This window comes from Glaesserella parasuis (genome assembly GCF_002015085.1).
GTDB classification, from domain to species: Bacteria; Pseudomonadota; Gammaproteobacteria; order Enterobacterales; family Pasteurellaceae; genus Glaesserella; species Glaesserella parasuis.
Map to the genome: position 1 here is coordinate 1 of NZ_MUXW01000040.1, position 56,066 is coordinate 56,066.

48 protein-coding genes, 1 tRNA gene and 1 pseudogene are annotated in these 56,066 nt (G+C 40.2%); 22 read left to right on the forward strand and 28 right to left on the reverse strand.

Going from position 1 to position 56,066, the window contains the following annotated elements:
• Positions 1 to 223 precede the first annotated feature (223 nt).
• Both B0183_RS09230 and B0183_RS09235 read left to right on the forward strand, forming a co-directional pair.
• Positions 224 to 2,266: an N-6 DNA methylase gene (locus B0183_RS09230; RefSeq protein ID WP_078208701.1), complete on the forward strand. Its 2,043-nt coding sequence runs from the start codon at positions 224 to 226 to the stop codon at positions 2,264 to 2,266.
• A gap of 50 nt (positions 2,267 to 2,316) precedes the next feature.
• On the forward strand, positions 2,317 to 3,447 hold the full coding sequence (locus B0183_RS09235; RefSeq protein WP_198525543.1) for a restriction endonuclease subunit S: 1,131 nt from the start codon (positions 2,317 to 2,319) through the stop codon (positions 3,445 to 3,447).
• Positions 3,448 to 3,568: 121 nt separating this feature from the next.
• Here B0183_RS09235 and B0183_RS09240 read toward each other — a convergent pair whose 3' ends face one another.
• The 10 genes from B0183_RS09240 to B0183_RS09270 all read right to left on the reverse strand — a co-directional run bounded on the left by B0183_RS09240 (position 3,569) and on the right by B0183_RS09270 (position 11,185).
• On the reverse strand, positions 3,569 to 4,681 hold the full coding sequence (locus B0183_RS09240; protein WP_035496822.1) for an HNH endonuclease family protein: 1,113 nt from the start codon (positions 4,679 to 4,681) through the stop codon (positions 3,569 to 3,571).
• A 31-nt stretch (positions 4,682 to 4,712) separates the two neighbouring features.
• Positions 4,713 to 5,684, reverse strand: a complete 972-nt coding sequence (locus tag B0183_RS09245) for an adenine-specific methyltransferase EcoRI family protein (protein WP_078208702.1) — start codon at positions 5,682 to 5,684, stop codon at positions 4,713 to 4,715.
• A gap of 266 nt (positions 5,685 to 5,950) precedes the next feature.
• Positions 5,951 to 6,664 carry a M48 family metallopeptidase gene (locus B0183_RS09250; protein ID WP_078208703.1) on the reverse strand — a complete coding sequence of 238 codons (714 nt, stop codon included), beginning with the start codon at positions 6,662 to 6,664 and terminating at the stop codon, positions 5,951 to 5,953.
• Complete coding sequence (locus B0183_RS12795; protein ID WP_234802052.1) at positions 6,657 to 6,989, reverse strand: hypothetical protein; 333 nt, start codon at positions 6,987 to 6,989, stop codon at positions 6,657 to 6,659. Before B0183_RS12795 ends, B0183_RS09250 begins: the two co-directional genes overlap by 8 nt.
• 30 nt (positions 6,990 to 7,019) lie before the next feature.
• Complete coding sequence (locus tag B0183_RS09255; protein WP_234802053.1) at positions 7,020 to 8,534, reverse strand: type I restriction enzyme subunit R domain-containing protein; 1,515 nt, start codon at positions 8,532 to 8,534, stop codon at positions 7,020 to 7,022.
• Positions 8,471 to 8,710, reverse strand: a complete 240-nt coding sequence (locus B0183_RS12360; protein WP_157930092.1) for a hypothetical protein — start codon at positions 8,708 to 8,710, stop codon at positions 8,471 to 8,473. The genes B0183_RS09255 and B0183_RS12360 overlap by 64 nt, the downstream gene beginning before the upstream one ends.
• Before the next feature lie 66 nt (positions 8,711 to 8,776).
• Positions 8,777 to 9,208, reverse strand: a complete 432-nt coding sequence (locus B0183_RS09260) for a type II toxin-antitoxin system VapC family toxin (protein WP_021117410.1) — start codon at positions 9,206 to 9,208, stop codon at positions 8,777 to 8,779.
• Complete coding sequence (locus B0183_RS09265; RefSeq protein WP_021118300.1) at positions 9,208 to 10,377, reverse strand: AAA family ATPase; 1,170 nt, start codon at positions 10,375 to 10,377, stop codon at positions 9,208 to 9,210. Before B0183_RS09265 ends, B0183_RS09260 begins: the two co-directional genes overlap by 1 nt.
• Before the next feature lie 142 nt (positions 10,378 to 10,519).
• Positions 10,520 to 10,678, reverse strand: a complete 159-nt coding sequence (locus B0183_RS12365) for a hypothetical protein (RefSeq protein WP_160148343.1) — start codon at positions 10,676 to 10,678, stop codon at positions 10,520 to 10,522.
• A gap of 9 nt (positions 10,679 to 10,687) precedes the next feature.
• On the reverse strand, positions 10,688 to 11,185 hold the full coding sequence (locus tag B0183_RS09270) for a transposase (protein WP_078208704.1): 498 nt from the start codon (positions 11,183 to 11,185) through the stop codon (positions 10,688 to 10,690).
• Between the two features lie 121 nt (positions 11,186 to 11,306).
• On the opposite strand from B0183_RS09270, the gene ygfZ reads away from it, so the two are divergent.
• The 8 genes from ygfZ (at position 11,307) to B0183_RS09310 (ending at position 18,253) form a co-directional block, all read left to right on the forward strand.
• The gene (ygfZ, locus tag B0183_RS09275; protein WP_021111806.1) at positions 11,307 to 12,197 is read left to right on the forward strand and encodes a CAF17-like 4Fe-4S cluster assembly/insertion protein YgfZ; all 891 of its coding nucleotides are present in this window, start codon (positions 11,307 to 11,309) and stop codon (positions 12,195 to 12,197) included.
• Positions 12,197 to 12,784, forward strand: a complete 588-nt coding sequence (rnhB, locus tag B0183_RS09280; protein ID WP_021111805.1) for a ribonuclease HII — start codon at positions 12,197 to 12,199, stop codon at positions 12,782 to 12,784. The genes ygfZ and rnhB overlap by 1 nt, the downstream gene beginning before the upstream one ends.
• Positions 12,781 to 14,031: a paraquat-inducible protein A gene (locus B0183_RS09285; protein ID WP_021113343.1), complete on the forward strand. Its 1,251-nt coding sequence runs from the start codon at positions 12,781 to 12,783 to the stop codon at positions 14,029 to 14,031. The genes rnhB and B0183_RS09285 overlap by 4 nt, the downstream gene beginning before the upstream one ends.
• A 63-nt stretch (positions 14,032 to 14,094) precedes the next feature.
• Positions 14,095 to 14,595, forward strand: a complete 501-nt coding sequence (gene rraA / locus B0183_RS09290; protein ID WP_078208705.1) for a ribonuclease E activity regulator RraA — start codon at positions 14,095 to 14,097, stop codon at positions 14,593 to 14,595.
• A gap of 395 nt (positions 14,596 to 14,990) precedes the next feature.
• A complete protein-coding gene (locus B0183_RS09295) occupies positions 14,991 to 15,650 on the forward strand; it encodes an amino acid ABC transporter permease (RefSeq protein ID WP_021113397.1) in 660 nt (219 codons plus the stop codon).
• Positions 15,640 to 16,359, forward strand: a complete 720-nt coding sequence (locus tag B0183_RS09300; RefSeq protein WP_078208706.1) for an amino acid ABC transporter permease — start codon at positions 15,640 to 15,642, stop codon at positions 16,357 to 16,359. Before B0183_RS09295 ends, B0183_RS09300 begins: the two co-directional genes overlap by 11 nt.
• A 271-nt stretch (positions 16,360 to 16,630) precedes the next feature.
• On the forward strand, positions 16,631 to 17,362 hold the full coding sequence (locus tag B0183_RS09305; RefSeq protein ID WP_078208707.1) for an amino acid ABC transporter ATP-binding protein: 732 nt from the start codon (positions 16,631 to 16,633) through the stop codon (positions 17,360 to 17,362).
• A gap of 75 nt (positions 17,363 to 17,437) precedes the next feature.
• Positions 17,438 to 18,253, forward strand: coding sequence for a cysteine ABC transporter substrate-binding protein (locus tag B0183_RS09310; RefSeq protein WP_078208708.1), 816 nt, complete (start codon positions 17,438 to 17,440; stop codon positions 18,251 to 18,253).
• Between the two features lie 257 nt (positions 18,254 to 18,510).
• Here the strand turns inward: B0183_RS09310 and erpA are convergent, their stop codons facing one another.
• The 9 genes from erpA to dapF form a co-directional block, all read right to left on the reverse strand.
• Entirely contained in the window at positions 18,511 to 18,852 is a 342-nt protein-coding gene (gene erpA / locus B0183_RS09315; protein WP_005711417.1) for an iron-sulfur cluster insertion protein ErpA, read from the reverse strand.
• A 110-nt stretch (positions 18,853 to 18,962) separates the two neighbouring features.
• Positions 18,963 to 20,138 (reverse strand): Obg family GTPase CgtA, encoded by a 1,176-nt coding sequence (gene cgtA, locus B0183_RS09320; RefSeq protein ID WP_021117416.1) that lies wholly within the window; start codon positions 20,136 to 20,138, stop codon positions 18,963 to 18,965.
• 36 nt (positions 20,139 to 20,174) lie between these two features.
• Positions 20,175 to 21,095, reverse strand: a complete 921-nt coding sequence (locus B0183_RS09325) for a DMT family transporter (protein ID WP_010787206.1) — start codon at positions 21,093 to 21,095, stop codon at positions 20,175 to 20,177.
• 1 nt (position 21,096) lies between these two features.
• On the reverse strand, positions 21,097 to 22,026 hold the full coding sequence (locus B0183_RS09330; RefSeq protein ID WP_021113311.1) for a DMT family transporter: 930 nt from the start codon (positions 22,024 to 22,026) through the stop codon (positions 21,097 to 21,099).
• A gap of 76 nt (positions 22,027 to 22,102) precedes the next feature.
• The gene (rpmA, locus tag B0183_RS09335) at positions 22,103 to 22,360 is read right to left on the reverse strand and encodes a 50S ribosomal protein L27 (protein WP_005711421.1); all 258 of its coding nucleotides are present in this window, start codon (positions 22,358 to 22,360) and stop codon (positions 22,103 to 22,105) included.
• Between the two features lie 20 nt (positions 22,361 to 22,380).
• Positions 22,381 to 22,692: a 50S ribosomal protein L21 gene (rplU, locus tag B0183_RS09340; RefSeq protein ID WP_005711422.1), complete on the reverse strand. Its 312-nt coding sequence runs from the start codon at positions 22,690 to 22,692 to the stop codon at positions 22,381 to 22,383.
• A gap of 197 nt (positions 22,693 to 22,889) precedes the next feature.
• Positions 22,890 to 24,041 carry an N-acetylglucosamine-6-phosphate deacetylase gene (gene nagA, locus B0183_RS09345; protein ID WP_078208709.1) on the reverse strand — a complete coding sequence of 384 codons (1,152 nt, stop codon included), beginning with the start codon at positions 24,039 to 24,041 and terminating at the stop codon, positions 22,890 to 22,892.
• Positions 24,042 to 24,050: 9 nt separating this feature from the next.
• Positions 24,051 to 24,845, reverse strand: a complete 795-nt coding sequence (gene nagB, locus B0183_RS09350) for a glucosamine-6-phosphate deaminase (RefSeq protein ID WP_026916947.1) — start codon at positions 24,843 to 24,845, stop codon at positions 24,051 to 24,053.
• A gap of 398 nt (positions 24,846 to 25,243) precedes the next feature.
• Positions 25,244 to 26,068: a diaminopimelate epimerase gene (gene dapF / locus B0183_RS09355; protein WP_021111481.1), complete on the reverse strand. Its 825-nt coding sequence runs from the start codon at positions 26,066 to 26,068 to the stop codon at positions 25,244 to 25,246.
• Between the two features lie 152 nt (positions 26,069 to 26,220).
• On the opposite strand from dapF, the gene B0183_RS09360 reads away from it, so the two are divergent.
• Entirely contained in the window at positions 26,221 to 27,543 is a 1,323-nt protein-coding gene (locus B0183_RS09360; RefSeq protein ID WP_016528401.1) for an anaerobic C4-dicarboxylate transporter, read from the forward strand.
• A gap of 261 nt (positions 27,544 to 27,804) precedes the next feature.
• Here B0183_RS09360 and panF read toward each other — a convergent pair whose 3' ends face one another.
• The 3 genes from panF to metJ are packed head-to-tail and all read right to left on the reverse strand — an operon-like array spanning position 27,805 to position 29,838.
• Positions 27,805 to 29,235: a sodium/pantothenate symporter gene (panF, locus tag B0183_RS09365; RefSeq protein WP_021109960.1), complete on the reverse strand. Its 1,431-nt coding sequence runs from the start codon at positions 29,233 to 29,235 to the stop codon at positions 27,805 to 27,807.
• Positions 29,225 to 29,464 carry a YhdT family protein gene (locus tag B0183_RS09370; RefSeq protein WP_005711433.1) on the reverse strand — a complete coding sequence of 80 codons (240 nt, stop codon included), beginning with the start codon at positions 29,462 to 29,464 and terminating at the stop codon, positions 29,225 to 29,227. Before B0183_RS09370 ends, panF begins: the two co-directional genes overlap by 11 nt.
• 56 nt (positions 29,465 to 29,520) lie before the next feature.
• Positions 29,521 to 29,838, reverse strand: coding sequence for a met regulon transcriptional regulator MetJ (metJ, locus tag B0183_RS09375; protein ID WP_005711435.1), 318 nt, complete (start codon positions 29,836 to 29,838; stop codon positions 29,521 to 29,523).
• A 333-nt stretch (positions 29,839 to 30,171) separates the two neighbouring features.
• On the opposite strand from metJ, the gene corA reads away from it, so the two are divergent.
• Complete coding sequence (gene corA / locus B0183_RS09380; protein WP_078208710.1) at positions 30,172 to 31,137, forward strand: magnesium/cobalt transporter CorA; 966 nt, start codon at positions 30,172 to 30,174, stop codon at positions 31,135 to 31,137.
• A 117-nt stretch (positions 31,138 to 31,254) separates the two neighbouring features.
• On the opposite strand, the gene mfd is transcribed toward corA, so the two are convergent.
• Positions 31,255 to 34,704: a transcription-repair coupling factor gene (gene mfd, locus B0183_RS09385; protein ID WP_078208711.1), complete on the reverse strand. Its 3,450-nt coding sequence runs from the start codon at positions 34,702 to 34,704 to the stop codon at positions 31,255 to 31,257.
• Positions 34,705 to 34,971: 267 nt separating this feature from the next.
• Here mfd and B0183_RS09390 point away from each other — a divergent pair, with 267 nt between their 5' ends.
• Positions 34,972 to 36,036 (forward strand): MFS transporter, encoded by a 1,065-nt coding sequence (locus B0183_RS09390; protein WP_078208712.1) that lies wholly within the window; start codon positions 34,972 to 34,974, stop codon positions 36,034 to 36,036.
• Between the two features lie 54 nt (positions 36,037 to 36,090).
• On the opposite strand, the gene thrC is transcribed toward B0183_RS09390, so the two are convergent.
• The gene (thrC, locus tag B0183_RS09395; protein ID WP_078208713.1) at positions 36,091 to 37,365 is read right to left on the reverse strand and encodes a threonine synthase; all 1,275 of its coding nucleotides are present in this window, start codon (positions 37,363 to 37,365) and stop codon (positions 36,091 to 36,093) included.
• A 310-nt stretch (positions 37,366 to 37,675) separates the two neighbouring features.
• Here thrC and pgtP point away from each other — a divergent pair.
• Positions 37,676 to 38,921 (forward strand): annotated as a pseudogene (pgtP, locus tag B0183_RS09400) (phosphoglycerate transporter protein PgtP); the annotation flags it as partial.
• Between the two features lie 153 nt (positions 38,922 to 39,074).
• A complete protein-coding gene (locus B0183_RS09405) occupies positions 39,075 to 39,704 on the forward strand; it encodes an FKBP-type peptidyl-prolyl cis-trans isomerase (RefSeq protein ID WP_015940060.1) in 630 nt (209 codons plus the stop codon).
• A gap of 48 nt (positions 39,705 to 39,752) precedes the next feature.
• Here the strand turns inward: B0183_RS09405 and tpx are convergent, their stop codons facing one another.
• Positions 39,753 to 40,253: a thiol peroxidase gene (tpx, locus tag B0183_RS09410; protein ID WP_078208714.1), complete on the reverse strand. Its 501-nt coding sequence runs from the start codon at positions 40,251 to 40,253 to the stop codon at positions 39,753 to 39,755.
• A gap of 155 nt (positions 40,254 to 40,408) precedes the next feature.
• Between tpx and B0183_RS09415 the strand changes: the two genes are divergently transcribed.
• The 3 genes from B0183_RS09415 to accA all read left to right on the forward strand — a co-directional run bounded on the left by B0183_RS09415 (position 40,409) and on the right by accA (position 43,616).
• Complete coding sequence (locus B0183_RS09415; RefSeq protein WP_010787219.1) at positions 40,409 to 41,131, forward strand: 1-acylglycerol-3-phosphate O-acyltransferase; 723 nt, start codon at positions 40,409 to 40,411, stop codon at positions 41,129 to 41,131.
• A gap of 1 nt (position 41,132) precedes the next feature.
• Complete coding sequence (locus tag B0183_RS09420) at positions 41,133 to 42,542, forward strand: multicopper oxidase domain-containing protein (protein WP_015940063.1); 1,410 nt, start codon at positions 41,133 to 41,135, stop codon at positions 42,540 to 42,542.
• A 120-nt stretch (positions 42,543 to 42,662) separates the two neighbouring features.
• Positions 42,663 to 43,616 (forward strand): acetyl-CoA carboxylase carboxyl transferase subunit alpha, encoded by a 954-nt coding sequence (gene accA / locus B0183_RS09425; protein WP_005711455.1) that lies wholly within the window; start codon positions 42,663 to 42,665, stop codon positions 43,614 to 43,616.
• A gap of 508 nt (positions 43,617 to 44,124) precedes the next feature.
• On the opposite strand, the gene B0183_RS09430 is transcribed toward accA, so the two are convergent.
• A tRNA-Ile gene (locus B0183_RS09430) sits at positions 44,125 to 44,201 on the reverse strand.
• Between the two features lie 512 nt (positions 44,202 to 44,713).
• On the opposite strand from B0183_RS09430, the gene B0183_RS09435 reads away from it, so the two are divergent.
• From B0183_RS09435 to B0183_RS09450, 4 genes are all read left to right on the forward strand, one after another.
• Positions 44,714 to 45,496 (forward strand): amino acid ABC transporter substrate-binding protein, encoded by a 783-nt coding sequence (locus B0183_RS09435; RefSeq protein WP_021111471.1) that lies wholly within the window; start codon positions 44,714 to 44,716, stop codon positions 45,494 to 45,496.
• Entirely contained in the window at positions 45,486 to 46,202 is a 717-nt protein-coding gene (locus tag B0183_RS09440; RefSeq protein WP_043895854.1) for an amino acid ABC transporter permease, read from the forward strand. The genes B0183_RS09435 and B0183_RS09440 overlap by 11 nt, the downstream gene beginning before the upstream one ends.
• Positions 46,203 to 46,204: 2 nt before the next feature.
• Positions 46,205 to 46,954, forward strand: coding sequence for an amino acid ABC transporter ATP-binding protein (locus B0183_RS09445; protein WP_021118315.1), 750 nt, complete (start codon positions 46,205 to 46,207; stop codon positions 46,952 to 46,954).
• A gap of 503 nt (positions 46,955 to 47,457) precedes the next feature.
• Positions 47,458 to 49,500 (forward strand): DUF262 domain-containing protein, encoded by a 2,043-nt coding sequence (locus tag B0183_RS09450; RefSeq protein WP_078208715.1) that lies wholly within the window; start codon positions 47,458 to 47,460, stop codon positions 49,498 to 49,500.
• Positions 49,501 to 49,627: 127 nt separating this feature from the next.
• Here B0183_RS09450 and B0183_RS09455 read toward each other — a convergent pair whose 3' ends face one another.
• Positions 49,628 to 51,055, reverse strand: coding sequence for an FAD-dependent oxidoreductase (locus tag B0183_RS09455; RefSeq protein ID WP_035522617.1), 1,428 nt, complete (start codon positions 51,053 to 51,055; stop codon positions 49,628 to 49,630).
• Positions 51,056 to 51,281: 226 nt separating this feature from the next.
• On the reverse strand, positions 51,282 to 55,748 hold the full coding sequence (gene gltB / locus B0183_RS09460; RefSeq protein ID WP_078208716.1) for a glutamate synthase large subunit: 4,467 nt from the start codon (positions 55,746 to 55,748) through the stop codon (positions 51,282 to 51,284).
• Positions 55,749 to 56,066 lie beyond the last annotated feature (318 nt).

A 56,066-nucleotide genomic window follows, 5' to 3' on the forward strand; every position in this document is an offset into this window, starting at 1 on the left:
CGTCGATTAGCGTTGAACTTGAGCAGAGTATGAAAGGGAAATTGACCGCTGCTGGTTGGTCAGATGAATTTCGAGATGAGCTGTTGCTCGGCGTGTAGGTTGAAAAATGGACAACATATGTGGTTGCCCTGGCGGTTGTTATTTAAAATCACAAAAAAACATCGCACAATACATTGAAATTTAAGATAATATCGAATAATTGATTACTCAGAAAGGCAAGAAAATGGCAAAACAACAATCTATTGAACCGAATATTGCAGATTTAGCGAACGGCTGGCTGAAAAAATACCAATTAGACTACAAATTAGAACAAGAAACGCTGAATGATGAAATTGATAAAGCGTTGAAAGATTACTTTTCTAAAAATGGTGGTGTGGGAGCAAATCGTCCAGATGCCAAATTGTTGTTACAGGCGACCGATACTGAATATTACCCGATTTTGATTGAATACAAAGGCTATGGCGACAAGTTGGTCAAATTAGATGCCGAAGGCAATGTAGATAATCGCACAGCAAAAAACGAACCGAATTTTAAACACATCAACGGCTATGCGGTGAATGGTGCGGTGCATTATGCTAATGCCTTGCTCCATCACACCAGTTATACCGACATTATCGCTATTGGTATGACGGGAGAAAAAGACGAGAAAGGTAATATTCGTCATCAAATCGGGGTTTATTATGTGTCTAAATCCAATCTTGGTGTAGGGCAAAAAGTTGGCGAATTTAGCGATTTTTCTTTCCTTGCCAAAGAAAATTTTGATGATTTTATTGCACAAATCAAACATCTAACGCTTTCACCTGAAGAATTAGAAAAACTCAAAGAAAAGCGTGAAAAAGAGATCGATACCAGCCTAACCAAACTCAACAATGATATTTACCAAAATGAAAAAGGCTTGGGCGAAAACGACCGTGTTTATCTGGTTGCCGCTTCTATTATTGCGACACTGGGCGTGGCAGGCAAAGTGAAGCCGTTAGAAAAATCTGATTTAAAATCTTCTGAAGAAGAAGGCAATCGAGATGGCGAGATTATTATTCGTAAAATCAACGCCTTTTTTAATGAAAAACAATTGCCACAAGACAAAAAAGATTTAATCATCCGCACTTTGTCTAATACGCTTTTAACCGATAACATTAACAAACCGCAAAATGGCGAAAGCCAGCTTAAGCGAGTATTCACCAAAATTGTTGATGATTTAGGTATTTATTACAAAATCGGTTTAACGACTGATTTTACAGGCAAGCTATTTAATGAAATGTATTCTTGGTTGGGTTTTACTCAAGACAAACTTAACGATGTGGTTTTAACACCGTCTTATGTGGCAACTTTGCTGGTTAAATTAGCTCGGGTAAATAAAGACAGCTATGTTTGGGACTTTGCAACAGGCTCAGCCGGGCTTTTGGTCGCTGCGATGAACGAAATGCTCAAAGATGCCAAAGAGGCTATTCATTCGCCCGAAGAATTGCGTCAAAAGGAAGCGCATATTAAAGCAAAACAGTTGTTAGGCTTGGAGTTGCTTTCTAGCGTGTATATGCTTGCTATTTTGAATATGATTATGATGGGCGATGGTAGCTCAAACATCATCAACAAGAACTCACTGACCGATTTTGACGGCAAATATGGTTTTGGCAATACCGATGACAAATTCCCTGCGGACGCTTTTGTTCTCAATCCGCCTTATTCAGCGGTGGGTAACGGAATGAACTTTGTAGAAACCGCTTTAAATATGATGAACAAAGGCTATGCGGCGATTATTATTCAAAATTCGGCAGGCAGTGGCAAAGCAAAAGAAATCAACCAACGCATTTTGCAAAAACATACCTTAATTGCCAGTATTAAAATGCCGACCGATTTATTTATCGGTAAATCCAGCGTACAGACCAATATTTATGTGTTTAAAGTGGGTGAAAAACATCACGCTGATGAAATGGTAAAATTCATTGATTTTAGCAACGATGGCTATACCCGAACCAACCGCAGAAAAGCCAGCAACAACTTAAAAGATACCGACAACGCCCGTGGACGCTATGAAGAAGTGGTCAATTTGGTGCGTTTTGGCAAGTCTAAATTGAAGTTGTTTAGCGAAAAAGAGTATTTTGAAAATACCATAGACCCCAAAAACGGTGCAGACTGGAACCAAACCGCACCGATAGATACCAAACCAACGCTTGATGACTTTAAAAAGACCGTGAGCGACTATTTAGCGTGGGAAGTAGCAAATATCCTGAAAAAACAAAACCCAAGTAACGAACATTTGGGAAAATAGAAGCCCATTTAACGCAAGAATTGCAACAGGTTAAATGGGCGGAATACGAGTTGCAGGAGTTGTTTATAATAGAGGGGACAAAGTCTCTAGATAGTAATGCGATTGACTTTGTAGAAAAAGGTATAAATTTTGTAGGAAGAACATTTGAGAATAATGGCATTCAAGGTTTTATTGAAAAGAGAGAGTTTGAACCTAATAGTCCGTTTACTATTACTGCAACTGTAATTGGTAATTATAAATATGTGAAATATCAAAAAGAAGAATATTATTGTTCACAAAATATAAATAAACTCACACCAAGGGTGGTTATAAATAAATGGAATGAAAGAGTTGCTTATTTTTTTGTGGCAAATATTCAAAAATTTGTTTCTCTTTATGATGGTCAGCAAGGAGGATACAAACTTGATGACATAAGACGACATAAAATTAAGCTACCAATAAATAATAACTCAAATTTGGATAAACTTGCCCAGATTGACTTTGATTTTATGGAAAATTTCATCGCCCAGCTCGAGGCGTTCCGCCTCTCGCAGCTCGAGGCGTATTTATTAGTTACAGGTTTAAAAGATTATACGCTTACCGTTGCTGAACAACAGGCTCTTGCTGATTTTGAAAAGGGTAAAGTGGTTTGGGGTGAATTTAAAATGAGCGATTTGTTTGAGAGAATATCCACAAGGAAATTAAATTATAAAGCTGTTGATTTGCCAAAAGAAGCACAAGGAGAATATGTATTGCCTTGTTTAACATCAAGTTTTCAAAACCAAGGCTTAAATTATTATGCACCACAAAAAGGAGCAACTATATTAAAAAATGTGATTTCTTTACCATCAAATAGCGATGTCTACAGAGGGTATTATCAATCAAGAGAATTTACAGTTTTGTCAGATGCGTACGCTATTCGATGGAGCAATAAAAAAGTTCCGTTTTTGTCACAGCATTACCTATTTAGCGTTGTGTGTATTAATAAGGTGACAGATTTAAAAATTTATTCATACAAAAATAAACTTGGCGGTTGGAATGTAGTGCAAAATAAGTACATTAATTACCCGATCAAAAACGGAGAGATGGATTACGGTTTTATGGAAACCCTTATTTCTGCTGTGCAAAAGCTGGTGATTAAAGATGTGGTACGTTATGCCGATAGCAAAATCGCCGCCACCAAACAAGTGATTAACGGCTGATTGTAAGCGGTCAATTTTTTGCAATTTATTGCAAGAAATTGACCGCTTGATTTTTGGGGTAAATGTGATTTGCCCCTAAGTTGGTTTTGCAAATTTCTTTTTAAATCCTACCGCTTTTTAGCTATTTATCGCTTTTCTTTCGGTTGCAACTTTTACATAACATTTGTCCATTATTCAAGTCAGTTTTACCGCCTTGTGACCAAGGGGTAATATGATCAGCTTCCATTTCCTCTATCTTGAATTTACCATTGCAATGTGGGCAAATGCCATCTTGCCGTTCAAACATTGTGCGTTTATCTTTATCTGTAAAGGCTCTTAAGCTCAAATAACGTTCTTCGCCAGTTAAAATATAAGCATAAATGCCAGATTTCTTGCTAACTTCGTCATCTTCCATTAGTGTTTTGATTTTAGCTTCAAGTGTCGTTGGGTTTAGATCCCTTTCTTTATGAGTGTTATAGAATAGTCCCCATTCAAGCCCTTTCATTTCCTTGCGGTAGTTTGGGAAGGTGGTTTTTACCCAGTTGATGACTGATTGAAAATAATTCCATAATTTTGTGGCGTGTTCATCGTGTTGATGTAATGCCATATAGCTTTCAATACTTTTGTGGGGATTGCTTTCTTTATCATTTTCAGTGGGATAAATCCATTCCAAAACAGTTTCCAAAAATTCTTGACGAATAGGCGAGCCTTTCACATATTTATCGCCAAGACTTGACGCAACACAGCCTGATTTTGAAAAGTATCGTTTAGCGTCAGTTAGCCAGCTACCTGCATAGACTGCATTTCTCAATTCTTGATCAGTAAGTTTTTCGCCCGCAATATTAATAGTTTTAAACCACGCCAATTTTTCACTATCCGTTCCTTCGCATTGGTAAACGGTTAATTCATAATCTAAAAAAGTATTTTTCTGGTCTTGAGTGAGATTGTGAAAATATTGATATTCTACGGAAAAATCACCTTTCACAAATTGGCAAATAGAAATAGTGCGTTGCTGACCGTCTAATACTTCAAACGTGCCATCTTCACGTTTTACCCAATACATTATGTTGAGCGGAAAATGTTTCATTACAGTATCAATAACGGCATTTCTTTGAACTTCTTTATAGACAAATTCACGCTGATATTTAGGGCGAATATCCAATTTGCCATTATAACCTGTTACACCATTTTCAGCTGTATCCGAGTAGTTTTCAACCAAATCACGGATTTTGATATGAGTTAGTTCAATTTTCATCTTTATTCCTTTGCAAAATTTGGGGGAAATATTACCGCTTGTGTTTAATAACAATTCTTACATAGGTAGGCTTTCCATTTATTGTTCCATCCTTGTCCTTAATTAAACCGTGTTCTTTAAATGGAATTTTATTGCTAATTCTAAAATCGTTAGCACTTAAAATTTCAAATTGGTCAGGATTATATTTATCCATAAATGTTATAGGTACCCCCATTGCACCTTGATAATCAAAAGGAATATCTTTAACTTTATTTACTTCAATTGCGTCGTAATTATCATATTTTGGATATTCTTCCTCTGAGTAAGCTTTATAGAGCAATAATTCTTCGTGGCGTTTGGCATGGTCTAAATTGGTAAACCAACAAATATTCCCCAAACTCCGCCATTTTTGTCCAGTTTCATCTTGCCAATAACGAGTTGCTTTTTCTTCGTAATAATCAGGTACCCTAAACGCCATATCACCGCTTTTATTACCAAGCCAAATTTTATTTTCTTTAATTAACTTAAATGTTTCTTTATAGGTAATCGCATTTTGATTGCCGACAATGACAAACTTTTTCTCATACTCCATTAACTGAGCAACATATTCACGAAATAGGGAAAAAGGCGGATTTGTTACCACAATATCCGACTGCTTTAGAATTTCGATACATTCAGGGCTACGGAAATCACCATTTTGTTGCAATGGAATACGTTGAATATCTTGAAAGTCAATTTTGCCATCTGTGTTTAAATCTAATTCACGATCAATTTCTAATTTATACGTTGGCTCATTGGCATCAAAATGTGTTGCAATTAATTTTTTAATACCAAGATGTTCAAAATTCAGTGCGAAATAGCGGAAAAAATTACTTTCTTCAGGATCGTCACAGTTGCAGAAAATAATTTTGTCTTTGAAGTGTTGTGTGTAATGGCGTAACTCGTTTTCGATATCGACAAGTTGTGTATAAAACTCATCATTTTTTTCACGGTTAGCGCGATGAAGATTTTTATTCCCAGCCATTATGCCACCGCCTTTTTGACGATAGCACTTGACAAGAGTTGAGTAAAATTTAAACTATTTTGCTTGCTTGCTTGCTTGCGTAGTGTTGAACATTATTAAACCTCTTTTCTTACTCAAAAATTAGAGCTGTATTATAGCCAGTTTGTAGGGATATTTCAGTAATGTTATCGACGTTATTTTGCAAAAAAGTGCGGTAGGGTTTTGCGAAGTTTTTTCAGTTTGCAAATTTCTTTTCAAATCCCACCGCTTACATCTCCCTACACCCCTTAAACCACCCTATCCAGCCTCGTCTTCACTTCTTTCCACTGTGGCATCATTTGCCCCATTAGGCGGTAAAAACGTTCGCTGTGGTTGTGTTCGGCGAAGTGGCAGAGTTCGTGCAAAATCACATAATCAATGCACTCTTTCGGGGCTTTGATTAGGTGGGGGTTAAGGCATAGTGAGCCTTGAATGGAGCAACTTCCCCAACGGGTCTTCATTGTGCGTAAGCGAATGTGTGGGATTGTCGTAACCCAAAAGATTTGCGGTAGCAGCCAATTTAAACGTTCGGCAAAAATCTGTTTGGCTTTTTGTCGATACCAGTTATCCAAACATTGTTGAACTTGTCGTGCCGTTTTTTCTCGCACAGACACTTCCAACTGCCCACGCCATAAGCGGACTTGGTTGGGTTTATTTGGCGTTTCATATACCTTTAACAGATATTTTCGCCCTAGGTAGCGGTGGCTTTCGCCGCTGATATATTGCCGTTCAACAAGCGGTGGGTTTTGTTGGAAAAATTGCAATTGGTCGGCAATCCACAGACTTTGTTTGCTGATGGCAAAAATCAGCTCATTTCTGATCGCTTGTGGCGGCGCATAAGCAATGATGTCGCCCGTGGGTTGCACGGTTAGGCGTAGCCGTTTATATTTGGCATTCTTGACCAAGCGAACGGTAAAATGTTGGTCGCCATAAGGAATGATAACCCGATCAAACTTATCCATTTGAACGCCCAACTCGCACAATTTGTACTATCCGTTCGACCATCTCTTTGGCTTGTAACATACCGCTGCCGTTGGCTTGGCAGATTTTAAATATCATCGGCAGTAACTGTTTACGAATGTCTTTTTCCACTTGTTCAAGGTTGATGGAATGTTCGCTCAAACAGCGTAAAACCGCCTGATCGATCTCAAATGCCAAATCAACCCAAAAGTCTTCGCCTTGCGATAGGGTTTCAGGTAAAACTGTTTTAAATACGCCGAAATAGGCTTGTGCCGCATAGTTGCCGCCAAAGCGGTCTGGAATATCGGGCAATTTACGTTCTGCCATTTGTTCTTCAAATTCTTTAAACAGCAGATACTATTTTATCGGGTGGTCGAACAAGGCTTCAGCTTCTTCAATGGCTTGTTGCAATAATTCGGAAAAACGGGCTTTGGCATAAGGATCGTTGTCAAAATCAATCTCAAGGCTACGAGCAATACGAGAGCGAATTTTATCGGCTTCGTTGCGTGTTTTGGTGTCGTTCCACGTTTGATATTCCGTTTTGCCCATTTTATTGACCGCATAAATGCCGTCTGCTTCTTTTACGCCTAAGGCAACAACGTGCTTATCGATTAATTGCTCAACTTGATGGGCATATTCGCGATAATCCACTTGCTCGCCGGCGTCCTGTTGTGCCAAACGGCGTAGTTGGGCAAAAAAGGCGACGGTGTTTTTATATAAAGTGCGGTCGGCATCGGTAAAGTTTTTGTCTTGATAAAAGGTTTCCGACTGCAATGCCACCTGTAAACAGCGGTTAAAGGCAGTTAAAGCACGGTAAAAATCATCGCGTATTTTGCTGTTTTTATCGAAAAACAGGCCGCTTGTCGGGTCGAGTTGCATAGTTGGAATAAGCTGGCGGCGAAGTTGTTCAAGATCCATTTTATTTTCAACCTCGGCAAACATTGCCCAAAGCGCTTGATACAAACTCGGCAAACGCAGATATTCGCTTTGCATTGAGCGATAAAGCCTAGCTAAATCCTCAATGGCATCACCGCCTTGCGTTCGGTTGGCTAAATCTTGGTATTTGGCAATCGTTGTATCCAGCTCTTTTAAAATGCCCCGATAATCCACCAACAGCCCGTACTCTTTTTGTTTATGCAAGCGGTTTACCCGTGCAATTGCTTGAATAAGGTTATGCTGTTTTAACGGCTTATCAATATACAACACTGCATTGCTCGGCTCATCAAAGCCCGTGAGTAACTTATCCACCACAATTAACAAACGCAACGGACTTTCAGGATCGGCAAAACGACTTAACACTTGTTGCGTGTAACTTTCTTCATCGCCTTGCACGTTGGCTGCCCACCAACGCACCACTTCATCACTTGCCTGTTCGTCAAGCTGCGTATTTCCTTCACGGCTGTCAGGCGGACTGATCACCACCGCACTTTCAAACAGCCCGATCTCGTCCAAATACCGCTGATAACGAATTGCTGTCGCTTTGCTTTCGCATGCCAGCTGACCTTTTAAGCCTTGCGGAATTTTATTCGCCAAATGTTCCGTAATATCTAAAGCGATTAAATGAATACGGTCATCAGCTTGATAAATCTGCCCTTTACGCGAGAATTTGCGTTTTAAATCCGTTTTTTGCTCTTCGTTTAACGACTTGGTGATCCGCTCAAACCAGTTATCAATCGCCTGTTCATTCACCGACAATTCAGGGATCCGCTCTTCATAAAGCAGTGGCGTTACCGCTTTATCTTCCACCGCACGTTGCATCGTATAAGCGTGAATGATGTTGCCAAATTTTTGTGTGGTTTCATCGTCTTTTAACAACGGCGTACCGGTAAAAGCAACAAAAGCCGCACTAGGCAAGGTTCGCCGCATTGCCATATGATTTTCACCGCCTTCGCCGACAACGCACGCTCTTGCCCAAGATAGGAAATCGAACGTTGGCTCAACACCTCCCGCAACACCACGTCCAACACCACATTCACTGCCTTCCCCCCACGATAAGCTAAGGCTTGTTTAGGAGAAAGATACTGCCAGCCAAGATTGTGTAAAAGCAAAATGGCTGGAAGTTTGGAGGTGTGTTTTTCGAGGGTGTGGGGGATTGTAGAAATCATCTTACTCGCCTAAATTTTCTTGAATAGATTTTCGATTGCAGTCATATCACGATCTTTTGATAAAATTTCTAAATCATTTTCTTTAGCTGTTGCAAAGTGAAACATATCAAATTGATACTTTTCAATAACCTTTTTACTTCCATTTTTTTGATTTGCTTTATCCAAACGAAATAGATTTCGAGCTAAATCAGCAATATCATCATTAATATCAATGGTCTGAAATGCTTTTAAAGCACTTTTTAACGTATTTAATTTTTCAATATTATCCCATTCTACACCACGTAAAACTTCATAACGAATTAATGGTGTCAAAAATAATAAAGTTTCAGGATCTTCAAGTTTTAATGCTAAATCTTGTAATACTTCCGCTTTTTTAGTTGGATTTGCATTTGGATCCGCTAAATAAATTAAATAATTTGTATCTAATAAATAACCTTTCATTATTTAGCCTCCAAATTGGCTAGTTCTTGTTGAACTAATTTTAACAAGGTTTTTTTCGCTTCTTGCTGCCCTTCTTCTTGAGCCCTGTTAATTTTTAACTGATTTAAATTTACATCAAAAGCATCATTTAACAAATCAATAAAAGAAACTTTACTTGGGTAATCAATAAGTTCAGCATACACAACGCCGTCATCTTCACAACGTTTCAAACGGTAGGCTTCACCGTGATTTAATTGACTAATTACAATAGATGAATGAGTAGTAATAAAAAAGATTGTTTTAGGGAATAAATCTTTTAATAAAGGAATAATATTTGCTTGCCACTTATTATGTAAATGGCTTTCTATTTCATCAATTAAGACTATACCTGGAACATTCGCAATCTGTAGCTCATTCGTGAAATAACTGTATCCTGCAATAATTGATTGGATAATTTTTAAAATAGAAGTAAAACCGCTGGAAAGCTCTGATATTTCACGTTTTTGATTTTCTATTTTTAGAAAAACTCGATTATCGCCTGATATTTCAAGAAAATCTTTATCAATTCTATGATCTATTTTATGTAATAAAGATAATAACGTTTTAATTTCAATCTCTCGATTATCTTCTTTAGACTGATAAGGATTTGATGATAAAGCACGCTGAACAATCCATTCTTCAATATTAGAATCCATATTCAAATTTTTCAGATTTTGTGGATTTCCATTAAAACTTGTCAATAAATACTCTAAATACCCTTTTTGTCTTTTAGATTTATTACCTAATTTAGAAACATTTCCTCTTTCATACTCATAGACTTTCTCATTTATCGCGCCACGATGTTGCGCAGATAAATAAACGACTGGATAAGAATGCATAGCCAAAATAAATGCATAACTATGATTACCTAAAGAAAAACCATCATTCTCATTAAAACTGAAAGAAATATCATCGATAGTCGCAGATTTAAAAGGAATTAATAAATGTTGTATATAAAAATCTGTTTTCATTGCTTGTTTGTTCGTAAATAGCAACATAGCAAACAGACTTTCTAAAAATTTTGTTTTTCCAATCCCATTTTCCCCAATAAAAGTATAAACCCGTTGATTAGGAAATAATTCCACTTCAATCGTGCCGACACCTTTGACTTGTTCAAAATGAAATTTCTTTAAATGCAATGTATTATTCATCTGCTATGTCCTCTTCAAAACAAACATTTCTTAGACAATTTTATTGCTTTACCAAATGCAATCATTCTTAGTTAGATTAATATTGAGCATTATCTTTTATTATAGCACATCTGCTAACTTTTCCCTAGTTAAGTAAACGATATTAATAAAGCACCTCTCGCAACACCACATTCACCGCCTTCTCCCCACGATAAGCTAAGGCTTGCTTAGGAAAAAGATACTGCCAGCCAAGGTTGTGTAACAACAGAATGGCTGAGAGTTTGGAGGTGTGTTTTTCGAGGATTGAGAGTGCGTAAGACATATTTTTCTCTTATTTAGTTGAAAATAATTTATCTAGCTGCCAGTTTAACGGATTATTTTGAATATATTCACAGATTTCAATATAGGATTTTTCATTCCTAATAATATGTTCATAATAGCTTCGTTGCCACAATCTTTTATTAAAATAAGCCCAATTATTTTCTTTCACATTTCTAATATAATGATTAGTAGTCATTGTTTTAAACCATTGAATTATTGAAAATAGAGAAGGAGATTTATCATTTTCACTGTTTTCTATATTCAAAATAAAATGAATGTGATTTGGCATAATAACATAATCTAAACAGTAAACATAACTGAAATGTTTTTCTATTTCTTTATACCAATATTCAATCATTTTTCCTGCGTCATTTAAAATTGTTTTATTTTCATATATATCGCCTAACAAACATAATTTGTTATTAATACATACAGTAATAAAATAAAATCCGTTTTGTGAATAATCATATTTTTGCAAACGAATAATTTTTATTTGTGGTTTATTCATACTATTGATTTATACCGTAGATACCATAAAACACAACAAATTTCCCCCTGCAAATCAATTTATCCCATCGGGCAAATCGTGTATGATCCGCCTGTTTTTAACCCTATTTTGAGATAATAAGATGAAATGTGAATGTCAAAAAGTGACACATCAGCAGCCTGAGTTGTGTGTGGCTTTAACTCAATATCGCTTGATTGAAGTAGCTGGGATTGATGCGGAAAAATATCTGCAAGGACAGCTTACTTGTGATGTAGCGAAACTTGCTGTTGGTGAGCAGACCTTAACTTGCCATTGTGATCCGAAAGGAAAAATGAGTGCGTTGTTCCGTTTATATCGTGCAACGGCGGAGCAGTTTTTTCTGATTATTCAACAAAATCTGTTGCCTGAAGCACTGGTGCAGTTAAAGAAATATGCGGTGTTTTCCAAAGTGACCTTTACTGAATTAGATCAGGCTCTGTTTGGAACGACAAGCGGTGAGATCATTGCAAAATTTAACGAAAATGTGACCGCTTGTTACCTTGATGAAGAGCCTAAACGGGCGATCTTTTGGGGCGATATTGCGGTAGAAGCCAATGGCGATGGCAGTTTGTGGGATCTGATTGATATTCAACAGGGCGTGCCGTTACTCTACAAGGCTAATCAGTTTGAGCTAATTCCACAGGCAACCAATCTGCAACAGCTTGATAAAGCGATTTCCTTTACTAAGGGGTGTTATATCGGTCAGGAAACCGTTGCTCGTGCGAAATATCGTGGTGCAAATAAACGGGCGATGTTTACCTTTGTGGGTAATGTGGAAGGGGAAATCGAATTGCCAGCCGTTGCATCTAGCATTGAAATGCAGTTGGGCGAGAACTGGAAAAGCACTGGGACAATTTTAGCGGTCCAGCGTTATCAACAACAGCTTTGGCTACAAGTAGTGCTGAATAAAGAACTTGAGCCAGAAGCCAATTTCCGTGTCGGCAATGTCAGCTTGGCATTATTTGAACTGCCTTATAGCTTGGAAGAAAATTGATGTTTGAATATCCAAAAGCAAAGCTCATTGCAGGGGTGGACGAAGTTGGGCGTGGGCCTTTGGTTGGGGCAGTCGTGACGGCTGCCGTTATCCTTGATCCTAATCAGCCGATTGAAGGGCTTGCCGACTCGAAGAAACTCTCGGAAAAACGCCGTCTTGCGTTGGCGGAAGAAATTAAAGCGAAGGCATTATGTTGGTCTTTAGGGCGAGCAGAGCCAGATGAAATCGATCAGCTGAATATCTTGCACGCCACAATGTTGGCAATGCAACGAGCGGTTGCAGGGCTTCGTATTCAACCTGATTTTGTACTGGTGGACGGCAATCGTATTCCAACCTTGCCTATGCCTGCACAAGCGGTCGTGAAAGGCGATAGTTTTGTTGCTGAAATCAGTGCGGCTTCTATTTTAGCCAAAGTGGCACGGGATCAGGAAATGGACGAACTGGATAAACAGTTTCCTGAGTACGGCTTTGCACAGCATAAAGGCTATCCAACCAAGCTACATTTTGAAAAATTAGAAAGTCTGGGCGTAACCCCTTATCACCGTAAAAGTTTTGCCCCTGTTGCACAGCGATTAACCAAAGAATGAAAAAAGACGAGATTTACTTACAGCGATGCCTTGAATGTGATAGCGTTGTCAGCATAGCAAAAGATCTACCCAATCAGACCGCTTGTTGCCCGAATTGCAATGAAGTATTGCAATCTGGTAACCGTTGGAGCTTGCGACGTTGTGCCATTATCGCCTTATCTATTCTTATTTTATTGCCTTTTGGCTTATGGTTGCCGTTGATGAATATCGACCTACTAGGCGTACCGATTTATGCGTCCGTCTGGGGTGGGGTATGGAAAATGGCGACGGAAGGCTTTCCCTACACAGCATTTATGATTTTGCTCTGTTCGGTGATTATGCCTTTTGCCTTTGCTGGCTTGGTATTGTTGATCTTTATTCAACGGCTAATCCACCATAGACCACGCTACACCTTGATTTTACTCAGCAAAGCGAAACAGTGGGTGATGTTAGATGTTTATCTCGTGGCGATTGCCGTGGCGGCATTTAAAGTGCGTGAATATGCCAAGTTGGAGTTTGACTACTACATTATCGCATTCATAATGACAGCGATTTTAACCACGTTACTGTTTATCAAAATCGATCCAAAACGGTGGTGGGAACGGTTTTATCCTGAATATCATACGTTGCCTGCGGATCACCCTTGCCAACCAAGTATTTGCTCGGCTTGTGAATATACCTTTGATGAAAATATTGTGGATAAAAAAGGGCGACATCGTTGTCCACGTTGTGAAAGCAATTTAGATGTATCCGACAGCATTAAACTACAACGAGTATGGGCGACTTTGATTGCTGGGGCAGTGATGATGATCCCTGCCAACCTTTTGCCGATTTCATCGACCGAATTTGCTGGGGCAACTTCCGCAGATACACTGATGGGCGGGGTGATTTTATTTATGGAAATGGGCAGTTACTTAATTGCAGCCATTATCTTTATTGCTAGTATTGCCGTGCCGTTTAGTAAAGTTGCCGTGATTTTCTACTTGTTGCTTGCGATCCATTACCGCTGGAAACACCCAATTCACTGGCAGATGAAACTACTACACTATGTTCACTTTGTTGGACGCTGGTCAATGTTAGACTTGTTTGTCCTTGCACTGATGATGTCTTTGGTTGAACGTGGGCAAATTATCAGCTTCTCGGTGGGTGAAGCAGCCTTTTATTTTGGAGCAGCTGTTTTTCTAACAATGATTTCATCATCAAACATTGATGCCAGAATGTTATGGCGGATACATCGAGAACATAATACAACTCAGCAAAGCGGTTAGATTTGAACAAAATTGTGCAAAGGTTTATACTTCCACCAATAAAATTGAAAAAAGGAGCAAGTTATGCGTGTTAATACTTCTGAACTTTGTGATATTTATTCCGATCAAGTAGATGTCGTCGAACCTATTTTTTCTAGCTTTGGCGGACTTTCATCTTTCTATGGCAAAATCACCACAGTAAAATGCTTTGAAAGCAATGGCTTAATTGCAGAAGTGTTGGAAGAAGAAGGTCAGGGACGAGTGCTTTTAGTCGATGGCGGTGGTGCAGTGCGTCGAGCATTAATTGATGCAGAACTCGCCCAACTTGCCGTGGATAATGGCTGGGAAGGTATTATTGTCAATGGTGCAGTACGTCAATTAGATGTATTAGAAACCCTAGATATTGGTATCCAAGCCCTCGCCCCAATTCCTGTTGGTGCTGATGACTCAATGGTGGGTGAAGTTGATACCCCTGTCAATTTTGGTGGAGTGACCTTTTTACCTGAAGATTATGTCTATGCGGATTTAACAGGGATTGTGTTATCGCCAGAGTTGCTGGATTTACAATCAGAGGATATAGAATAATTCTTGTATTTTCCTTTGTATGTATCGGAAAGGGAGTAATACAAAATAGCCACTAAAAAGTGGCTTAAAGCCTCTTATAGCGGCATTATGTAGCAGTTGAATAAAAAAACAAAATGCAATATTAACCGCAGTAAATTTTCAATGATCTTAATCGCTAAGGACCTTTATTTTAGTGAATTTTAGCTGTTTTTCCCCACTTTTCATTCATTATAAAAAATACCTGTGTCTGAATGTACTATTTTAGAAACAGGTATTTACACAAATCTAGTTATAGACTCATTTATCTTGGTGATTATTATTCCATTTCATTATATCAAAGAATGTTTTCATCTTTATTTTCTCTTTCAAGCACGACAAAATAAATTCTACAATCTATTTATAATATTTTATTCATAATGAATTGGTCTTATCTTATTGATGCAGTCCCACGTTTTGCTGATGCTGCACTGATTACCCTAGAACTCTCTTTTTGGGGAATTTTGCTCTCTTTTTTGCTTGGATTAGTGATTGCAGTTATTACCGCTTATCACATCAAGCCACTTTATTGGCTAGCCCGTGGTTATATCGAACTTTCTCGTAATACGCCTTTATTAATTCAACTTTTCTTTCTCTACTACGGCTTGCCGAAAATCGGCATTAAGTGGGACGGTTTTACTTGTGGTGTCATTGCTCTTGTTTTTCTAGGCGGAAGCTATATGGCAGAAGCACTGCGAGCTGGTTTGCTCGCCATACCTAAAGGACAAACGGAAGCGGCTAAGTCCATTGGATTAAATCCATTCCAGATTTTTCGCTATGTTATCTTTCCACAAGCGTGGGCAATTTCATTACCTGCCTTTGGGGCAAATGTACTGTTTTTAATTAAAGAGTCTTCAGTGGTAAGTGCTGTTGCTGTGGCGGAGTTGATGTTTGTGACTAAAGATATTATTGGTATGGACTATAAAACGAACGAAGCACTTTTCCTGTTATTTATCAGTTACTTAATTATTTTATTACCTATTTCATTACTGGCTCGTTATGCGGAAAACAGAGTAAGGAGAGCAAAATATGGCGTTTGATTGGTTATTTGAAGGTGAAAATGCACGACGGTTAGCTCAGGGTTTATGGATTACCGCACAAATTTCTTTTATCTCCGTTGGGATCTCGCTGATTGCTGGCACATTGTTTGGCTTATTTATGCGATCTCGCCATATTTTAGTGCAGTCCATTAGTCGTCTTTATCTCGAAACCGTCCGAATTGTGCCGATTTTAGTTTGGCTATTTATGCTCTATTTCGGGCTTTCTACTTGGTTCAATATTCATATCAGTGGCTTGTGGGTCTGTATTTGGGTCTTTGTTATTTGGGGAACAGCAGAAATGGGAGATTTGGTGCGGGGGGCTTTAACGTCTATCGACAAACATCAAATTGAATCCGCCAAAGCTATTGGTTTAAAACCGTGGCAAATTTTCTGGTTCATTGAATTACCGCAAGGCACAAAACGAGTTCTACCGAGTACTATCAATCTCTTTACTCGTATGATTAAAACCAGTTCTCTTGCAGCATTAATCGGTGTGATTGAAATAGTTAAAGTCGGACAGCAGATCATTGAAAATTCACTATTTACCAATCCACATGCCTCTTTCTTCGTTTATGGATTGATTTTTGTGCTGTATTTTGTGATCTGTTATCCGCTGTCGTTGTGGGCGAGTTGGTTAGAAAAGAGATGGGTTTGGGCTATTATAAAGCACCTGTTAGGTGCTTTCAGATTATTGACAAAGAGCTTGTAGGGTGGGTCTTGACCCACCATATAGCCGTAACATATTGATTTTATTGGTGGGTTAAAACCCACCCTACAATATTCAATCCATCTAATATATGGTTTGTCATCAGCCTGAAGCACCAGTTAGGTGCTTTTTTTTCTTTTGTAAGCGGTAAGATTTCACTCAAATCTTACCGCTTTCTTATAACTAAACTTCATAAAAAATAGTTTTTAAGACTTTCCCTTTCTTTTCATCTTACGACACAATCACACCATTGATTGACACTGATGATTAACTTATGCCGTTATTAACCATTCGACATTTACATAGAACCTATGGCGACACCGTTGCTATTCCTGATTTAAGTTTAGACCTTCACAAAGGGGAAGTGGTAGTTATTCTTGGACCATCGGGTTGTGGGAAAAGTACCTTGTTACGTTGTGTCAATGGTTTGGAAGAAAAACAAGGTGGCACGATTTCAATGGCTGGCGTAGGCGAGTTTGGCAAAGATTTAGATTGGGAAACCTCTCGCCAAAAGGTCGGAATGGTGTTTCAAAGTTATGAGTTATTCGCCCATTTGAATGTGATTGACAATATTCTGCTAGGTCCGCTGAAAGCACAAAAACGTGAGCGAGCAGAAGCGGAAGCGCAAGCAGATAAATTACTTGAGCGTGTGGGCTTGCTGGATCGCAAAACGGCTTATCCTAGAGAGCTTTCAGGCGGACAGAAACAACGAATTGCGATTGTTCGAGCGTTATGTATGAACCCTGAAGTGATTTTACTTGATGAAATCACCGCTGCTCTCGATCCCGAAATGGTGCGAGAAGTGCTTGATGTGGTGTTAGAACTTGCCGACGAAGGAATGTCGATGTTAATTGTGACACACGAAATGGGGTTTGCGGAAAAAGTGGCTGATCGCATTATCTTTATGGATAAAGGAACTATTATTGAAGAGAGCGAACCACATCAATTTTTCCATCAGCCGAAAACAGAACGAGCTAAACAATTTTTACACGGTATGGATTATTAGAGAAATCCCTCTTAATCCCCCTTTTTCAAAGGGGGAAATGTTCAAATTCAATAATATACTTTACAGGAGAAACCTATGAAACTTAGCACAACATTAAAAACATTATTAGCCACAGCCATTGCATTTGCCGGCGTGTCAAACACTGTTCAAGCCTCTAGCGACAGCTTTGCTCAAATTAAAGAGAATGGCGTTATTCGTATCGGTGTTTTTGGAGATAAACCGCCCTTTGGTTATGTCGATGTTAACGGTAAAAATCAAGGCTTTGATGTCGAGATTGCCAAAGACATTGCAAATGAATTACTGGGTAGCCCAGACAAAGTCGAATTTGTTTTAACTGAAGCTGCAAACCGTGTGGAGTATTTAAAATCGAATAAAGTTGATTTGATTTTAGCGAACTTCACTCAAACACCAGCTCGCGAAGAAGTGGTTGATTTTGCAAGTCCTTATATGAATGTGGCATTAGGTGTGGTATCGCCAAAAGGTGCACCTATTACCGATATTGCACAGTTAAAAGGACAAACCTTATTGGTGAACAAAGGAACAACCGCTGATGTGTATTTCACCAAAAATCACCCTGAAATCACGTTGTTGAAATTCGATCAAAACACCGAAACCTTTGATGCGTTAAAAGATGGTCGAGGCGTGGCATTAGCACACGATAATGCGTTACTTTGGGCGTGGGTAAAAACAAACCCAACCTTTGAAGTCGCCATTGGCAACGTAGGTCCAACAGAAAATATCGCACCAGCAGTACAAAAAGGTAACAAAGCTTTATTAGACTTTGTGAATAAAGCGATTGCGGACTTTAAAGCAAACGGCAAATTAAAAGCCGCTTACCAGAAAACTCTTGTCCCAGTTTATGGTGAAAAAGAAGATTTGTTGGCGAAGTAATAGGGAATGATCTGCACCCTAAAAGTTGGACTAAACAGCTAGCTGATTAAGGTGCTGATATTTATAACTAATCTTTCAAGCAATAAAATATAGAGAAAGCCATGATCTCTTTGAATCCTCGTTAATTGTTATCCACACAACTTTGTGAATACCGAATTATCTGTAGGAAAGGGTTATATTTTTTGCTAACTAGATGACGCTACTGTTAAGACACTGCCACTTTAGTTAAGGGAATTAATAATTGGAAGGAATAATACTCAAATGCTAAATGAGGCCCCACATCCACAAGTAGAACTTGCATTTGGATTTTGCACAACAAAACGTGAGCCTTCCAACCCTTCAACATAGTCTATAGTAGCTCCAATTAGATATTGGAGACTCATTGGATCGATAACTAAAGCTACATCTAAATTTTCAATGGTTAAATCGCCCTCATTAAGTTTATCATCAAAAGTAAACCCATACTGAAACCCACTACAGCCGCCACCTGTAATATAAACACGTAGACGGAGCTCTGGGTTTTCCTCGCCTTCAATCAAGAATTTAACTTTTTTTGCAGCAGCATCTGTAAAAATAAGAGGCACTAAGATATCACTCATTATTTGTCCTAAATCAAAACTTGTAACCACCTACATTATCTAACAATTATGAATTAAGGGCAATGGGATGGTATCCCATCCCTTAATTTAAAATATTCCAGCAATTAAAGTTAGGGTTTATAAATAAACTCTACCCCTTCATCATCTTCTTCTGTCCAACCGTCATCATCTAAGTCGTCCCAATCATCTTCGGTAATCGGGTTTAACATCGCTTGTTGGTGATAGTCGTCCCACTTGAATGCAACTTCTTCCTTCGCTTTTTCCTCTTCTTCAACACGCGGATTCGCTTCGATAAAGTCCATAATATCACGGGTTAAAGCGGATACATTTTGCCCTGTCGCTGCAGAAATCAAGTAGTAATCCCCTTCCCAACCGATCTCTTCCACAATTGCTTCGGCTCTTTCTCTCGCTTCTTCTTCGCCAATGGTGTCGATTTTGTTAAACACCAGCCATTGCGGTTTATCTGCTAATTTTTCGCTGTATTGATAGAGTTCCGACTCAATAATAGAGATATTTTGTGCAGGATCGCTCTCATCAATCGGCATAATATCGACAAGGTGAATGAGTACTCGGCAACGCTCTAAGTGTTTTAAGAAGCGGATCCCCAAGCCTGCACCTTCTGCTGCACCTTCAATCAACCCTGGAATGTCTGCCACCACAAAGCTACGATCCGCACCAACTCGTGCTACCCCTAAACTTGGCACAAGGGTTGTGAATGGGTAATCTGCGACTTTCGGTTTTGCTGCTGATACTGCACGAATAAAGGTGGATTTTCCTGCGTTCGGTAAACCTAACATTCCCACATCTGCAAGTAACATCAATTCTAACTGTAAATCACGTTTTTCCCCTGGTGTGCCGTTGGTTTTCTGGCGTGGTGCACGATTGACTGACGACTTAAAGCGAGTATTCCCCAAACCGTGATAGCCACCTTTTGCCACCAACATTTTCATACCGTGTTTGGTTAAATCGCCAATCACTTCTTGGGTATCGTTGTCAATCGCACGGGTGCCAACGGGTACACGCAAGGTGATGTCGTTACCACGATGTCCTGTACAACCCGCACTGCGACCATTCTCGCCACGACCTGCGGCAAAGCGTTTTTCAAAACGGTAGTCGATAAGCGTGTTTAGGTTCTCATCGGCAATTAAATAGACATCACCACCATCACCACCATCACCGCCATCAGGACCACCTTTTGGAATAAATTTCTCACGGCGGAAGCTGACACAGCCGTTACCGCCATCGCCTGCTTCCACTCGGATCAGGGCTTCGTCAATAAATTTCATATCTTCTCCTATTTCCCATACAAACTAGGGAAATGCTTATTTTCTTTTAACTAATTTATGTCCGACCGCCGATAAAATCGTGCCAGACACCACAATAAATGCGCCGATATAACTCAATAAATTCATATCAGGGCTTGCAAAGGTATCGGGAAATGCCCAATGTCCAATGCTTGAAAAAACCATCGTAAAAATCGGGACTAAAATCGTGACTACACTTACTTTTGATGCGTCCCAGTGATTTAATGCTTCGGCATATGCCCCGTAGCCAATCAAGGTATTTAAACAACAGAAAATGAAACAACCCAATAAAAACGGATCAAATTCATCTATGTTTATCTGGCTGGCAAATGGTGTGAGTAGCAATGCACAGCCCGTATAAATAATCAGCAAAATCTGCTGTGAGCTAAATTTTGCCAACATTATTTTTTGGGCTATCGCATAAACCACCCAAACAATTGCTGCTCCTGCACCGACAAGCAACCCAAAAGCATAAGTGCCTAACTGGAAAATTTCCTCAAAACGCTCATTAAAAAAGGCGATTAAACCAATAATGAGCAATAGCAAGCCGATTTGCTGATGTCGCCCAAATTGTTCTTTAAAAATCACCACACCACATAAAATCATCGTAAACGGCGCCAATTGCCACAATACTTGGCTAGTTGTCGGTGAAATAAAGTTTAAACTATAGCTAAACAAGAAAAAGTTCAGCGATAAGCCTACCACGCCTAACCCGATTAACCAAAGAAAACGTGGAGTGAAAGCGGTCAGTTTTGGCAATTTTTTTGTAAAGCCTAAAATGAGTAACAAACCGATTGCTGCCACAATAAAACGAGCCCATACGAGCGTTTGAGCATTCACAACACTCAACACTTTTTGTGCTGCAATCGGCACAGAACCCCACATCATTGCAGTAAGCAAGGCTAATGAAAATCCAAGTAATGGACGTTGTGGTTTCATATTAAATCCGTTTATGTCGATAAAAAAGTTTATGCCCAGCGGCAGAGAGCATTGCTCCACATACCACGACAACCGCCCCTAAATGCGTTAGGTGATTAAAATCAGGTTCCGCAAAATGTTCAGGGCTTAAATAAAATGCCAACTGTGAAAATAAAATCGTACAGATAGGAATAAGTGGCATCATTACGCTCACTTTAGTCACTTCCCAACGATTTAACGCTTCGGCATAACTGCCATAAGCAATTACCGTGTTTAAACAGCAAAAGATCAAGCAAGCTACCGCAAAACCACTGAGATTATTGACTTGTGAAAGATCCGCCAAAGGCGTAAAAACAAGGCTACAACCACAATAAATAAACAGTAAAATTTGCTGTGAACTAAACCGATCTAGCATCATCTTTTGGGCAATGCTGTAACAGATCCAAATCAGGCTGGCACTAACAGCACAGATCATTCCCCAAGCGTATTCATTCATCTGAGCAAGATCGTCAAAACGATCATTGAAAAATAATCCCAAGCCAATCAGCACGATAACAAAGCCGATTTTCTGATGTAAACCGAAGCTCTCTTTAAACAAATAGACACCGATAAACGCCATAATCAAAGATGAAAAAGGGCTAATCACTTGGCTGGCTGCAGGTGGAATATGATTTAACGCTAAATTAAATAAATAAAAATTGCAGGATAAACCAAATACCCCAAGCAATAGCAGATAATAATGACGGCGAGTGAAAGCGGTCACTTTCGGCAATTTTTTTGCAAAGAATAAAATCAAAAACAACCCAGCCATTGCAGTCACAAATCGAAACCAGACGATCGTTTGAGCGTCCATAAATTTCAAAACTTGTTGCAAGGCTATCGGCAACATACCCCACATCATTACAGCAGTTAAGGCAAAGAGAAAGCCAAGTAAAGGTTGTGATTTTGACATAAATTTTTTGTTTCAATGGTAATAAAAAACCCCGCTAATTGATTAGCGGGGCATTTTAATCTTATTCTTTTGAAGATTATTCAGCAATGATGCTTACATATTTGCGATTTTTCTCGCCTTTAACTTCAAATTTTACTTTACCGTCAGCAGTTGCGAATAAAGTGTGGTCTTTACCCATACCTACATTGCTACCTGCGTGGAATTTTGTACCACGTTGACGAACGATGATGCTACCTGCTAATACAGATTCGCCACCGAAACGTTTAACACCAAGGCGTTTAGCTTCAGAGTCACGACCGTTACGAGTTGAACCACCAGCTTTTTTAGTTGCCATCTACTTGATCTCCTCTGAAATTATGCTTGAATCCCAGTGATTTTCACTTCTGTGAACCACTGACGATGACCTTGTTGTTTACGGCTGTGTTTACGACGACGGAATTTAACGATGCGAACTTTTTCGCCACGACCGTGTGCAACCACTTCTGCCACTACTTTACCGCCAGCAACAACTGGGGTACCGATTTTAACATCTTCACCATTAACGACCATTAACACTGAGTCGAACTCAACTTTTTCACCTGTCGCTACTTCAAGTTTTTCTAAACGAACAACTTGACCTTCGCTTACTCGGTGTTGTTTGCCGCCACTTTGGAAAACTGCGTACATATTTACTCCGCTAATATGTGCCTATCGCTATGCGTTTGGCACTCTCAAATTCATATAAAATAGGTGGACAATTCTACGCAAAAACTCAAATGAGAGCAAGCGAGAAATTGAGAAAAATTTGAAATTCTTCAAAAACAAACAAAAAAGATCGTTTAGAGAAGGATCTTTAAACGATCTTTTTAAGCTCACTCAACACATTAGAGCTGAGCCCACTTCCAATTTCCATTCACCGCTGTACCTAATACCTCAAACTGATGATTAAACGCAGTTAAATTGGCAATTTTGCCAGCTTCAATGGATCCTAACTTATCTTCAACATGAATAGCACGAGCTGGATATAATGTACACATACGGATCACTTCATCTAACGGAAGATCAGTATGTTGCGTCATATTACGGATCGACTCGATCATTGTAATCGCCGCACCGCCAAGACTGCCAAACTCATCGACACATTTACCGTCTTTGTACCAAACTTTCTTACCTACAAAGATAAAATATTCCATATCAGTTGTACCAGCTGGGGCAACCGCATCGGTTACAATCACCAATTTATCGCCTTTCACTTTCTTCGCAATACGCACATTACTCCAATCAACGTGCAAACCATCGACAATGATACCAGCGTAAATATCGCTATCCAACACTGCACCAACTACTCCACCATCACGCCCAGAGCCGATCGGCGACATAGCATTATGCAAATGGGTAGCAAAGCCAATGCCTTGCTCAATACGTCGTTTTGCTTCAGCAAAGGTCGCATTTGAGTGTCCGATAGACACAATAATCCCAGCTTCAACAAATTTCTGAATATGATCTGCCGTTGGGTTGTCTGCTGCGAGTGTTAATTTCGTAATGACATCACCGTTTTTGCAAAGAAAATCCAACATCTCACCGCTTATTTCACGGATATATTCAGGACGATGTACCCCCTTTTTCGCCACACTTAAATAAGGTCCTTCCAAATGCAAACCGAGTGCTTGGTTTTTATATTTAGCCAAATAGTCACGCATTACTTGCACCGCTTGTTTCATTCCTTCGTCAGGCGAAGTAATAAATGTCGGTAAATAGCTTGTTGTACCCGATTTCAGATTGGTTTCTTGCATAATTTCAAGGGTTTTAACACTAATGTCCTCATTAAATGTCACACCACCACAACCATTTAACTGTAGATCAATAAAACCAGCAGAAAGATTTGCGCCCTCTAAATCAATCTGATGAACCCCATCTGCAACTTGACTTTGATGAACCACAGCCTCAATCTGCTCACCATTAACGATCACAGCATGCTGATATAGCACATCACTTCCCGTATAAATCACACAATTTGTTAGTGCATAACACCTCACCTTTTCCTCCTAGCGAGCTATATTTTGCTCTAATTGTTTGAAATACTTAACTGTTTTAACTTTCAATTCTTGTGTTGCAGGTTCATCACAAACGACGATTGCACGACGATGTAGTTGTAACGCACTGATCGTCCATAAATGATTTACAGCCCCCTCAACACAGGCTTGTAATGCAAGGGCTTTGTTATAACCTGTGACTAAAATTAATACTTCTTCTGCATCCATGAAAGTCCCTACGCCCACCGTTAAAGCAAATTTTGGTACTTTATTGACATCATTATCAAAGAAACGAGAGTTCGCAATCAACGTATCTTCGGTCAAAGTCTTGATGCGAGTGCGAGAACTTAACGATGAAGCAGGTTCATTAAAGGCAATATGCCCATCAACACCCACACCGCCTATAAAGAGATGAATTTTGCCATAAGAACGAATTTTTGCTTCATAACGTTCACATTCAGCATCCACATCTTCTGCCATTCCATTTAGGATATTCACATTTTCTACTGGAATATCAATATGGTTAAAGAAGTTATGGAACATAAAATAGTGGTAACTCTCTTTATGTTCTGGGGGTAGCCCAACATACTCGTCCATATTGAAGGTGACAACGTGTTTGAAACTCACTTCACCTGCTTTATACAACTTAATTAATTCTTTATAAGTTTGAAGTGGCGTTCCCCCTGTTGGCAAGCCAAGTACAAAAGGCTTTTCTGCAGTAGGTTGGAAAGCATTGATTTTATCTACAATATAACGAGCAGCCCAACGGCTCACTTGTTCAGCACAATCCAAAGGCACTAAACGCATAAATCCTCCTAGAAAAAGTCAAATTTGAAATAAAACTTCATTGACGATCATTATAAAGAAAGATTTGCTTCATTTGTAGAAAATTTACTTAAAATTTGAACAAGATCATAATTTATCATGAAAAAGCCCTTGCTCAGATACAATCAATATTTTTAAGTTCCTACAAAGTATTCCAGTAATACTCCAATAGGATGAATAGAATATTGCGGGTTATTCATCTAAAAGTAATTATCTTTATTCTGAAATAGTAAACTAAAACCAAGCTAGATAATCTCAAGAAGATTGGGACTATAGTTCATAAAAGCATAACGATAGTGTAGTTTATGCCTGTAGTACCAGAATATATATTTGGATCTTAAACTACTCCGTTTATTCCAGTATATCTCATATTCTATAACTTATGACTTCAGAGCCCCATCATAAATATGTTCTGCATCACCTGTCATATAAAGCGGTGAACCTACACCTTGCCATTCGATATGCAAGGTTCCACCCGGAAGATCTACTTGAACACGGCTATCTAATAAGCCTTGCATAATCCCAACCGCAACAGCCCCACAAGCACCGCTACCACAGGCTTGTGTTTCGCCTGCACCACGCTCAAACACTCTTAGTTTGATATGATTTCGATTGATGACTTGCATAAAACCGATATTGGCACGCTCTGGGAAACGTTCGTGGCGTTCAAGTAAAGCCCCCAATTCATTGACATTGGCGGTTTGAATATTTTCAACCTGTAACACACAGTGCGGATTACCCATTGAAACGACACCACATAACACCGTTTGAATATCCGTGCGTAAAATATAATTTTTTTCAAACTTATTTGCGGTAAAAGGAATTTGTGCAGGTTCCCAAATCGGTTCCCCCATATTTACGCGAACTTGACCATCGTCTTGTAAACTTAAAACCATTTTGCCTTTCGCTGTACTCACGCCAATATCCTGCTTATTGGTTAAGCCCTTTAAGGTAACAAATCGAGCGAAACATCTTGCTCCATTTCCACACTGAGAGACTTCACTGCCATCAGCATTAAAAATACGGTAGTGAAAGTCCAGTTCTGGATCATAGGGTGGTTCGACCAATAGTAGTTGATCAAAACCTACGCCACGATGGCGATCTGCCCATTTACGAATGAGTTCTTCCGTTAAATAAACATTCTGCGTTACTCCGTCAATCACCATAAAGTCATTGCCAAGTCCGTGCATTTTTGAAAACTGCATAATTTTTCCTATTATTAGAATTTTTTATTGATCTAGATCATAACGATTATAAATTTTTATGCTATATTGCACACCCTTTATAAAAGGGCGAACAATCGCCAACTCTTCCTCAGTATGAGGGCTTTTTCGTTAAATTACAATGGAGACAAATTATGTCTGCTATGTTTCTTATTGAATTTGCCGTTGTATTACTCTGTATTTTAATCGGTGCGCGCCTTGGTGGTATCGGTTTAGGGGTAATGGGCGGTTTAGGTTTGGCAATCCTCTCTTTTGGATTTGGCTTAAAACCTGCAGGTCTTCCAATCGACGTTATGTTTATGATTATGGCTGTAGTTTCTGCTGCTGCTGCAATGCAAGCCGCTGGCGGTTTAGACTATATGATCAAAATCGCAACAAACATTTTACGTCGTAATCCAAAACACATCACTTTCATCGCACCAGCGGTAACTTGGACATTTACTTTCTTAGCAGGTACAGGTCACGTTGCTTACTCTGTATTACCTGTGATTGCAGAAGTTAGTCGTCATAACGGTATCCGTCCTGAACGTCCACTTTCAATGGCTGTTATTGCCTCACAATTTGCTATTGTAGCAAGCCCGATTGCTGCCGCGGTAGTGTCTGTTGCTGCAATGATCGAACCACAAGGTTATAGCATTGGTGACATTTTATTAGTGACTATTCCAGGTACGATTTTAGGTCTTTTCTGTGCGTGTTTATTCGTAAATAAAATGGGTAAAGAGTTAAAAGATGACCCTAATTATCAACGTTTATTACAAGATCCTGAGTATGTGGCAAGAAATCACGCAGATACAAACCCAGCTGAGATCCAAATTAGCCCAACGGCTAAAACCTCTGTAAGTTTATTCTTATTTGGTGCATTACTTGTTGTGTTTATGGGTTCATTCAAAGAGTTACGCCCAGTATTCGACGGCAAAGCAATGGGAATGGCTCATACTATCGAAATCGTGATGCTGACTGTGGCTGCATTAATTATGCTTATCTGCAAACCAAATGGTAATGCGATTACACAAGGTTCTGTATTCCACGCAGGTATGCGTGCGGTTATTGCAATCTTCGGTATTGCTTGGATGGGCGATACTTTAATGGACGCTCATATGACCGAAGTTAAAGATATGGTGAAAGGCTTAGTTGAAACTGCACCGTGGGCATTTGCGTTCGCATTGTTCGTACTTTCTGTATTAGTAAACAGCCAAGGTGCAACAGTAGCAACCCTATTCCCGTTAGGTGTAGCGTTAGGTATCCCTGCACCAATCTTAATCGGGGTATTCGTTGCAGTAAACGGTTACTTCTTTGTTCCTAACTACGGTCCAATCATTGCGTCTATTGACTTTGACACGACTGGAACAACCAAAATTGGTAAATTCATTTTCAACCACAGCTTTATGATCCCAGGCTTATTAAGCATGGCATTCTGTTTAGTGTTTGGCTTAGTATTAGCGAATGTTTTACTCTAGTAGAACTTCAATTTGATCTACACTAAAAGCTAGACTTTTTAATAGAAGGGCTGAGTGCTATATTTAATAGCGCTGTGTCCTTTTATCCTTATTTGAAGATACATATCAGACATTTCTGGTTTAATCTCAATACCTTTATCTGTCTAAGCGTCACTTATAAAAATGGCTCATAGAATAAAAATAGCTTAAAGTCTTTATTATAAGACTTTAAGCTATATGAAAAGGCATTTCTCGTTAAAAAGTATTATTAGCTAATAATTTCTAGTCCTTTTTTAATGTTACACACCGATTTCCCACTAAAAAAGCAATAAGTCCAATTACTAATGCTGGCACGATGGCGTGAAAGCTAAATATTTTGATAGATAGGCTTGTCATTAACACATAACTTGATAAACCTGCAATCATTGAACAAATAGCCCCTGTTGCATTCGCTTTTTTCCAGAATAGTCCCAATACAATTACCCATAAGAATGTCGCTTCTAACCCTCCCAGAGAGAGTAAGTTTAACCAAATGAGCATTTCAGGTGGGTTAATGGCTGCGATCACCAATAAAACGCTGATCACTAGGGTAGTGATTGTCGAGAAACGTTTAATTTTTTCTTCATTTTCAACCGCTTGTGGCTTAATTGCGAGATAGAGATCTTTAATCAGGGTTGAAGAAGATTGAATAAGCATTGAGTCGATTGAGGACATAATGGCTGCCATTGGTGCAGCTAAGAAAATGCCTGCAACAACAGGCGGAAGTACTTGTAACATCAAGGTTGGGATAACTTGATCGGCAACTTTTAGATCGGGAATCACCGCTCGTCCCAACGCACCTGCTAAATGCATACCAAACATCAACACAGCAACAACGACAGTGCCAATAATCAAAGCTCGATGTAAAGCCTTGCTATCTTTATATGCCATACTCCGCACTGCAAAATGTGGCAATCCAATTAGACCAAAGCAGACCAATACCCAGAAAGATGTCATAAAGGTGAAGTCTAGTGGACGTTCATCAATACCATAAGGTGCAGTCAGTTGAGGGTTGATATTTTCTAACTGGGTAATTGCAGCATCAACGCCTCCCGTTGCATAAATTACACCGCCAAGCAGTAGTAATGTGCCTACAACCATCACTAAGCCTTGAATCGTATCGGTCAAAACGACGGCACGAAAGCCCCCGATAAAGGTATAAATACCAACAGTGACCGCAAAAATAATGATCGCGGTGCCGTAGGAAATGCCAAGCGTAGTTTCAAGCAAACGTCCAGCACCGATAAACTGTACGGTCATCATTGCAAAGAAAGAGAGCAATAGAGCAAAGCTAGCAATCCACACCACAAAGCGATGTTGATAACGTGTTAACAACAAGTCGTTGATCGTTAAACTTTTGTTTTGGCGAGCAAACATCGCAATGCGTTTGCCAACAATCCCTAATGAGAGCAAAACGGCTGGCACTTGAATCATTGCCAATAAGACCCAGCCCAAGCCATATTTGTATGCCGCACCTGGCCCGCCAATAAAGCTACTTGCCCCAACATAAGTGGCTGCTGTCGTCATTGCCAAAACAAAACCAGACATTGAGCGTCCACCGACGTAATATTCTGATAAAAAGCTACCGCTTGTACGTTGGCGATAGGCATAATAGGCTACGCCAAATACGAAAATGAGATAGGCGATTAAAGGTAACAACAACTCAAGATTCATCTTTTCCCCCTAAATCAATATCTTGATAAATCCATTTTACTACTGCGCTGATCAATAACGTTAATACGATTGGAAGATAGACACAACTTAATTCAAACCAGAGGGGAAAGCCTAAAAAACCTCGCCCTGCAGGTGAAAAATAAGCAAAACCGACCCAACCCATAACATAAAATAGCGTCAGATATAATGCCCAACGCACTTCACGATCTATTTGTTTAGACACCTTCATAGTCCTCCTATTTTTTAGCTAAAATAAAACCTCGCAGTTGAGAGGTTTGAAATCATTTAATATTGCCACTTATCTGGATCTATTCCTAGCTCTCGCATTTTCAGTTTTGCTTCCTCAGGAATTTCATTGCTACGTTCTTTCATTAAATCATCGTCGGTTGGCAATGGCTGACCTGTAAAGGCGTGTAAAAACGCTTCACAAAGCAATTCACTGTTTGTGGCGTGGCGTAAATTACGAATTTGACGGCGAGTGCGTTCGTTAGTCAAAATTTCCAATACTTTAATCGGAATAGATACCGTAATTTTCTTTACTTGTTCACTTTTTTTACCGTGTTCAGCATAAGGGCTGATATATTCACCGTTCCAATCTGCCATTGTCCGTTCCTAAATATAAAAGTTGGCGAGCATTTTAATCAAAACTTTATGTTATTGCAATCTTGAATAATAGCGCCTGTTCAGATGTAAGGCATTGTTCTCCATCTAAAAATAATGTCATTTTCCTTGACGGCTCAATTCTAAATCTGTACCATTCGCGCGTTTTTTTTACTTGAGGATACACATTTTGGACAGTCACAGTCGATACTTATCAGTTTTTTAACCCACCTCGTCCAAAACATCTTTGCCGACGAGCGTCGGTAATTCTTATCAGTATCTTATATTTTGTTCCTTTTTGTTCATCGCCTCATATCCAATTTTTAGGAGTATGAAATGATCAGAGCTTTTTCGTTAAATAACGATCGCCTAGTCAGTGTAGATGAAAATATTCAAAATCAATTTAATGAAGCTATTTGGATCGATTTGATTGATCCTACAGATGAAGAACGTGGTGTTTTAGAAACGCGATTAGATCAGACCCTTGCGGAAGAACACGAATTGGAAGACTTAGAGGCTTCTGCACGTTTTTTTGAAGATGAAGATGGCTTACATTTACACTCATTCTTCTACTGCTTAGATGATGACGACTATGCCGATATTGCTACTGTTGGTTTTACTATTCGGGACGGGCGTTTATTTACATTGCGTGAACGGGAACTACCCGCTTTCCGTTTGTATCGAATGCGCTCCCGTCGTGCAAAATTGATAGATGGCAATGCTTACGAGCTTCTACTTGACCTATTTGAAACTAAGATTGAGCAGTTGGCAGATGTTATTGAGAATATCTATGCAGATTTAGAAAAATTAAGCCGTGTGGTTCTCAGTACTCATGAGGGTGAAAATAAAGGCGAGCATAACTTTGATGATGCCCTTGCTGAATTAACGGAACTTGAAGATGCCAGTTCTAAAGTTCGTCTATGTTTGATGGATACTCAGCGAGCATTGAGTTTCTTATTGCGTAAAACCCGTTTGCCAAATAATCAGCTTGAACAAGCTCGTGATATTATGCGAGATATTGAATCACTTCAACCGCATAACGAATCGCTTTTCCAAAAGGTAAACTTTTTAATGCAAGCAGCAATGGGTTTTATCAATATTGAGCAGAACCGTATTATGAAATTTTTCTCGGTAGTGTCCGTGATGTTCCTTCCTGCAACATTGGTCGCATCTACTTACGGTATGAATTTTGAGTTTATGCCAGAACTGGGATTTAAATATGGTTATCCAATGGCGATTGGCTTAATGATTTGTGCTGCTGCGACACCATATCTTTATTTTAAACGCAAAGGGTGGCTATAGATATTTAATTTTGTCCTTTAAGCCTAAATCAAAAAAAGTGATGTTCGCTGCATTAATTAGTTCAACTTCAATGATTGTCACCAGATAATAGCCACGCATAACGTGGCTATTTTGCTTTTAACGTATTTTCTCAATCAACTCCACCACAAACGCCAAGCGATCTTCTGGTCGTTCCATTGGCTTGGTAAAGCGGAATTTCAACGGGCCGTCAAATTTATAGACATTTTTATCCGCTTGGATCAGCTTTAAAAACTTCATCGGATCAGGCGTTGCGGTTGGTTTAAACTCTAGATAACCGCCGTTGATCCCTGCATCAACTTTTTTCAACTGCAACCCTTTTGCCAAATGGCGTAACTGAGTAATCTGGAACAGATTTTTCGTGGCTTCTGGCAGTAAACCGAAGCGGTCAATCAGCTCAATTTTCAGATCTTTTAAGGCTTCATCACTCTCTGCACTGGCAATGCGTTTGTAGAACGACAAACGCATATTCACATCAGGCAGATAATCATCAGGCAGTAACGCAGGCACTCGCAATTCAATATCCACTTGCTGTTGGGTGATTTCGTCTAAAGTCGGTTCACGCCCTTCTTGCAAGGCTTTGACCGCATTTTCAAGCAGTTCCATATAGAGTGAAAAGCCTAAGCTCTCAATCTGTCCGCTCTGCTCACTACCGAGTAATTCCCCTGCCCCACGAATTTCAAGATCGTGGGTCGCCAGCACAAAGCCTGCTCCAAGGTTATCAATGCTACTCATCGCTTCTAACCGCTGTTGTGCATCTTTAGTCAGCGTTTTTGGTGGAGGGGTTAGCATATAAGCATAGGCTTGGTGGTGCGAACGACCAACACGCCCACGCAGTTGGTGTAGCTGTGCCAAGCCGAATTTATCCGCTCGCTCAATAATAATGGTATTGGCGGTCGGCACATCAATCCCTGTTTCAATAATGGTTGAGCAAACCAACAGATTAAAACGTTGGTGGTAGAAATCAGACATTACCCGTTCCAACTCACGCTCTCGCATCTGCCCGTGTCCGATCACAATGCGAGCTTCCGGCACCAGTTCGGCAAGCTGTTGTGCAGTATTTTCAATAGTCGCCACATCGTTATGCAAATAATATACTTGTCCGCCACGCAGAATTTCACGCAAAATCGCTTCTTTGATCACCGTATCATCGCTTTGTCGCACAAAGGTTTTGATTGATAAACGGCGAGCCGGCGGACTAGCGATAATCGACAGATCTCGCATTCCGTTCAACGCCATATTGAGCGTTCTTGGAATTGGCGTTGCCGTGAGCGTGAGAATATCAATATTGGCACGCAGTTGCTTAATTCGCTCTTTTTGACGCACGCCGAAACGGTGTTCTTCGTCAATCACCAACAAGCCAAGATCCTTGAACTGCACATCTTCTTGCAATAATTTATGCGTGCCGACCAAAATATCGACTTTGCCGTCCGCCACTTTTGCCAGAATTTCCTTCTGCTCTTTGGCGGTTTTGAAACGGGAAAGCACTTCCACGTTGATCGGATAATTGGCAAAACGATCTTTAAAATTCTCAAAATGTTGTTGTGCCAACAAGGTTGTTGGGGCGAGGATCGCCACTTGTTTATGGTTCATTACCGCCAAGAAGGTCGCTCGCATTGCCACTTCGGTTTTACCAAAGCCAACATCGCCACACACGAGGCGATCCATCGCTTTCGGCAAGCACATATCGCTAATCACTGCATTGATCGCCGTTTTCTGATCTTCGGTTTCTTCAAACGGGAAAGTGTTGCTAAATTGCACGAATGCATCACGATCATACTCGAACGCAAAGCCTTTTTGCGACTCGCGTTTCGCATAGACATCCAGCAACTCCGCCGCCACATCACGAATTTTCTCCGCCGCTTTTTGGCGAGTTTTCGCCCACGCTTCCGATCCCAACTTATGCAACGGAGCATTTTCGTCCGTGCCGCCGATATAACGGCTAATCAAATGAAGCGAAGCCACAGGCACATAAAGTTTGGCATCGTTGGCATAATGCAACACAAGGTATTCTGCCTTAATGCCGCCTGCATCAAGGGTGGTTAAACCGCCATAACGCCCCACGCCGTTTTCCAAATGCACCACTGCTTGCCCGATTTTCAGTTCGGCAAGGTTGCGGATCAAAGTATCAGGATTAACAGTTTTACGGCTTTTCTCTTGTCGGCGACTTTGCTGAACTTTTTCGCCTAACAGCTCCGTTTCGCAAATTATCGCCAGTTTTTGACCGCTTGTTTCAATAATAAAACCTTGATCAAGCGGTGAGATCAGTAAAGAAATTGGCGAATTGATCTCCGCCAGTTGCTTCACTTGCTTTGGTTTGATATTTAACGGCGCAAGTAACTCCAGCAAGGTTTCCCGTCTGCCTTCCGTTTCCACCGAAAAGAGGATTTGCCCCTTAAATTTCTGCTGAAACTGTAAAAAAGCGGCAAAAGGCTCTTTTTGGTTGGATTGCACCGCAATGTCAGGCAGCGGCTCAAGGTTAGCGTTCTGCTTCGCCGTCGAACTGCGGATTTTCTCGTTGGTTAAAGTTAAACGAGGATAGCCTTTTAGCTGTTGGTTAATCTGATCGATATTGAACCAAAGCTGTTCAGGTGGAAGTAGTGGTCGCATCGGATCGACACGGCGACTATCATAACGTCTTGCGGTATCCTGTTGAAATTGCTCGGCTTTTTGCTGAATATCGGCAAAGGTAATAAACAACGTCTGTTCAGGCAGATACTCAAACAAGCTCGCCATTTGCTCAAAAAAGAGCGGTTGCCAGTATTCAATCCCTGCATTCAAAATGCCTTTGCTCACCTGCTGATAAATATGCTCAGGTTCGCGGCGGATTTCACCGAATTGTTCACGGAACTTGCCACGAAAATACTCGATCCCGTTGCTATCTGTCGGGAATTCGTGGGCTGGCAATAAATTGATTTCGTCTATCTGTTCAATGGTGCGTTGATTATCCACATCAAAGGTGCGGATCGTGTCAATTTCATCATCAAAAAAGTCCAAACGATAAGGCGAATTCGCCCCCATCGGATAGAGATCGAGCAACGCTCCACGCACTGCATATTCGCCATATTCCAGCACCTGTTCCACCGCTCGATAGCCGGCATTTTCCAGCTGTAAACGCAATTTCTCAATCGAAAAACGGTCGCCTTTTTTAATCAATAGTACATTGTTTGCCAAATAACTCGGTGGGCAGACTTTTTGTAATAAGGTATTGATTGGCAATAGGAAAATCTGCTTCTGCCCTTGTTGCAACTGAAATAATGCAGACAGACGGGCGGAAATAATGTCTTGATGAGGCGAAAAATTGTCGTAAGGCAAAGTTTCCCAGTCAGGAAAAAGCTGAACAGGCAGTTTCGTGAAGCTCGGCAAACTTTTTTCCAACCGCAACGCTGTGCGAGTATCAGGTGTCACCACCACCGTCAAGCCTTGAAACTGCTGGCTAGCCTGCACAATCGCAAGGGTATCCGAATGCCCGATTAAATTGCCTAAAGTTTGATGATCTTGATGTGTGCTGTCCGCTTTCGGCAGACGAAATTGAAGTTCAAATGACATACAAGCGGTTTGATTTATCCGAAATGTTGCAAATGGAAGAATTGTACTCGCTATGGGGACGAGTTGCAAAAGATTGAAGGGAATAGGAGCGTTTGTATTATGTGAGTGAATCTTAAAATGCTTACCAATAATGATGATCTTTGTATCATAGAGAATAATTAAAGCACGATATGAATAATAGTTCTTTATATAAAAAATCAACATTGTAAAATATATTCATAACATAGGATTAGCTACATATTCAGATAGCCGTTTATAGATATTCAAATGTCCTTAGAAAAACTACTACTCACTCGTCGTTTTATTTCGACCCTTGCTTATTTTTCAATGCAAACGGTCTTTTTTATCTACCTGCAACAAAAAGGCTTATCTAACGCTCAGATCGCATTTTCGTTGTCGGTACTGTTTTTTTGTAGCCAAGCCCTTGCAATTTTTGCAGGGGTGCTAGGCGACCGCTATGGTTTGGCTAAAATGATGTTAGTCGGCTGTATGCTCGATGTGATCGCCTATGTTTTCTTCTTGTCTGCGGAAAGCTACACGGTGCTATTAATGGCGACAATGTGCTTTGGTATGGGAAGTTGTCTGTTTGCAACTAATGCAAGGGCGTGCTTACTTGCATTGGCTGGCGATGAATATGCGGCGAAAACCCGTTTACAAGGCAAATTCTTACGGGTCACCAGTATGTCGTCGATGGCAGCTCCATTGCTTGCAATTCCCTTTATCAAGTATGAGCATATCAATGCGTTAATCTGGTGCTGTTTTTTATTGGAAGCGGTGTTATTTGTGTTTATGGCAAAGCCGTTCTACCAAATGGAAAATGTGAACAATTTAGTGAAATTTCGTTGGGGGCAAATTCGGGAAATCATCACCAAAGAGTTTATTTTTGTTCACTTAATGCTGTTTGTACCGTTAAGTGTTGCAATGTCGTTTTTTGTGATTTTTCCTTATCTGTTTGACAATAAACTCAATGCCCCAGAGCAGATCCCGATTGCGTTATTTATCAATGGGTTGATGACCGTTGCCCTACAATCGTATTTCTCCAAGCATATCAATTTAACCCGTAAGCAACTTATTTTCGTTAGCCCGATTTTAGCCGTCGGTATGGTTGTGCCTTGGTTTATCACCTTGCATTATGCTTCGTTGGTTTCTGGCTATCTCTATCTGGTGATTTTTACCTTGCTTGAAGTGTATGCATTAACGGCAATGGCGAATTTATTAGTGAAATTTGATAACGGTAAAAATCGTGGATTTATCTTCGGATCGTCCCGCTTGATCCAGTCGATTTTGACGATGATGGTGATGAATTTAATTCCTGTGTTGTTTTTGGTATAAAAATAAGCGGTAAGATAATGTATTTTGCCTTCATCTTACCGCTTATAGGGAATGCTATTTTAAAAGATACTCTCTTAACTTCGCAAAATCTGCCGCCATTGTGTCCGACAACAGTTCCATTTTGTTATGTTTATCTAACGCTTCGGGTAAAGGCAGTTCAATGTCTAAAATACGCTCTACGCTCTCTTTGAATTTCGCAGGGTGTGCGGTGCAAAGGAAAATACCTGTTTCGCCAGCTTGTAGCTGATCTTTCAATACTTGGTAAGCGATTGCCCCGTGCGGTTCACATAAGTAACCTTCCGCATATTGTGCTTTTAATGCTTCTTCGGTTTCTGCATCATTTAAGGCATCTGAACCTAAATTCGCCAAATTCCAACCATTACGTTTAAACAGCTCTTCAACACGTGACCAGTTGTTCGGACGGCTTACGTCCATTGCATTTGACAGTGTCGCAACCGTTGCATTTGGCTCCCATTTACCTGATTTAAGATAACGTGGCACAGTGTCGTTCGCATTGGTTGATGCGATAAAACGTTTAATCGGTAAGCCTAAAGTTTTGGCAATTAAGCCTGCAGTTAAGTTACCGAAGTTACCGCTTGGTACAGAAACTACCACATCGCTATGTTTCTCTTTTGGCAACTGGGCTACAGCTTCAAAGTAGTAGCACACTTGAGCAAGCAAACGGCTGATATTGATAGAGTTCGCAGAGTTTAAACCGATAGCTTGACGAAGTTCTGCATCGTCAAAGGCTTGTTTAACTAACGCTTGGCAAGCGTCAAAATCCGACTCAATTGCCACGGTACGAATGTTGCCACCTAAGGTGCAGAATAATTTTTCTTGTAACGGGCTGATTTTACCTTTCGGATAAAGGATTACCACATTGATGTTTTCTAAACCATAGAAAGCGTGAGCCACCGCCGCACCTGTGTCGCCTGATGTCGCTGTTAAAATGGTAATTTTGCCATCACCACGCACCGCACTTAATGCTTGTGCCATAAAGCGACCGCCAAAGTCTTTAAAAGCGAGGGTTGGTCCGTGGAATAACTCTAACGCATAAATATCATCATTCACTTTCGCTAACGGAGCAGGGAAGGTAAAGGCATTTTTTACCATTGCATTTAAGGTTTCTTGTGGTAATTCATCGCCAATCAATGCCGATAAAATCTTTTGGCTACGCTCAACCAGCGGTAATGCTAATAAAGCGTCAATGTCGTCAAATTTAGGTAACACTTCAGGGAAAAATAAGCCCTGATCTTTGCCTAACCCTTGGCGAACGCCTTGGGCAAAATTCACTTGTTCTTCAGGGTGTTTGATGTTGTATAGGTTCATTAATGTTGTCCTTTATTATGAGTAATCGGAAATGGAATGATTGTATCCGTTCACTTCGGTTAGTCAATCACAAGCGGTCGGATTTAGGCGATTTTTTGCAAAAGGTGAGATTAAAATTCAATTTATATAAACGATTGCGTCTTTTAACCTGTTGTTTTTATATACAAATTCACTAAATAAATGAGATTTACATCACAAAATTTACAAAATACATTTGCAATGTAAAGTCTTTCAGATAAATAATCACATCCGAACATAAAATGTTTGAAATCGAATTTTTCAAAATCACAAAAGTTACAAAGGAGCTTGTATGTTTTCTTTTCTAAAGGCATCTGCACCTGCACCGAGAATTGAAAGTTCTCGTACAGACGCAGAATATCGCAAATTACGTTGGCAAGTATTTGCTGGTGTATTTATTGGCTATGCAGCTTACTATTTGATTCGTAAGAACTTTTCTTTAGCCATTCCTTATTTAATCGACGAATATGGATTTAGCAAAGCGGATCTTGGTACGGTCGCAGTGGCATTATCTCTCGCTTATGGATTTAGTAAATTCATTATGGAAAATGTTTCAGATCGCTCAAATCCAAAATATTTCATCACCATTGGTTTATTAGGTTCAGCAATCATCAGCTTGATTTTTGGTTTAGTGCCGGGGGTACTTTCATCTATTCCGCTGATGATTATTCTTGCCAGGTTAAATGGTTGGTTCCAAGGTATGGGTTATCCACCAGGTGCTAAAACGATGACCAACTGGTTCTCTCGTTCTGAACGTGGAGCTTGGTGGAGTTGGTGGAACGTGTCACACAACTTAGGTGGTTTGATTGGTCCACTAGCGATTTTGGGGTTATCTATCTTCGGTGTATGGCAATCCTTGTTCTATTTACTGGCACTGATTGCAATTGTACTTGCCTTTGTGGTGCTTTACTTAATGCGTGATACGCCAGAATCACAAGGCTTACCGCCTGTTGATGAATGGAAAGGAGAGAAAGTATTAGAAAAAGTGGAATAAGCACATACCCTTTCTTCTAAAGACATTTTCTACAAATATATCATCAACAATAAATTCCTATGGGCGATTGCGAACGTATTTGTTTACTTCATTCGCTACGGGATTATTGACTGGGCACCAACCTACTTAAAAGAAGTGAAACACTTTACCGTAGATAAACAAAGCTGGGCATACTTCCTTTATGAATATGCAGGTATCTTCGGTATGCTTGCAAGCGGTTACTTAAGTGATAAAGTTTTCAAAGGTCACCGTGCACCGCCAATGTTATTATTCCTCGTTGGTGTATTAATTGCTATCGTGGTTTACTGGAAAAAAACCAGCAGGCAATCCGTTAGTTGATAACATCTGCTTAGTGGCGATTGGTTTCTTAATTTACGGCCCGGTAATGATGATCGGCTTACAAGCGGCAGATTTAGTACCACGTGTTGCAACAGGTACAGCAACAGGTTTAACAGGTTTATTCGGTTACTTACTTGGTTCTGCAAGTGCAGGTTGGGTAATGGGTAAATTAGTGGATGTTTATGGTTGGGACGGTGGTTTCTTTTGCCAAAATCCGACCGCTTGTACTTGTAATTTGCCAATCTGGCTCTATATTACAGCAGTCATTATTTTAATGAATGTAGGGGCGAGGTTTATCCTCGCCCGAATTTATATAAACACATTAACGGGGGATCCCCTCTACACATAAGGAAAAATTATGTCTTTAAATTTAGAACAAGTGAAATTAGAAAGCGTTGAAGCAAAAGGTGGTTATGGTATCGGTTTACAAATCGGTCAGCAATTATTAGGCAGTGGTTTAGATGTTGAACCAGAAGCGGTGGTAAAAGGGATTTTTGATGTGTTAAATCAAAACCCACCTGCATTAGATTTGAATGAAGTAACCAAAGCGTTACAAGAGTTATCTCAACGTGCCGAAGCAGAACAAGCAAAAGCTTTTGAAGCGTTAGCGGCAGAGGGTAAAGCGTTCTTAGAAGAGAATAAAAAACACCCAGCTGTGAAAGAAACAGAAAGTGGTTTGCAGTATGAAGTGTTAGTGGAAGGTACAGGTAAAGTGCCTGCGAAAACAGATAAAGTACGTGTTCACTATACGGGTTCATTAATCGACGGTACGGTATTCGACAGCTCAGTGAAACGTGGTACACCAGCAGAGTTCCCAGTCACCGGCGTGATTGCAGGTTGGGTTGAAGCATTACAGATGATGCCTGTGGGTTCAAAATGGCGTTTAACCATTCCACATAACCTTGCTTACGGTGAGCGTGGCGCAGGTGCGTCAATTCCGCCATTTAGCACGTTAATTTTTGAAGTGGAATTATTAGATATTGTTTAAGTGATAAAGGACGTCATGCTGGCGTCCTTTATCATTCAATGAATCGTCTTATTTCAACACTGCCAACGCCGCTGCATAGTCAGGCTCTTGTTTGATTTCAGGGACTAATTCACTGTGTAGCACTTTATTGTTTTCATCTAATACAATCACTGCACGAGCAGTTAAACCTGCTAATGGGCCTGTTGCAATATCTACGCCTACCGCTTGATGGAAGGCTTTGTTGCGGAATGTTGAAAGTGTTTGGGTGTTCGCAATTCCCTCAGCACCACAGAAACGTGCTTGGGCGAAAGGAAGATCGGCAGAAATACAAAGTACCACTGTGTTTGCGAGTTCGGCTGCTTCTTTATTGAAAACACGCACGGAAGTTGCACAAATACCTGTATCAATACTTGGGAAGATGTTAAGAACTTTGCGTTTTCCTGCGAAGTCGGAAAGTGATACGTTTTCTAAGCCATTGCTCACTAATGTAAAATCCGCCACTGAACTACCCGCTTGTGGGAATTGACCTGTAACTTCGATAGCATTTCCAGCTAATGTAACTTGACTCATAATAACTCCTAAATAGGTTGAAAAAACTTGCTCAATATAACGATTTCTTAACAAAATGAAAATGAATTTTAGCAATAGTTGATGCTTATCTTTTTGGCAAATGAGGACATCTCGGCTATACTTTCTATAATATTTCTTCTTAAAGGTTTTTTACTATGTTAAAACTATTTCGCATTGTTGCAGTAGCTTCCTTTGCTATGTTAATCAGTATTGTTGGCTCGCTTTATGCGTTAGTACGGTTACGCCATCCAGATAGTGTTAGCGTTGTGGCAAATATGTTTGGTTCACTGCATAAGTTGGTTGGCATTAAATTAATTACACGCAATAAAGCGACATTTAATCAACCAGCTATTTATATCGGAAACCACCAAAATAACTATGATATGGTGACAATTGCAGCAATGGTACCACCAAGAACCGTGAGCATGGGTAAACGTAGCTTGATTTGTATTCCTTTTTTTGGCTTAGTTTATTGGGCAACAGGGAATATTTTTATTCACCGTGAAAAACGTAGTAGTGCTATTAATACGATGAATAAGGTTGGCGAGATTATTCGTGACAAACAAATCTCGGTATGGATGTTCCCAGAAGGAACACGTAGTCGCGGGCGTGGATTGCTACCTTTCAAAACAGGGGCATTTCATACGGCGATTGCAGCTGGTGTGCCGATTGTGCCGATTGTCTGTTCAACGACTCATAATAAAATTGACTTAAATCGTAAGGACAATGGTGTGGTGATTTGCGAGCAATTAGAACCGATTGATACGTCGGGTTATGATCGTGAAAATCTCAAAGAGCTTATCGAAAAATGTCATCAAATTATGCAGGCTAAAATAGAACAATTGGATCAAGAAGTGGCTCAATTAGAACGTAAATAATATGAAACTTTCTCGCCGTCAATTTTTACAACGTTCTACATTAGCTGGGGTAGCTACTGTTACCCCTACGTCGTTATGGGCGAAAAATCGTCCTAGTTTAACCATTCCGCCGATGATTGAAGTGGGGCGTGGTCGTCCTGTTCGATTGGATTTTCGTCCTGCTCAAACGCAATTTAATAAAGGGAAACTGGTTGATGTTTGGGGTGTAAATGGGCGTTATCTTGCCCCCACGGTACGAGTGAAGTCAGGTGATTTTGTCAAGCTGACCTATACTAACAACCTGCCACAAGCATTATCGATCAATATCCAAGGGCTACAGGCTCCAACGGAAATGATTGGCTCTATTCACCGTGCTATAGACAAAAACAGCAGTTGGTCGCCGATTTTATCGGTTAATCAATCCGCTTGTACGGCTTGGTATCACGCAGACACAATGTTAAATTCCGCTTTCCAAGTTTATCGTGGCTTGGCAGGTTTGTGGATTATTGAAGATAGTGAAAGTAGAAAAGCGTCACTACCTAATAAATATGGGGTTAATGATATTCCGCTGATTTTGCAAGATCAGTTGATTAACAGTGATGGTATTCAAGTAATTGACACTCAGACTAATCAATTTTTTGGCAAACGTCTGTTTGTGAATGGGCAAGAAAGTCCTTATTTTGATGTACCTCGTGGCTGGGTTCGTTTGCGGATTGCGAATGCTTCCCTCTCTCGTCATTATGATTTACGTTTAGACAATGGCAAACCGCTCTATTTAATTGCAACGGGGATTGGTTTTTTAGCGGATATGGTTGAAATGGAACATATTTCCCTTGCTCCATCGGAACGAATTGAAGTTTTAGTGGACTTAAATGAGGGAGATAAGGTTTCATTAATCACTGGCAAGAAGCGAGACTTTTTTGATGAAATTGGGAAATTATTCAAAGATAACAATGAGTTAAATGATAATGTGGTGTTAGAGTTTCGCCCAGAGGGGTTGCCTTCAGCGTTAAATGTGACACCAAAACTTCCCCCATTTAATGTGGAAGAGTTTAACTTAAAAATTACCCAAGAACGTAAAATCAATCTCCGCCCACAAGACCGTTTAATCAATCATCAACGATTTGATCCTAAGCGGATCGATTTTACGGTAAAAAAAGGAACGGTGGAACGTTGGTATTTGACCACAACGGAAGAGGTTGGTTTTACCTTACAGGGTGCCAAATTTATGGTGGAAACGAGAAATCGTCAGGCTGTGCCTCATAAACAGTTGGCTTGGCGAGATTGTGTATGGTTAGAACCAACCCAAGAAACTACATTGTTAGTTAAGTTTGAGCATACAGCCTCTGAGCAACAGCCATTCACCTTCGGGGTATCCGATTTAATGTTACGAGATCGTGGCTGTATGGGGCAATTTGTTGTTGCGGAATAGCATTAAGCGGTCGGATCAGCGAGAAAATTTGCAAAAAAATGTGGAAATCTTACCGCTTATGTCACATTCACTGATAAAATACAGCGGTTTTTATTTCTGCCAAAACAGATAGGAAAAATTATGACAACAGAATACTTAGATTTTGAATTACCGATTGCAGAACTTGAAGCAAAAATTGAAGCATTGCGTTCCGCAGTAGGTAATGACAACAAAATCAATCTTGATGATGAAATTGCACGTTTACAGAAAAAAAGTGAAGAACTCACCAAGAAAACATTCTCAGATTTAGATGCGTGGCAAATTTCTCGTATGGCTCGCCACCCAAGTCGCCCTTATACCTTAGATTATATTGAGCGTATTTTTACCGAATTTGATGAACTCGCTGGTGACCGTGCTTTTGCCGATGATAAAGCGATTGTTGGTGGTATTGCACGCTTAGATGGTCGTCCAGTGATGGTGATTGGTCATCAGAAAGGGCGTACTGTGAAAGAAAAAGTGAAACGCAATTTCGGTATGCCAGCACCAGAAGGCTACCGTAAAGCCCTTCGTTTAATGCAGATGGCAGAACGTTTCAATATGCCGATCATCACCTTCATTGATACGCCAGGGGCATATCCAGGCATTGGTGCGGAAGAGCGTGGGCAGTCTGAAGCGATTGCACGCAACTTGCGTGAAATGTCCACCTTAAAAGTACCTGTTATCTGTACGGTTATCGGCGAAGGCGGTTCAGGCGGTGCCTTAGCGATCGGCGTGGGCGATAAAGTGAATATGTTGCAATACAGCACTTATTCAGTGATTTCCCCTGAAGGTTGTGCCTCTATCTTATGGAAGAGTGCTGAAAAAGCCTCAACCGCTGCGGAAGTGATGGGTTTAACCGCACCACGTTTAAAAGAACTTGAGTTAATTGATAATATCGTACCAGAGCCATTAGGCGGAGCTCATCGTAACTTTGATGAGATGGCAGCGAATTTGAAACAACGTTTACTTGAGGATTTAGCAGACTTGGATCCGTTAAATGCAGAAGCATTGCTTGATCGCCGTTATCAGCGGTTGATGGGTTATGGGTATGTGTAGAGAGTTTTAGGAGGAAGTGAAAAATTTTGTGATCTTGCTCCAATTTTTGAAAAAAGTTGAATTATTTCTTCGCCTTTATTTCGTATTTAGAGTATTATAATCGTTATCAAATAATAAGAAGAAATTCCTCAATATCGTCGAGTTTATGTGGCATTATTTAATCCGTAATGCCACATTTTTTATTTTGTCTACTATGTCTTTTATTTTCACTGATGCCACTTAAAATGGGGTTTGAATATTCTTAAACTCATTTGTCTTATGTTTTGTGTAGTGGCTAGGCTTTCTGGGATGCTTATATAATCACCTCATACTTCTGTATAATATTAAGAATAGCTATCTGATTAAGGAAGGACAGTTTAATATTTTTTAGTGGAGACTATTAGCCCTGTATGCTTATAACTTTTGAAAAATATTAAAAATGTTATTTTCATCTTCCTTCGTTTTTTTAAATGTCTATGTACGTAAGGATATTGAAAGGGGAATGTAAGAAAATTTATCAAACCTTGAATGGTCCCCCCTACCGGACTTGAACCAGTGACCAAGCGATTATGAGTCGCCTGCTCTGACCGACTGAGCTAAGGGGGGAATCTCAAAATTACGGCGAATTATAGAAATTATTTGGGCAAAAATCTAGTTATCTTGTTTTATTAGATGAAAAAAAGGTCAATTCTATCTAAATAACTAGTATCTACTTGACCTTATAGATAATATAAATGGGTATATTAATCTCTTCCCCACCGTTAGACTAGTTCAGCCCTTTTAATTGCACTTGAATATATGTGAATCATTTAATAACTTGCCATTCAATATAGCTAACTTGGTTCGTCAGTCGGGAGAATAGTTCAAACTTGGGAGTCATTGTTAAATCATAAGCAATAATTTCATCATTAAATAAAACCCTGAATTAGCGATAGGTGAGGTTTATCCTCTATACGTTAATCGGGCTGCTTAGTCTAACTGTTAGGCGCTGAACAGCCACCAATCTCTTATCAATCCAAACTTTTTGTTGTTTTATATTTCATTTGGTTATTTGCAAGCGGTCTAATTTGCCCTTAAATTTGCAAGCAATCAATCTTACCTATCAAAAGGAACTTATTATGTTTAAAAAATTATCAATCGTTGCATTATCTTTAGCGGCAGTTTTCACTTCTACAGCAGCATTGGCAAAAGAGTCTTTATTAGATCGTATCAACAACAAAGGCACTATTACTGTGGGTACGGAAGGAACTTATGCACCTTTCACTTACCACGATGCAAGCGGTAAATTAACGGGCTACGATGTGGAAGTTACTCGTGCAGTAGCTGAAAAATTAGGCGTAAAAGTTGATTTTAAAGAAACTCAATGGGACGCAATGTTAGCAGGTTTAAAAGGTGAGCGTTTTGATATTGTGGCAAACCAAGTAGGCTTAACAACCCCAGAACGTCAAGCAACATTTGATAAATCTGCAGAATATAGCTGGTCTGGCGCGATGTTATTAGCTCGTAATGATGAAACCCGTGTGAGCAAAGCTGAAGATGTTAAAGGCTTAAAAGCCGCTCAAACCTTAAGCTCTAACTATGGTGAACTGGCACAGAAAAATGGTGCAGAAATCGTTGCTGTTGATGGTATGGCTCAAGCGTTATTATTACTTCAACAAAAACGTGCAGATGTGACCTTCAATGACTCACTTGCATTGTTAGATTACTTGAAGAAAAACCCAAATTCAGGCTTAAAACCAGTTTGGGAAGCAACAGATAAAGTGGGCGCTGGTTTTATTGTGAACAAAGGTAACACTGAAGCTCTTGCAAAAATTAGTCAAGCAGTTGAAGAATTGAAAAAAGACGGTACGCTTAAGAAATTAGGTGAACAATTCTTTGGTAAAGATATCAGTGTTAAATAGTTTATTACTTTCTCTACCATTTATGACGGAAGCTCGTGTTGAGCTGGTCATAAATGGTTTCTGGCCGATGATACAAGCGGCCTTTTTAGTTTCTATCCCTTTGGCAATCGCTTCCTTTATTATTGGTATGGCGATTGCCGTTGGGGTAGCGTTAGTTCGTGTTACTCCCGTCAATAGCGCGTTCCATCGTCTGTTACTCTGGTTCGTCAAAGGCTATATCTCGATCATTCGTGGTACGCCAATGTTGGTGCAAATCTGTATTGTCTTCTACGGATTACCTGCGATTGGCATTTTTATTGATCCGATCCCAGCGGCAATTATTGGTTTTTCGATCAATATCGGAGCTTACGGTTCTGAAACTATTCGTGCAGCTATTCTTTCTGTGCCGAAAGGTCAATGGGAAGCTGGTTATACCATAGGTATGACCTATATGCAGACATTCCGTCGTATCATTGCACCACAAGCGTTTCGTGTTGCCGTACCGCCATTGAGTAATACCTTTATTGGTCTATTCAAAGATACTTCTCTGGCATCTGTTGTGACGGTCACAGAGATGTTCCGTGTAGCTCAACAAGTGGCAAATATGTCCTATGACTTCTTACCAGTCTACATTGAAGCTGGCTTGATTTACTGGTGTTTCTGTTGGGTGCTGTTCTTTATTCAAGCACGCTTAGAAAAACGTTTTGATCGATATGTGGCGAAATAACAATGATTAAAGTACGAAACATTCATAAAACTTTTGGCAATAACACCATTTTGCGTGGGATTGATTTAGACATTCAAAAGGGGCAAGTGGTTGTGATTTTAGGGCCGTCTGGCTCAGGTAAAACCACCTTTCTTCGCTGTTTAAATGCGTTAGAAGTGCCAGAGCAAGGCACAATAACCTTTGATAACGATGCCCCGTTGTACATTGACTTTGCAACCAAATCAGCCAAAAAAGAGATCCTAGCCCTACGCCGTAAATCCGGTATGGTTTTTCAAAACTACAATCTCTTTCCACATAAAACAGCAATTGAAAATGTGATGGAAGGTCTTGTGTTTGTACAGAGCAAAAAACCTGAACAAGCAAGGGAAGAAGCCTTAGCACTGTTAGCCAAAGTAGGATTAGCAGATAAAGTCGATCTCTATCCATTCCAGCTTTCTGGCGGACAGCAACAACGTGTCGGCATTGCTCGTGCTTTAGCCATTCAACCTGAATTAATGCTGTTTGATGAGCCGACTTCTGCCCTCGACCCTGAATTAGTGCAAGATATGTTAAACACAATGAAAGAGCTGGCAAACGAAGGCCGGACAATGGTTGTGGTTACACACGAAATTAAATTTGCGTTAGATGTGGCAGATGTTGTGGTCGTGATGGACGGCGGTGAAATTGTGGAACAAGGCTCGCCTGAGCAACTTTTCAGCAATCCTCAACACGAACGGACGAAACGGTTTTTGCATCAGATTAATAAAAATTGAGCATCTGAGTACTAAGTGGTTTGTAATAACTTATGTTCGTAATACTGACAAAGTGGCAAAAGCAGCACAAGACCCTTATTTGTTGATCGTAGGCAGTGCAGGTAGTTGATTTGTTGCATTGAATGTGAAATTGGTTGATATACCAGCATTTCCACAAGAAATTCATCTGTTAGCACGGTGCGTATTTTAGCGAACGAATAGGCGTAACGGGTTGGTTACGAAGGGGGGCGGGGGAATATTGTTTAGACGATGATTATATGCTGATGAACGGAGAAGCCTCAGCAGGTATCAGCGTAGCAGATTTATCCATTGCCATTGCAGACGATTCGGAATACAAGCACATTTGCTTAAACTCTTTACTGGGCGAGTAGGTAATTTGGTGTGAAAATATGGTGTAGGATTCTAGAATATTGAGATTTACCCCCTCCCCCCCGAAAAATTATTAATAGCGTTATTTATTTGTACACAATAATGGATATATTGATATCGTCAGGAGAATGAATATGAAAGCAAGTGAATTAAAAATTGCTGACTTTTTAACTAGCACAAAAGTACAGTTTACTATCCCTGTATATCAACGTAATTATGATTGGAAAGTTGAACAATGCCAGCAACTTCTAAATGATATTTTGAGTATAGGGCAAGATTGTGATGTTTCTAATCATTTTATTGGAAGTATTGTTTATATTCACAATAATGGTGCTTACACAAGTTCACAAATTAAGGAGTGGATTATTATTGATGGGCAACAGAGATTAACGACCATTATGTTAATTTATTTGGTGTTATATCATCTCACAAAATCTCAAGGAAAAAATGACTTAGCTGACGAAATTAATGAAACTATTCTGATTAATAAGTTTTCTTCTGCACCATATAAATTAAAACTTAAGCCAACAGATAATCATGTTTCAGCTATGGAGTATATTTATAAAGGAAATTTTAGTGAAGGGTTAGGATATTTTTCACGATTGGTGGAAAATTTTAAATATTTTAAATCTTGTATTACGCTAGAAAACTTCGATATAGTCAGACAAGGATTGGATAAATTAATGTTTGTAGAAGTTTCATTAGAGAGAGGGAAGGATAATCCACAACGTATTTTTGAGAGTTTAAATTCAACGGGTTTAGCATTAAGTGAGGCAGATTTAATTAGAAATTATATATTGATGGATTTAGAAAGTGATAAGCAAAATATATTCTTCCAATATTGGGATATAATTGAGAAGTTTGCTAAAGATGATACAAATAATGAAAGTAAAGTTTCTGACTTTATTCGTGATTATCTTACTAAAATAAATAAAAAGATTCCAAATAAAACTAGAATTTATGAAGCTTTTAAAAGTAAATATCCAAGGGTACAGGAGGATGATTTATTAGAATTAAAACGGTTTTCAAAGTATTATGGTATATTAATAAATCCTGAAAGAGAGGAAGATGTAGGTATTCGATTACACTTACAATATATTAAATTATTGGAGGTTAAAACTGCGTATCCTTTTTTATTAAATATTTATCATGATTACAGTTATTTAAATAAAATTAATAAGGAGCAATTCATTCAAATTTTAGAATGGTTACAGTCTTTTATTGTTCGACGTCTAGTTGTTGGACTCCCAACAAATGCATTAAATAAAATTTTTATGGCACTATATAATGAAAATGAGTTAGTAGTATCAGAAAATTATGTAGCAACAATCGTTAAATCTTTGTCAAAACGTACAAATAATCAGCGTTTTCCGAATGATGTTGAGGTGATTGAGGCATTAAAAAATTGTTCTATATATAATTGGGCTTCTAAAAATAGAACCTATTTGTTTGAAAGACTAGAAAACTTTAAGAATAAAGAGTTTATATCCATTATAAATAATAAAAAAATTAGCTTTGAACATATTTTTCCTCAAAATGCAGGTGATGATTGGTATGAGGATTTAGATTCGCAGCAATACGAATTTATGCAACAGAAATTACATACTTTGGCTAATTTGACTTTAACTGGATATAATTCTGAGCTATCTAATAAAAGTTTTATCAAAAAACGTGAATTGTACAAGGATAGTCGATTATGGTTAAATAGCTCATTAAGTTCTCTATCGAAATGGGGAAAAAATGAGTGGGAAGATCGATTTACTTTATTATCGGAACGTTTTCTTAATATTTGGAAACAACCTGAATATGAAGAGCAAGACTCAGAAATTAATTTAATGGATGTAAATGATTTAACCTATAGGAAATTGATTTCAGCACAATTCCAAGATATTCAGTTAGAGGTTAATAATGTTACAGAGCTTTATAGAGTTGTAATTGAACAATTATTCCAAGAGGAACCTACTAGATTTTTAGAAACCCAATTGGCTGAAAAGTTACGTATTGTTCCAGATGGAAAAAAAGACGAACTACGAGTAGCAGTAGCTTTACCTAATAACTACCAAATGGAAACTAATTATAGTAATAATGATAAGTTAGTTCGATTAAAACAGGTTTTAATTACCTTAAATTTAGAAAATGAATTATTTATTCGTTTAGATTCATTTAATAAGAATTAATTGTAAAGAAAAATGCTCTCTCTATGTATTAATATATTTTTAGAAATATTTCGGGAGAGCAAATTATCTTTATCAGACTATATAATACAATGTGTCTTGTAAATATTTAATACAATCTCACCGCTTGCTATACATCTAAATACTCCATCATACTCTCCGCCGCATCACGTCCTTCGGCGATGGCGGTAACCACAAGGTCTGAGCCACGAGTGATGTCGCCACCAGCAAAGACTTTTGGATTGGCAGTTTGTTGTTTGAGTTCGCCAGCCGTTGCAATTCTGCCACGATTGTCTGTGGTGACACCAATTGACGATAGCCAAGGCATTTCGTGTGGAGCGAAGCCGAAGGCGATGATAACGGCATCACAAGCGATGATTTCTTCGCTACCTTCGATGATTTCGGCTTGATGGCGACCGTTGGCATCAGGCTCGCCCAGTTGGGTTTTGATGATTTTAATCCCTGTTACTTTGCCTGATTGGTCGGTTTCAACGGCTAATGGTTCGGCTTCAATTTCTACGGGTTGAGCGTTGAATTGGAACTCGACACCTTCTTCTTTGGCATTGCTGTATTCTTTACGGCTACCCGGCATATTGGCTGCATCACGGCGATAAACACAGGTCACTTCTGCTGCACCTTGACGTACCGATGTTCTTACGCAGTCCATTGCGGTATCGCCACCGCCTAATACCACCACTTTTTTACCTGCCATTGAAACGTAATCAGGGGCAGCTAAACCGAGCAAATGTTGTGTGTTGCCAATCAGGAATGGCAAAGCGGAATAAACGCCTTGTGCCTGTTCATTTGGAATATTGGCTTTCATGCCTTGATAGGTGCCAACGCCCAAGAAAACCGCATCATATTGGGCAAGCAAATCGTCAAGACTGATGTCTTTGCCGATTTCTATGCCCAGTTTAAATTCAATGCCCATCTCACTAAAAATCTCACGGCGACGGCTCATTACGTTTTTTTCTAACTTGAATGACGGAATACCAAAGGTGAGCAAGCCACCGATTTCTTGTTGGCGTTCATACACCACCACATCTACGCCGTTGCGGATTAACACATCTGCACAACCTAATCCTGCTGGACCTGCACCAACAATCGCCACTTTCTTGTTGGCTTTAGGAACATTTTTCACTGTTGGTCGCCAGCCCATTTCAAAGGCTTTTTCGGTGATGTATTTTTCGACATTGCCGATGGTGACCGCACCAAATTCGGCATTTAAGGTGCAAGAACCTTCACACAAGCGGTCTTGTGGGCAAACACGTCCGCAAACTTCGGGTAAGCTGTTGGTGCTGTGTGCCAGTTCTGCAGCATCAATGATACGTCCTTCTTGTGCCAAACGTAGCCAGTTAGGAATGTTATTGTGTAATGGGCATTTGTGCTGGCAATAGGGGTTGCCACACTCTAAACAGCGGTCGGCTTGCGACTCTGCCTGTGCTTGGCTAAACATTTGGTAAATTTCGATAAACTCGCTTTTACGGCTGTTTAATGGAATTTTTGACGGATCAACACGGGGTAAATCTATAAATTGGTAAACATTATCACGGCTCATTTTTTGTGTTCCTTTTACTTTATCTTTCTTCTACAAAGCAGAGAGTAGTCCTATTTTCTCGATGAATGAACGATTTTGAGCGGTAGGGGCACTGTGTGTGTCCATTGAATAGAGCTTATTCGATTAAGCGGACGTACGCAGTGCGTCCCTACCTGCTGATTACTTCAAAAAGTTTAGCGTTCACTTTGATGGAAGAAAGAAATTTGCATCTTCATCTTTTCACTTTTTACTGCACAATCACACCTAACTCATCTAATGCACGGCGTTTGTGTCCTAGTAGGGCATTAATGTCATTCGCTTTAGGTTTCACCAAGACAAAGCGTGCGACATAATCGTCCCAGTTGGCAAGGATACGTTCGCCAATCGCACTGAGAGTAAGTTCAACGTGGCGAGAGATTAAGCCACGCAAATGCTCTTGGTGAGTTGGTAAATCGCAAATGCTTAGTCCTTCAACCAGTTCAGGGTTAATGCGGTTGGCAAATTTGCCGTCTGCATCGAACACATAGGCGAAACCGCCTGTCATGCCTGCACCAAAGTTAATGCCTGTTTTGCCGAGAATGGTAACGACACCGCCTGTCATGTATTCACAACCGTTGTCGCCAATGCCTTCAACTACGGCTAATGCACCTGAGTTACGCACCGCAAAGCGTTCACCTGCACGACCTGATGCAAAGAGTTCTCCCCCTGTTGCACCGTAAAGGCAAGTGTTGCCTGCAATAGCGGCTTCTTCGGTTTTAAAGGCAACGCCATTGTGCGGTTTAATCACAATGCGACCGCCAGCCATGCCTTTGCCCACATAATCGTTGGCATCACCCGTTAAGTTCAGGTTCACACCGCCCGCTAACCACACACCAAAACTTTGTCCTGCTGTGCCGTTTAAGTTGATGTTGAAGGTTTGCAATGGATTGCCACGATTGCCATAGCGTTGAGCCACCAAGCCTGAAAGGGTTGCTCCCACAGAGCGATCTAAATTGCTGATGTCGAAATCCAAATCCGCTGATAAACCGCTTTCAAACGCATTTTGGGCTTGTGCCACAATCGCTTTATTCAACAAACCTTGGTCAAAAGCAGGGTTGGCTTGGGTGCAGAAACGGCTACTGCCGTCTGGCACTTTTGGCGAATAGAGCAATTTAGCCAAGTCTAAACCTTGTTGTTTAGCGGTTTTGCCATTGATGATTTCTAATAAATCGGTGCGACCGATTAAGTCGGTTAATTTCTCTACACCGAGTTCTGCTAAAATTTCACGCACGTCCTGGGCGATGAATTTAAAGTAGTTCATCGCTTTTTCAGGCAAGCCGTGGTAATGCTGATTACGCAAAGTATCGTCTTGTGTTGCCACGCCCGTTGCACAGTTGTTTAAGTGGCAGATACGCAAGTAGCGACAACCTAATGCGACCATAGGTGCTGTACCGAAACCGAAACTTTCCGCCCCTAAAATCGCCGCTTTCACAATGTCTAAACCTGTTTTCAAACCGCCATCGACTTGTAAACGAACTTTATGACGCAAATTGTTTTCCACCAAAGCCTGTTGGGCTTCTGCCAAACCAAGCTCCCAAGGTGAACCGCAGTATTTCACGCTGGTTAATGGGCTTGCACCTGTGCCACCATCATAGCCTGCAATGGTGATTAAATCTGCGTAGGCTTTTGCCACGCCTGTGGCAATGGTGCCAACACCTGGTAAGGAAACGAGTTTGACTGAGATTAAGGCTTTCGGGTTGATTTGTTTTAAGTCGAAAATCAACTGTGCCAAGTCTTCAATCGAGTAAATATCGTGGTGTGGCGGCGGTGAAATCAAGGTTGAACCCGGTACCGCATAGCGAAGTTGAGCGATATATGGGGTAACTTTATCCCCTGGTAACTGACCTCCTTCACCTGGTTTTGCCCCTTGTGCCACTTTGATTTGGATCACTTCGGCACTCATTAAGTAAGCAGGGGTAACGCCAAAGCGACCCGATGCCACTTGTTTGATTTTTGATACTTTTTCTGTGCCATAACGTTTCGGATCTTCACCGCCTTCACCTGAGTTGGAATAGCCACCCAAGCGGTTCATTGCCACTGCTAAGGCTTCATGGGCTTCGGGGCTTAATGCACCGATAGACATTGCCGCACTGTCAAAGCGTTTGTATAAGTTTTCCGCTGGTTCAACACGGTGAAGCTCAATCGCTTTGCCTGCTTCGGTTTTCAAACGCAACATATCGCGGATCGTGGTAATCGGACGATTGTTTACCACATCACGGAAGGCTTTGTATTTTTCATAATCGCCCGTATTGACTGCCGTCTGCAAGGTGTTCACTACATCAGGGTTGTAAGCGTGGTATTCGCCTTGCGGTTTGTATTTGAGATAACCGCCCATTTCAATATCTTGGCTGTGTCGCCATGCACGTTTACGACAAGCGGTCTGTTGTTGCTCTAAATCTGCAAAACTAGCCCCTTCGATACGGCTGGTGATACCAGGGAAGCAAAGGTTGATGACTTCACTATTTAAACCAACCACTTCAAACAATCTGGCACAACGGTAGGACGACACACAAGAAATGCCCATTTTCGACATAATTTTGTATAAGCCTTTGTTGATCCCGTTGCGGAAGTTTGCCATTGCCACACGAAGCGGTTTGTTGATTGCCCCTTTTTGCACCATATCCGCAATGGTTTCATAGGCAAGATAGGGATAAACTGCTGTTGCTCCTAAGCCGATTAACACCGCAAAATGATGTGGATTGCGTGCTTCGGCGGTTTCCACCAAAATATTGGTATCACAACGTAAGTTGGTTTCCACCAAACAGGTTTGCAAGGCCCCCACTGCTAGGGCACTTGGGATAGGTTGGCGTTCAGCCGTGATGTTGCGGTCAGACACAATCAGCAACACGGTTTTGTCACGCACCGCTTGTTTTGCCTGCTCGCATAGATTTTCGATTGCCTGTTTTAAGCTCAATTCATCAGGATTAAAGGTAGCATCTAGTATCGTGTGTTTGTAGTGTTCCTCAGGCAAACGCAAAATCTGTTGCATATCGGAATACACCAAAATCGGCGATTTGAAATTCACCCGATGCGACATTCCCTCTGCTTCAAAAAACACGCTCATTTCACGCCCGATACTGGTAGCAAGGCTCATCACATGGGCTTCACGCAAGGGGTCAATTGGTGGATTGGTGACTTGGGCGAAGTATTGACGGAAATAGTCAAACAGCACGCGTGGGCGTTCGCTCAACACCGCAAAAGGCGTATCATCACCCATTGAACCGACCGCTTCCTGTCCACTTTCCCCCAACACACGAATCACATTTTCCAGCTCTTCCTTATCATAAAGGAACTGCTTTTGATACACTTTCAGTTGCAACTCATCAAGCGATGCTTCGCCCACTTCGTTTTCAGGCAACTGATCAAAGGGAATTAAACGTTGAACGTGTTTGTTCAACCATTCACGATAAGGGTGTCTAGCTCGCACTTCATTGTCAATCTCATCAGAATGCACCAAACGACCGTGTTTGGTATCAATCACCAACAACTGCCCTGGACCGACACGTCCTTTTTCCACCACTTCATCAGGGGCGTAGTCCCAAATTCCCACTTCGGACGCAATGGTAATCAAACGATCTTGGGTAATCACATAACGAGCAGGGCGTAAACCATTGCGGTCAAGATTACAAGCGGCATAACGACCATCGGTTAAAACAATCCCAGCAGGGCCGTCCCAAGGTTCCATGTGCATGGAGTTGAAATCATAGAAAGCACGCAAATCATCGTCCATATCAGGATTTTGTTGCCACGCAGGTGGGACAAGCAAACGCATGGCACGGAATAAATCCATACCACCGCTGACAAACAGCTCCAACATATTATCCAACGAGCTAGAATCCGACCCTGTTTCATTCACAAAAGGAGCTGCCGTCTGCAAATCAGGAATTAACGGCGTACGATACTTATACGCCCTAGCTCTTGCCCAAGCACGGTTGCCCGAAATTGTATTGATTTCACCATTATGGGCAAGATAACGGAAGGGTTGAGCCAACTTCCAACGAGGTTGGGTATTGGTTGAAAAACGTTGATGAAACAAACAAATTGCCGTCTGCATACGCAAATCTGCCAAATCCAAATAGAACTTCGGCAAATCTTTCGGCATACATAAGCCTTTATAGACAATCGTTTGATTAGAAAAACTACAAATATAGAAGTCAGGGTGATTGATACGCTTCTCAATACGGCGACGAGCCACAAACAAACGGCGTTGCAAATCCTGTACACGCCAACCGCTAGGTGCATTCACAAACACCTGCTTAATCGTTGGCATATCCGCAAGAGCAATTTCCCCTAATACAGAAGGATTGGTCGGCACATCACGCCACGCAGGAATACCCAACGTTTCTTGGGTTAATTCTTTATTGATAATCTCAATATACTCTTTGACTAAGGCTTCATCACCAGGCAAAAAAATCTGTCCAACACCGAAAATTTTTGCCAAAGTAAAACCGCTTTCCGCCGCAACCGCACGAAAAAAGCTCTCAGGCATTTGCAAAGAAAGACCACAACCGTCCCCCGTTTTGCCGTCTGCCAAAATCGCCCCACGGTGCTGCATACGAGATAAACCCAAAATACCATTACGAACCACCTTGTGGCTCTGTACACCATCAATATTGGCTATCAAGCCAAACCCACAATTCTCACGCTCAAATGAGCTGTTATAAAGTTTTGTCATTCAAATCACTTCCTAGTTATTTCTTTTTAAATCGGTAAGTGGTGTAAACATATTAGAAAAATTAATGAAAAGCAATAGATTTTTTGATTGAATATGGTGTGTAGGGGATTAGTAAGATTTCTATGATTGATATATTCAGATGATGTTTGATAAGAATATAGTAAGATATAGGCATTTATTGTTTTTGAAATAAACATTATGAGCTTATTTTAAACAAGCGATCATTTTTTTCAAATTTTTTGCAAAAAGTACTTGCGTTGGTTTAGGATTTCTCTATAATTCGCACCACACAACGACGCACTGTTGTGAGTAGTTAAA

Excerpts from the sequence above, each read along its gene's own strand:
- B0183_RS09230 (WP_078208701.1), top strand. The coding sequence starts at position 224 with ATGGCAAAACAACAATCTATTGAACCGAATATTGCAGATTTAGCGAAC.
- B0183_RS09240 (WP_035496822.1), bottom strand. The coding sequence starts at position 4,681 with ATGAAAATTGAACTAACTCATATCAAAATCCGTGATTTGGTTGAAAAC.
- B0183_RS09245 (WP_078208702.1), bottom strand. The coding sequence starts at position 5,684 with ATGGCTGGGAATAAAAATCTTCATCGCGCTAACCGTGAAAAAAATGAT.
- B0183_RS09250 (WP_078208703.1), bottom strand. The coding sequence starts at position 6,664 with ATGGATAAGTTTGATCGGGTTATCATTCCTTATGGCGACCAACATTTT.
- B0183_RS12795 (WP_234802052.1), bottom strand. The coding sequence starts at position 6,989 with ATGGCAGAACGTAAATTGCCCGATATTCCAGACCGCTTTGGCGGCAAC.
- B0183_RS09255 (WP_234802053.1), bottom strand. The coding sequence starts at position 8,534 with ATGGCAATGCGGCGAACCTTGCCTAGTGCGGCTTTTGTTGCTTTTACC.
- B0183_RS09260 (WP_021117410.1), bottom strand. The coding sequence starts at position 9,208 with ATGAAAGGTTATTTATTAGATACAAATTATTTAATTTATTTAGCGGAT.
- B0183_RS09265 (WP_021118300.1), bottom strand. The coding sequence starts at position 10,377 with ATGAATAATACATTGCATTTAAAGAAATTTCATTTTGAACAAGTCAAA.
- B0183_RS12365 (WP_160148343.1), bottom strand. The coding sequence starts at position 10,678 with ATGTCTTACGCACTCTCAATCCTCGAAAAACACACCTCCAAACTCTCA.
- B0183_RS09270 (WP_078208704.1), bottom strand. The coding sequence starts at position 11,185 with ATGAATAAACCACAAATAAAAATTATTCGTTTGCAAAAATATGATTAT.
- ygfZ (WP_021111806.1), top strand. The coding sequence starts at position 11,307 with ATGAAATGTGAATGTCAAAAAGTGACACATCAGCAGCCTGAGTTGTGT.
- rnhB (WP_021111805.1), top strand. The coding sequence starts at position 12,197 with ATGTTTGAATATCCAAAAGCAAAGCTCATTGCAGGGGTGGACGAAGTT.
- B0183_RS09285 (WP_021113343.1), top strand. The coding sequence starts at position 12,781 with ATGAAAAAAGACGAGATTTACTTACAGCGATGCCTTGAATGTGATAGC.
- rraA (WP_078208705.1), top strand. The coding sequence starts at position 14,095 with ATGCGTGTTAATACTTCTGAACTTTGTGATATTTATTCCGATCAAGTA.
- B0183_RS09295 (WP_021113397.1), top strand. The coding sequence starts at position 14,991 with ATGAATTGGTCTTATCTTATTGATGCAGTCCCACGTTTTGCTGATGCT.
- B0183_RS09300 (WP_078208706.1), top strand. The coding sequence starts at position 15,640 with ATGGCGTTTGATTGGTTATTTGAAGGTGAAAATGCACGACGGTTAGCT.
- B0183_RS09305 (WP_078208707.1), top strand. The coding sequence starts at position 16,631 with ATGCCGTTATTAACCATTCGACATTTACATAGAACCTATGGCGACACC.
- B0183_RS09310 (WP_078208708.1), top strand. The coding sequence starts at position 17,438 with ATGAAACTTAGCACAACATTAAAAACATTATTAGCCACAGCCATTGCA.
- erpA (WP_005711417.1), bottom strand. The coding sequence starts at position 18,852 with ATGAGTGATATCTTAGTGCCTCTTATTTTTACAGATGCTGCTGCAAAA.
- cgtA (WP_021117416.1), bottom strand. The coding sequence starts at position 20,138 with ATGAAATTTATTGACGAAGCCCTGATCCGAGTGGAAGCAGGCGATGGC.
- B0183_RS09325 (WP_010787206.1), bottom strand. The coding sequence starts at position 21,095 with ATGAAACCACAACGTCCATTACTTGGATTTTCATTAGCCTTGCTTACT.
- B0183_RS09330 (WP_021113311.1), bottom strand. The coding sequence starts at position 22,026 with ATGTCAAAATCACAACCTTTACTTGGCTTTCTCTTTGCCTTAACTGCT.
- rpmA (WP_005711421.1), bottom strand. The coding sequence starts at position 22,360 with ATGGCAACTAAAAAAGCTGGTGGTTCAACTCGTAACGGTCGTGACTCT.
- rplU (WP_005711422.1), bottom strand. The coding sequence starts at position 22,692 with ATGTACGCAGTTTTCCAAAGTGGCGGCAAACAACACCGAGTAAGCGAA.
- nagB (WP_026916947.1), bottom strand. The coding sequence starts at position 24,845 with ATGCGTTTAGTGCCTTTGGATTGTGCTGAACAAGTGAGCCGTTGGGCT.
- dapF (WP_021111481.1), bottom strand. The coding sequence starts at position 26,068 with ATGCAGTTTTCAAAAATGCACGGACTTGGCAATGACTTTATGGTGATT.
- B0183_RS09360 (WP_016528401.1), top strand. The coding sequence starts at position 26,221 with ATGTCTGCTATGTTTCTTATTGAATTTGCCGTTGTATTACTCTGTATT.
- panF (WP_021109960.1), bottom strand. The coding sequence starts at position 29,235 with ATGAATCTTGAGTTGTTGTTACCTTTAATCGCCTATCTCATTTTCGTA.
- B0183_RS09370 (WP_005711433.1), bottom strand. The coding sequence starts at position 29,464 with ATGAAGGTGTCTAAACAAATAGATCGTGAAGTGCGTTGGGCATTATAT.
- metJ (WP_005711435.1), bottom strand. The coding sequence starts at position 29,838 with ATGGCAGATTGGAACGGTGAATATATCAGCCCTTATGCTGAACACGGT.
- corA (WP_078208710.1), top strand. The coding sequence starts at position 30,172 with ATGATCAGAGCTTTTTCGTTAAATAACGATCGCCTAGTCAGTGTAGAT.
- mfd (WP_078208711.1), bottom strand. The coding sequence starts at position 34,704 with ATGTCATTTGAACTTCAATTTCGTCTGCCGAAAGCGGACAGCACACAT.
- B0183_RS09390 (WP_078208712.1), top strand. The coding sequence starts at position 34,972 with ATGTCCTTAGAAAAACTACTACTCACTCGTCGTTTTATTTCGACCCTT.
- thrC (WP_078208713.1), bottom strand. The coding sequence starts at position 37,365 with ATGAACCTATACAACATCAAACACCCTGAAGAACAAGTGAATTTTGCC.
- B0183_RS09405 (WP_015940060.1), top strand. The coding sequence starts at position 39,075 with ATGTCTTTAAATTTAGAACAAGTGAAATTAGAAAGCGTTGAAGCAAAA.
- tpx (WP_078208714.1), bottom strand. The coding sequence starts at position 40,253 with ATGAGTCAAGTTACATTAGCTGGAAATGCTATCGAAGTTACAGGTCAA.
- B0183_RS09415 (WP_010787219.1), top strand. The coding sequence starts at position 40,409 with ATGTTAAAACTATTTCGCATTGTTGCAGTAGCTTCCTTTGCTATGTTA.
- B0183_RS09420 (WP_015940063.1), top strand. The coding sequence starts at position 41,133 with ATGAAACTTTCTCGCCGTCAATTTTTACAACGTTCTACATTAGCTGGG.
- accA (WP_005711455.1), top strand. The coding sequence starts at position 42,663 with ATGACAACAGAATACTTAGATTTTGAATTACCGATTGCAGAACTTGAA.
- B0183_RS09435 (WP_021111471.1), top strand. The coding sequence starts at position 44,714 with ATGTTTAAAAAATTATCAATCGTTGCATTATCTTTAGCGGCAGTTTTC.
- B0183_RS09445 (WP_021118315.1), top strand. The coding sequence starts at position 46,205 with ATGATTAAAGTACGAAACATTCATAAAACTTTTGGCAATAACACCATT.
- B0183_RS09450 (WP_078208715.1), top strand. The coding sequence starts at position 47,458 with ATGAAAGCAAGTGAATTAAAAATTGCTGACTTTTTAACTAGCACAAAA.
- B0183_RS09455 (WP_035522617.1), bottom strand. The coding sequence starts at position 51,055 with ATGAGCCGTGATAATGTTTACCAATTTATAGATTTACCCCGTGTTGAT.
- gltB (WP_078208716.1), bottom strand. The coding sequence starts at position 55,748 with ATGACAAAACTTTATAACAGCTCATTTGAGCGTGAGAATTGTGGGTTT.